We start from the raw sequence: 57,671 nt of genomic DNA on the forward strand, positions 1-57,671 counted from the left end.
TTTGGACGCAGGATGACCTGCTTTGGACGCGGAACGACTCGCTTTGGACGCAGGATGACCTGCTTTGGACGCGGAACGACTCGCTTTGGACGCAGGATGACCTGCTTTGGACGCGGAACGACTCGCTTTGGACGCAGGATGACCTGCTTTGGACGCAGAACGACTCGCTTTGGACGCAGGATGACCTGCTTTGGACGCGGAACGACTCGCTTTGGACGCAGGATGACCTGCTTTGGACGTGATACTTCAAAATAAAAAAGGCAAAGGAAATAAACTCCTTCACCTGCTAACACAACCTATTTAAACCATCCCTTTTCCTTGAAACGGGAAATCGCTTCAATCCGATTGCCGACCTCCAGCTTTTCAAGAATGACGGATATATAATTCCGAACCGTTCCCGGCGTCAAAAAGAGCTCACCTGCGATTTCCTTCGTCGTCTTCCCTTCTGCTACAAGTCCTAGCACTTGGCTTTCGCGGTCGGTCAGTGGATTTTCGGAGTCGTCCTCGTACGCGATATCGACGAGCTCGGGTGCGTAAATCCGGCGTCCTTCCTGGATCGCATGGATGGAATTGACAAGCTCCTCGATTGGACTGTCTTTCAATAAATAACCGCGGACCTTGGCCTTTCGCGCGCGCTCAAAATAGCCCGCCCGTGCAAACGTCGTCAAGATGATGATTTTACAGTCCATGCCGATGAGTTCCTCCGCCGCATCCAAACCGGTCATGACCGGCATTTCGATATCCATGATGCAAATGTCGGGCTTATGCTCCTTCACAAGGCGGACCGCTTCCTCCCCGTTCCGCGCCATCCCGACGACTTCCATATCGTCTTCCATATTCAAAAGGGAGCCCAGCGCGCCTAACATCATTCCTTGGTCCTCTGCAATGACGATTCGAATCATGCCTTCCCCTCCTCCAATTGATGTGTAATGACGATCGGCATTCGGATCGTCAATGTCGTTCCATGCTCTTCTTCGATTTCGAGTGTACCGTTCACAAATTCAAGCCGTTCCCGCATGCCCTTCAATCCCGTGCCAACTGATTTTATCGTTTTCATACCTTTGCCGTTATCATGGACGACGATCGACACTTCATCTTCCGTCTGCTTGATTAGGACATTGCAAACCGTTGCCCCGCTATGCTTCACCACATTCGTCACCGCCTCTTTCAGGCACATGCCGAGGACGTTTTCAAAGTTGGATGGGATGTTGGTCACGGCAGGATCCCCTTCAATCCGTAATTCGATTTCCGCAGCCGCAAGAATCTGACGGATGCGCATCACTTCGTCCACAAGCCTTGTCGCACGCATATCCGCCACAAGCTCTCGCACTTCCTTCAATGCAGTGCTTGCCGTTTGACGGATATCGACCAATTCTCTCTCCGCCTCTTCCGGATTTTTCGAAATCAATCTTCGGGCCAAGTCGCTCTTCAAACCGATCATCGATAATTTCTGCCCGAGCGTGTCATGCAGATCCCGTGCGATCCTCTCGCGTTCCTCCAACAACATCAATTCAGAAATGCGCTCTTTCGCATCCTCCAGCTGGTCTTCAAGTTTCTCACGCTTGCTCCTGTTGTAAAGATTGAAAGGCAGAAGGATGACGCCGATCACCGTAATGAGGATGAAATGGACTTGCGACAGAAAGAGGTTGATTTCCAAGAAAAAGCCCGTGACAATCGCGCCAACCGTGAAAAAGATATGTAGGCCATACATGATGAAGAACCCAACTGTCGATCGTATATTGCCGATGAAAAACGCAGTAAAAATCGACAGGTACACATAGCCGAACAGAAGTGTCATGACAATATTGATCACGATTTCGAAACTGATCCACATATAGACGAGGCCACTTTTTGATTTGAATGAAAAGAAATAAGAGATGAAGAAAAGTACCAATAATCCAGTGCCGACCGAAATGTCGACCGCCGACCATGACCGGAAGATGAAAAAGAACGGCAATAGGCAAAAAACGGCCCATGCATAAATACTGAGCCATGGGTTTTTAGGGAAAATACTGTACCATTTTTGCATCCAGTTCACCGTCCTATTTCTTCCATTGTACCAAAAACATGCAGCCGCCTCATCGAAAGGCGGCTGCATTTGTTCATTTACTGTCAAAGCTTGTTCGTTTCGGTTTCAATTCATTCAGATCAATGCTTGGCTTGGCACGTTTGACTGCGTTCTTCACTTCTTTGAATGTGATGAACCGCTTGTTTTCCGGATCGTATAGTTTGTAACGAAGCGATTCCAAGCTTGTTTTAATATTGATTGTCGTCGCCATTTGAAGCGGAGGAGTTGATTCATGCGCCATTTCCAAGTTGTAATTTGGCACACGCGGCGCCAAATGATGGACGTGGTGGAAGCCGATGTTGCCAGTCGCCCATTGAAGGACTTTTGGCAATTTGTAATACGAGCTGCCTTCAACTGCCGCTTTCACATAATCCCACTCGGATTCCTCTTCGAAATAGGAATCCTCGAATGTGTGCTGAATGTAGAAAAGCCAGATGCCTAGCGCTGCAGCGACAAACATGATTGAGCCTTGCACGATGAGGAAGGCTTGCCAGCCGACGAGCCACACCATGAACGCATAGAGCGCTACGAGGAGGACGTTCGTCAAATATGTGTTATTGCGTTCTTTCCGACGTGCATCTTTCCGGTTGATCCTGCCCGTAATAAGCACCAAATATAAGGGTCCGAGGCCGAACATAACAATAGGATTCCGATAGCAGCGATACATGAGTCGTTGCCATTTCGATGCTTCCATATATTCCTCAACGGTCATGACCCAAATATCGCCGACGCCCCGCTTATCCAAGTTGGAGCTTGTCGCGTGATGGATTGCATGCTCGCGTTTCCATTTTTCATATGGGAACAACGTGAGGATCCCAGTAATCGTACCGACAATGTCATTCGCTTTTTTATTCTTGAAAAATGAACCATGCGTGCAATCATGGAAGATGATGAATGTCCGGACGACAAAGCCCGCTGTAATGACTGCAATGCCGATCGTCAGCCAAACGGACACCGACAAACTCTGATACGCCAAAAACCAGAGAAGAAATATGGGTGGAACCGTATTGATCAGTTGGATAACACTCTTTTTTAAATCCGATTTGGCATAGGGTGCAACATTTTTGTGCAACTGCTTCGTTTTTTCCTTGCTCATTGTGAACGCCTCCTCGTGAATTTTATGATCTCGTTATTATCTATACTAAACGGGAAGCGGGTTTCGCAGAATAGATGAACGTCATAACTTTGCATATGATAAGTGTCATTTATTGTGAAGTTATTCACAAGGAGGGAGTGCTCGGAAAAGTTTCGCACGAGTTTTAATGGGTTTTGCTCAAGTTTGGGGGGAGTTATGCTCACTTCGGTACTTTTGACCTCTAAGAAATAACGTATAAGCGTTCAGTGGATGCCCGTAAAAATGAAAAACAGACACCTTATAAGAGGTGCCTGCATCTTTCATCCGTTCGCTTCGACGGCTGATTTCATATTGCGTTGGCTGATTTTGGAATGGCTCGCATGCCATACCGCTTCGCCGTCCTTCAGTAAGAAGAGCTGCGGACTTTCATGCTGAATGCCCAATTCGCTTTCCACTTCATTCGACAGTTTACGGCTTCTTTGGACGATCAAAACGTATTTTGGAATTTCCGTTTCGAACTTGGCAAACGCCCGATAACCCGCGGCGCTAATCGGGCATGTCGAGCTATGCTTCATCAGGAAGACCGGCTCTCTTTTCGATTGATTCCGTATTTCTTCCCATTCTTCTATAGATCGGATCTCTTTCATTAGATATTCTCTCCTTTCCGTTTTTGAATGGCGATTATCCATACTATTAGCGGTCTCAAACGGTTGCTCTACTGACTTCCATACCCCTTTGAGAGCGGTCAAATCTTTCCGATGGGCAAATATAAGCAAACCTACGACTAGGATGGCGACAACCGATTGCGCCCACTCGTTCGTCAATCCAAACAGGAAAAGCGGCGACAATGCCATCGCGCTTAACCCAGCGGCCGTGAAGTTTTTAAGAAATGGATAGAGGACGAGGAACATAATTACAAAACAGGCAACTACGAGCGAGTTGAACGCAAGCATTCCGCCAATGAACGTCGATACCCCCTGCCCGCCGCGGAACTTATGGACGACCGGATAAATATGGCCTGCCATGACGGCAAGGACACACAATAGTTGCAGCCAGTCGTCCATCCCCAACCATTTGGCAATCAATACGACGGCGGCTCCCTTTACTGCGTCTCCAATGAACGTCAAGACAAAAGCGGTCTTGCCGAGCACCCTTCCCGCATTGCGCGCGCCCGGGTTTCCACTCCCCGCATTGCGAATATCTCGGCGATATAAAAACTTTCCGATGACCGTTGCCATCAGCAAATTCCCGACCAAATAGCCGCTAATAAGCAATAGAGCGATTTTCATTGCCCATCCACTTCCCTTTCCACTTCACTATATGCAACGCCCTGTCTTTTCCTGTACAATATGTCGCAGAAGAGAGGATGATCTAGTTGAAGGAATCACCAATTCGCCCTTTTGTGGCCATTAGTTTATGTATTTTATTCGGCTTCGCCTTTGCCTTTATTGTAACAGCGATTCTTAACGGAATGATCACCGGTTTTGACCGATCGATCATCGATGCCGTTCAAGGTTTGGAAGCTCCGTGGCTGACGACAATCATGCACACTTTTTCATTCATTGGCTCCACGAAAGTCGTCATGCTTCTTATCATCGCAGTGACCGCACTTCTATTGTGGAAATTCCACGTCAGAAGCCAAGCCTATTTCTTTTTCTTCGCAATGATCGGGACAGGCATATTGAATCAAACCTTGAAATTCATCTTCAAACGGGCACGTCCTGAATTCCACAGGCTTGCCGAAGTGGGTGGCTACAGCTTCCCGAGCGGTCACACGATGATGGGTTTCAGCCTGTACGCGCTTTTCGCATATTTGCTTTGGCGCCATATCAAGTCAACGGCAGGAAGAGTCGCCTTGGTACTCTTTGCGATTTTCATGTTCGGCATGATTGCAGTTAGCCGTATCTACCTTGGCGTCCATTATCCGAGCGATATTCTCGGTGGCATGGTCGCAAGCGCATTCTGGCTCCTCTTTACGATTTTGCTGTTCGACCAATTCCAAAAGCGGAAGAAACGCGGCCTCGTCCAAGACTGACGAGGCGCTTTTCATTCGGCGAATTTAGCGGCTTCCTCATCGGATAAAATGCGCGGTTCGAAGTTCCCGAGCTCCATAAATTCGATACGCCCATCCACGGAAATTTTGAAAATATATGGATCGCTCGTTTTTTCGATTGATTGGACGGTCGATTGCATTTTTTTGTAATAGATGTTTACATGCTGTTCCGCCCAAAACGGCACATCTCCTTCCGGCACGACAATCTCCTTCTCCTTCCGCTCTTCCAACCATTGCCGCTTAGCTTCCGGTTCCATGCTGAAATAAATCTTCTGCAAGTAATCAATTACTTCACCAAATCCGATGATCAACAATCCGTATAAGAAATGTGTCGCAATAATTCCCAGAAAGGCGAATAATGCTGCGCCCGTAATCCCGCTTGTATACTGCATTTCTCCCCATTCATTCATATACTGATCACCCATTTGCGCCATCATCGACAAAGAGAAGATCCCTTGGATAATCCCCCATCCAATCACGACAACTCCGGCGATCTTAATGATATATCCGATGAAACTCTGTTTCGTAAATAAGTTGTTCAATGTGACCACTCTCCCATTTATATTTTTGCATAACTTGTGTACGATTAAGTGACTTGGATAGTTTCATAATGAGGAGGAGAGACAATGGTTCCATTTACAGAACGGGTTGTGCGGATTATCCTGGACATTCCTGCCGGCCGGGTGATGACTTATGGACAAGTGGCAAGCGCTGCGGGTAATTCGCGCGGTGCTAGGCAAGTTGCTCGAATTCTCCATTCGATGAGCGCCAAGTACGAGTTGCCTTGGCATCGGATCATCAACGCGCAAGGCGGCATCTCAACTCCTTCCGATCGGGAAGAAAAAGGCGGTTTGCAGCGGGAGTTGCTGGAGGCAGAAGGTGTGGAGTTCATGGAGAATGGGAAAGTGGATCTTCAAATCTATCGGTGGTTTCCTGAAGAGGAATTTGAATAACACATTTCAAATCGCCTTCGGTTCGCGGCTCACTATACGTTGGACAGACAAGACCCGTTCTATTTTGAATGTGCGTTTTTCATGTCGCAGATGGCAATAAGCCGAGAATGAATCCATGCCGACTGCAAGGATACGGACACGCCTTTTCGTTAGTGTCCCATCCGCTCGCATATAGATCATTTCCGCCAATTCATGGCGCTGACATATTTTGAGTAAAGCTTGTCGCATCGCTTCCACCCCCCCATTAAGAACATTTGTTCCTATTATATGCGAACAAGTCGAAAAAAACAACTTGAAAGGAGGTGTGTAGTATGTGGAAAGCATTTAAGGAATTTGCGTTCAAAGGCAACGTCCTCGACCTTGCAATCGCCGTCGTTATCGGAGCAGCATTCGGCAAAATTGTATCATCGCTAGTCGATAACATCATTATGCCGCTCGTCGTTGCGATTACCGGAAAAGTTGACGTATCCAAGCTAGAGGTGACAATCGGGGCGACTCCCCTCAAATATGGTCTTTTTTTACAATCCATTATTGATTTCATCATCATCGCCTTCTCGATTTTCCTATTCGTCCGTCTACTCATGAAGTTCAAACGGAAAGAAGAGCCCGCGAAGGAAGAAGAGCCTGCGCTTGATGCAAAAGAAGAATTATTGAAGGAAATCCGAGATTTATTAAAGGAAAAACAATGACATAAGAAAATGCCGGTCTATCTATAAGCCGGCATTTTCTTATTAATCTGCGCCTGCACCGCCACCGCCGCCATCTCCTCCGCCTCCGCCGCTGTAGCCGCCGGAATCATAAGAGCCCCCTCCCCTAGAAGAGCTGCTCTTGTCGACGGACATCGGACCCCAAGTGGAATAGGTGAAATAAAGCGGATCCACTTGCAACGCGAAAAGGGGTGCGAGTGAAGAGGTTTCTGGCAATACCCGTTTCAACCTCGGAAGTCTTTTCTTTGATTTATTCAATAAATAAGCACGAGCCATCCAACGGTCTGCTTCTTCCAGGTGAAGAAAATCGGGTATTCCCCGCCTCACACGGTTTCTGAATTTCGTAATGCTCATCTTTGTATAAAGAGCGGTAAATGAGCTTGGCATTGCTTTCGGAATCGCGAAAAACAGAATTGCCCCACAGACGATTGCGGAAAGGACAGCATTCGTTACTTCCGTAGCAACGGGTTGAGCGCCTGCAGAAAACATCCCGATAAAGAACAGGATTGCTGGCCATTTCTTTTCAGGGTTTGTAATGTAAAAGTAATACATGATGACAGCTACAATAGCAGGAAATGCAATTCCCCAGCCACCTGCACCATCCGCGTAAAATCCGTACATGGTCATTATCGTGAGCAGTAGAAAGATTGCTGCTTTCACTACTTTTGGCATCTTCGTGGAAAGTGCCCCCGCCTCATCCATAAGACTAAGCACATCGTTATGCCAAGCTTCGTGGTTTTCATGGAATTGCCGCTGCTTGCGCAGATGGATCCGATTCTTTTTATCTCCATGCACGGAAGCCCCCGCCATGTCATGCAAATGGAATTTCCGATGACCGACCCTCCCTTTGAATAACCATGTCACCAAATATTGCTCGTGAGGCAGTAAATTTTGTTTTGATTTTTTCAATTGTTCATTTGATTGGGGCAAGCGGAAAACTAATGTTTTTTCAGGGGCGCCTTTCTTCCCTTGGAAACGTGCTGCCGAATCCGTCAGTTCCACCTTAATGACCCCTTTATCAACGAGCGAAAACAAGCCCGACAGAAAGCTTTTTCGATTGAATCGGCCATTTTGATCGACAAAAGCCAAATACGTCGGATCAGTCTGCAAGACGAGATCAATGCTGCCGAACAAGGAGAATACCCGTTGCCTCAGTAAAATAAGCAAGCCGGTCAGTGTAATGAAGAAAACGCTGAGACCATTCGCCGCTTTTTCCACTGCGGGAATTTTCGCCCATCTAGATTCATTTCTATCGATGCGCTGCTGTTCCTGCCGGATTGCTTCTTCGAACGAGACGGGCTCCGTTATTTTTTGCTGCTCGGTCATAATTATGGAAGGGAACAGCACGCGGGTCTCCGTCACTGTATGTGCGGCCGACTTGGGCGTATGAAACGAAATGCCGTCGCGATAAACCTTCCGCACCTGCCCTGCCCGGTCGTGCAGAAACCCATGGATTTGGCCCTCGCCGGCGTCGCCGGGCAATGCGTAGGTGATCTCGACATTATTCAAGTGCTCGTCGTGATTGTCGCCTCCTTCAAAATAAGTAACGGACAAATCACTGTATGTATCGTATGACGTCACCGCGTTCTGCATCGTGTAGACGTAAAGGACGGATACGATTTCATCCCCCGCCCGAATGGCTGCCCGGTACGTGCCGCCTTCGCGGGTCACCGGCGCTTTCGTCAAAGCGGACTCCTCGATTTCCCCGACGATAGGATCCAGTCCATCGAGTAGATACGCCTCGAACTGTTGGACCTGCCCAATATGCTTCTCCGGAAACGATCGCATCAACTGCGAAAACGAGCCATCCAACGTATACGTGAACACCTCATTCACCAACATATCACCGTTCGGCTGCACCCACCCCTTGATCTGCACCCGGTCAATTGCGTACGACTTCGCATGGGCAGTGGCTGGTGAAAGGATGAATAATACCATTATGAATATGACCATTTTTCGCACAGGCGGCACCTCCTTTACATGACATACGACGGACGTCGAGCAAGGGTTTCAAAAGTATAATAAAACGGGCTGTTTGGCATGTTTACCAACAATAAATTAGTTGTTATCTATCATAGAAATAATTATCTATTGAATCTCTGGAGTTATCTATTGAATCCTTGAACTTATCACCAAATCATGACCTTTCACCTACAAATTGCTGTTTTCTTTAGTAATCGTTCTACATCCTTCAAGCCCGCCATATAAAACCTGCCTCTTTTTTCTCCAAAAGAAGGTATATCCAAGTGTTTTAATAGACAATTTGCTTTTTGATGGCTATCCAATCGCAAGAAATATCTGCAGTCTTTATTCGTTATTCGATTATTAATTAATATGAAATAGTCCAGTAGTGACTCCAAGTGTGCATGCTGATCGACATGACCACAAAACTGGCATCTCCATCCTTTATGAATGGATTGCATACCAAATGAGCCGCAATGATTGCAGCGGACTCCCGTGATTAACTCTGAAGGTGAAATGTTATAGCTAGATGAGAAAGGAAAAGGGTTATAATCGTGGTGGCTCTCCACCAAAGCTGCAGCAATGCTGTTCAGCTCATTTTCATCGAAAGTTGGGGATTGTTCTCCGATGTTTCGTAGAAAAATTGGAATTTCAAGGGGAAAAGAACTGTTAGATTATGACGCAGATTTTCGAAATGCTGTTGCGGTCTTGGAAAAACTACTGCTTTATGAATGGGAATTGCTACATTTTGTGCATTAAGCCAATCTTTCAATAATAGCTGATTTCGCTCAAGTTGGATGGAGGGACATTCAAATGAGTCGACTTGTCCATTATCAAGAGTTCGAGTAATTTGATTCTGATTGGCCGGAAAACTAATACGGCCCGCTATATTCTTCATTTCCAAAATGACCGCTCCTTGCTTACATAGAAAAAGCGTATCAATTTGAAAGTAACCAGTGGATTTTAAATGAAGATCGTGAAATATATAATGTTCAAATGGAACCATATATTTTTGAAATATCTCTCCTAATATCCTCTCTCCATTCTCACCAGCTCGTGTTGACCGTAATGCACTTTCAATGATTGGAAACCTTGAATGTTGGTCTGGCAACCTTTGCAATAACCTCTCCAAAGCAATCCGCTTAAATGAATTCGTTTTTTCTTAATTATCAATATAAACCACCTCCTCGAATGATTGTAGCACGTCAATTATTCTTTTTTCATAAGATTTTCCTCCTTTCAATAGAGCGGCATTAAATTTATCTATTGAAATGGATAAGTTATCTATCGAATACCGGTTTTTATCTATTGAATAGAGAAAGTTATCTATTGAATCTGCACATTTATCTATTGAATATCAAAAACTATCACCGGATCATGACTTTATAACTACTCGAGCGCCATCAAAAACCGATGCACGCCCGAATTCCAACATCCTTGTGTCTGCCGTTGCCACCTTTCAAAACTGATGCTACAATGGAATGTAGGATTTACGATAAAAAGGAGTGAAGTCTTCATGTGGTTCCTATACATCATGTACGCGCTGTTCGCTTTTATCATCCTTGGTACAACATTTGGTCTTGTCAGCACATTCAACAATCATAAGTGATTGTTGAAGTGCTTTTTTTGTGGAATCGCGTCACAATGACAGCAAATAGAAAAGGTGTCCCGCACCCGAAGAGCTGGGGACACCTTTTTCTTATGTTTGTGGAGGTAAGACCGATGGTGGAGTTAGATTGTCTTTACCTTTTGCGTTCGTCTCCATGCTGTCATTCGGTTCCAATGCAAATCCAGTTCCCATTCCAGCAAATGCGGCAAACATTGCTGTTAGTAAAATAATGGTGATCTTCCGTTTCATAATTCCTTCTCTCCCTTGTCATAATGATACAAACTATACACTCCCGCTTTTTCGTAATCACCGATGGAGCGGTAATAGTTTGCCAACCTCCATGCGATACTTCTTGCTTCCCCTATATAATCATGTTTCTTCAGAAAAGGAAATGCTATTTGTTCACAATAGTTTAAAAGTTCCTGTTGGGAAATTTTAGTCTTTCTAAAGTAATCCAACTGCACCTTTAAATACGGGTCTTTTTTCCTTCCCGCTAATACTTCCAATTCATCAAGAAGAGAATCGATCTCTTTATTTTCCTCAACCGCTGTTTGCAATAAATGAATGAGGACTGCTTGATATAAATCGGCACCCGGTTCCAAAAGCGCCTTCAATTCTTTCAACATATCATATGCCGAGCTATGAAGCTCCCTTCTATTTTGCAACATGGAATAGTTATAGAGTGCCCCCTGATACAACTGTTCCATCTGCATCATCCTGGCATTTCGAAGGATAGTTTTGAACAAACCATCCGCCTGCAGGATGAAATCTCGGTTTGTATAGTTAATGGCCAACAGAAGCTGTGCATGAAGAAGACGGATGTAATTAGAGTCTTTCCGGAAATGGTCGACAGCCATTTCTGCATAGTAAGTCGACTTGCTATATTGTGCTCTGTTATGAAGCAAATAGGCTCTTTGATAAAACAGTTCCCCCTCGAACATATGGGGAATCCGTTCACGGAATTCCTCTATCCTTTCCAAGCGATTTTCCGCTTCTGTAAAATTTTGCAAGAAGATATCGTAAATAAGATAAATGACTTTCGATACGCCTTTTTCATATTCCGTGAAGGATGTCTCCATTCGTTTCAAGATGGAAACTTGTTGTGTCGCGCGAGGCGTGTCCTGTTTGAATAAAAAATAACGCAATTTGTAGAGCTCATATCGATTCACCAAGTCCGTCGATTGCAAATAGTCTTCATGCGCGGAAAGTTCTTTGTATCCCTCTTCCATCGCTTTCAAGTCATAGTAGACCGAATGCATGATGAATGTTTCCAACTTCTCTTTCCAGCCTTCGTATATATCCACTTCACGCTCCCATTCAATGCCCATCCGTTTGAACAGTTCATTGATTGTTTCGTTATGGGGAATGTATTTATTCGACTCGATTTTACTTAAATGGGAGATGGAGCATACGCCTTTACAAAGCTCGGCCTGTGTCAAATTGTTTCTCATTCTGTAGTATTTTAGGATGGATCCGATATTCATCATTAGCACCCCCTTAATAATTTCTTACTATTCGAACATATCACGTTATATACATGAATACATGAGAAAACAGTCCCAGGGGAGTAAGGGACTGTTTTCAGCCTAATGTATGGGATTTTCATTAGGAGGCTATGTTGATTTTCTTTCAAAAAGCATTTTTCTAGTATTGCTAACTTTACTGTATCAGATATGTTCACTATAGGAAATTGGGAAAAATACGATAGGAATCGACAGCTTTCGCGACTGTGGTCTCTATCTATCCACCCCTAAGAAGGTGTTTGTTTAAATCCAAAGAACTAGAAAACACCGGCCATTGATGCGGCCGGTGTTGGGCAAATTGTGGAATCCCTATTTGATTATACCTACCAATCAGGCAGTAACATCGCGTTTTACGAATGTTGTAAAGCTGATTACGAGGAAGACTATGATATAAACGGCCAATACGGCGAGCGAAAAAGGCATTGTTAAGTCAGGAACTAGCATCATGCCCGTCTCAAATTGGGTTAAGTCCATATGTGTAAATAATAAGTATTTCGCGATTTCATACCTTGAAAGAATGGCACTAATCGTAGAGCCTGTAAAATAGATGAACAGTGATAGTCCAATTGCGAGCGAACTGGAGCGGAAAACACTGCCGATTGCGAACGCGAATGTCGCTGTGATGAATACGTTACCGAATGAAAGAAGCAACATATATAGACTTTTGCTCCAAACCGACCAACTTGATATACTTTCGCCTGCACCCGATTTGAATAATAGAAGTGCCAGCAAGACATATACGGCATAACCGATCACCATAAGGAACATACCAAACACATTCACTGTGAGGAATTTGGACAAAAGAATTTTCCACCGCTTCACTGGACGTGTCAGCAACATTTTAATCGTTCCCTGCGAAAACTCGGATGCGACAATACCCGCCGCAACGATAACTGTCAGCAATAAAACCGTCCCACCAACCGATGATGGATCCTGAATCATCCCTGCTCTTGTGAAATTGCCCCCCATATCCTGCTGAATACTTATCCATTTCATCAAGCCCATCATGCCGGCAGTAATAATAATGAGAATGCCTGTCATAACCCACGTCCCTTTTTTATGCCACAATTTCATCCATTCATTTTGCATAAGCTTCAGCAATCTGGCCACCTCCAGTCATCTCTAAGAACTCATCTTCCAATGTCTTGCGATGCGGCTGAACCGCAAATACTTGCAGCCCTTCGGCAATGAACGACTCGACCAGCCCTGGAATTTGGTGCTGCTCCGCATTCACGAGTAAGCCGTCTTTAAACGCTTCCACCGTGAATCCTCCATCCATTAGCATTTGTTTCGCCTTCTCGGCAGGTGTCGCTTCAATATAATAGAACGATTCCCGCGCATCGGACATTTCACGAATATCAATGAGTTTACCGTTTTGGATAATAGCAATACGGTCGCACATCTGCTCAATTTCGGAAAGCATATGACTCGAAACGAAGACGGACACACCTTCCGCTTCGGCAATTTTACGCAAATATTGCCGGAATTCGCGGATTCCCGCTGGATCCAACCCATTCGTCGGTTCATCCAAAATCAAGAACTTCGGACTATGCAAGAGTGCTTGCGCAAGTCCAAGTCGTTGGCGCATCCCGAGTGAATAGGTCCCCACTTTTTCATGAATGCGATTTTGCATGCCGACTTGGCGGACGACTTCATCGATCCGCTCCTTCGTCACGCCTTTATGCATGCGCGCAAAATGAATCAAATTCTTATACCCCGACATGAATTTATACATTTCCGGATTTTCAACGATGACGCCTACTTTCGAAAGCCCCTCCTCGAAATCATCACGGAGCGATACGCCATCGATAACGATGTCGCCGCCCGTCTGTTTCATGAGCCCGACCATCATCCGGATCGTCGTCGTTTTCCCTGCCCCATTCGGACCGAGGAAGCCCGTGATCTGTCCCGGATACAACGACAAATTCAAATTGTCAATGATCTTCTTGCTGCGAATCGTTTTGGATAAATTCTTCAATTCCACTACCGGTTTCATTTTCCCAACTCCCTTTCTTTCTGATCTTTGAATAGTGATACCATCCAGCTTGTTGCATCCATCCCATAGAAATCCCGGATCTCGTCAACCGATTCATGGGCAATGACGACTCCTCCTCGCATGACGATAATGTCATCCAAAAGGGGCTCGACTTCCCTGATTTCATGCGTCGACATGATGACGGTCTGACGCTCCGAGTCTGTATATCGAATAAGTCCTTTCGCGATATCATCCCGCACCATCGGGTCCAGCCCTGAAAACGGTTCGTCCAGTAAATAGATATCGGCTTCCCGCGCAAGTGTTACCGCGATTTTCACACGTCCCCGGTTTCCTTTCGACAAGCTTTTTATCTTCGAATGTAATGAAACATTCAGGAACTGCAAGATTTCCTTTGCTTTAACTACGTCAAAATCCTCGAATTGCGAAACGTAAAAGTCAACAAGTTGCTGAACGGTGAAGTACGTGTAGAAATCATCCGTATCAGACATATACGCTACCCGGGCGGCAATCCGCCGTGTAATCAGCTGTCCATCAAACGTCGCGCTCCCTGTGTTCGGCGTCAATAGTCCTGCCATCAGCTTCAATAACGTCGATTTGCCGCTTCCGTTTTCACCGACAAGCCCGATCACTTTTCCCCTTGGAATCAATAGCGTCACATCATTCAACGCCCTTTTACTCCCATATTTCTTCCCGACTTGTTTCAACTCAATCAATTTCGCCACCCCGTTCCTGCAAACACTGTACAATTTCGTCGGTCGTAAATCCGAATGCTGCCACACTTTGAAGGAATGTCGTCACAAGCTGCTCCTTCATTTCATTGCGAAGCGCTATGATCTTTTCCTGATCCTCTGTCACGAACGATCCCTGCCCCCTTCTCGTCTCGGTGATCTCCATCTGTTCCAACTCCTTGTAGACGCGCTGCATCGTGTTCGCATTCACGCCGACTTCTACCGCGTACTCACGAACGGACGGCAACTTTTCTCCTGTCGCAAGCGTGCCCCGCATAATATCCCCTAATATCCGGTCGATGAGCTGCTGGTAAATCGGCTTATCCGGTAAGAAATCAATGCTCATCGTCAGTACCTCACTTTCTTTTCAAGCAGGACTGCCCCGCCTGCGAATAATACGATTGAAACGATGATATATATAAAAGTACTCGCAGGGAGTTCCAACGTCTCCCATACTGCAATTAGAATTCCCCATGTTATTGCTGCGAAAGAGATGGGAATCAGTGAAATTATCGAGGCCAGCCAACCAAGCCTGATTTCTAAAATCTTATAGATCACCCAAATCAGCAGGCCGGCAGAAATGAAGAAAAAAGTATTTACTAGCATCTTTAGCAATGGTGTAAGTCCAGGAATTCCATCTGCAAAACCACCGATGAAATAGGCACCTACCCCTATTCCGCTCCAAATGATGAAACCTCCCAAAACAAATAGAATCGACGTGAATGCCTTGACGCCTAAAAGTTTCACAATCGAAAAGGGCGAGTGAAGCCAGACATCCAGCTGCTTCGTATCCGTATGAAGGCTGTGGAGGAAAAACGACGTTGCCATAAATATAAGCATCATCGAAAACATTTGAGTGAGATCAATTCCGTCCACAATACCGCCAACCGCCATAGGTGCAAAACTTGATACGGCAATCACGACAAAGACCACGATAAACGTCACCAGTGAGTACTTCATGAGCACCCACTCTTTTCTCAATAAACCATTCCAGCTCGTCATAGCCTCACCCGCTTCTCAAACAAGGCGATTGCCAAATAGAACAAGCCGACAGTAAAGAGAATGGCAACTATGATCTCTCCTGCGTACAAAACCGTATTCGTGACGGTGAAATTATCATATTGGAGATCAATCACCGGGTTCTTAAGAGACATCAAATCGAAACTGCCAACCTGTATGAATTTCTCGTAAAAATCGGAACCCGTAACCTCTCCGTAAATCCTTACTGAAATGATGAATAAAATCAATGTAACAACAAAGGAAAACCCTTTAAGAAAAGGCTTCAACAACTGGTCGATGACGATAAAGAAAAATCCGTACACCATGAACTGTATGGAAGCGAGAAAAACGGCGCTGATCAGCAAACTTCCATAAAATAATAACTCATTGAAAATGGCTTCCGGTTGAGGTGTAATCGCATATCTGATTGCAACGACAAGTACCGTAACGAGCAAATATGCCAAGCCCATTCCGGCTGACATCACCATTTTGACCGCGACAAGCTTCACTGTAGAAGCCGTAGAATGAAACCATAAATCTGGCCGTTTCATGTCCTTGTTGAACATCATGGAGAACGCAATGACAGGAACCAATATGCATGCACCCGCCGCTACGAAACCGATAACCAGTGTCAATTCAAATACGGGAACTTCCCCTACTGCAAGCAATCCCGCAAAATACGGCAATATAAATAATCCCGCCAATAGCAGGAAGATCAGCACGATGATCTGCCCTCTCCACTGGACCCATTCCTTCTGCAATAAACCATTCCACTGTTTCACCCGTCTACCTCCTTCTGTATCGGTGTATTAGTTATATAGTACACTATGATATGCAGAAGTGTAAAGGAATTTGTGTAAGTCGTCTGAAATGATTCGTAAGTCCCTTTTTGGTGATAAGATTTCTTATTCAATAGATAACTCCTGCTATTCAATAGATAACACTTCTGATTCAATAGATAACTTCCACTATTCAATAGATAAGTTTCCATATTCAATAGATAAAGAGCTCCCTCTAGTTTGCCAAGATTATTCCATTGCCCGTACTTATCATATAACTCGTTACCCATAAGATAACCTTATACTTATCGTTTCATATCCCGTCATAGCTTCTCCTTTCCAACTCATCTACACTAGAGATAACAATAGAAAAGGGGCGAATGATTATGACTCAATTTCTCACCGGCATCGACCATATCCAAATCGCGGCACCTCCTCACTCAGAGGAACAGGCACGTGAATTTTATGGCGAGCTTCTTGGAATGAAGGAAATTCCAAAGCCGGAGAACTTGCAAGCGCGTGGTGGCTGCTGGTTCCAATGCGGGGCGCAGGAGGTCCATATCGGTGTCCAGGCCGATTTCACGCCCGCCAAAAAAGCGCACCCCGGCTTTACCGTACGTGCGCTTGAACAATTGAAATCCCGATTGAAAGCTGCTAGATATGAAATTTCAGAAGAACCGCCGATTGCAGGACGGGCCCGTTTCTTCACTCACGACCCATTCGGCAATCGGATCGAGTTTTTGGAATTTGATTAAGACACAATAATATCCTTCTCCTGCTGGTCCAGCCGACTCAATTCTTCCATTGCTTCATCTCGTTTCCGCCGCAACTGATCCTGTACGCGGCGGACGTCGTGGAGTACGGTGTTCAACTTGCTCTTCGCGTCCGTAATCCGCGAATGAACCGCCCAGTCGGAGAAGATGTTATCGAAGAAAATATCCGTAAATGTAAAAAAGTCATTATGATTCACATTGAATGATTCCGTTGCCGCATTTTGGACATCCATCAATTCTGTCTCATAATGGCGAAGAGCCCGTTGTGCGCGGTGAACTAGATCGTCCGAGCTGTTCATTTCCGAATACTTCATTGCAGAAACGATGAGCCCGCCGCCTAAAAACGTGTCCCACATCGAAAGCCCTTCCGCATTGCCAAGTTTGTCGAGTGCAGCGTCCAGCGTTCGTTTCGCTTTATCCCCCGCTTCATACGCCTCGTCGATTTCCCTCACTAACGACCGGACACGCACCCGGTCATCGGCAATTTTCTGTAGCGTCCCATTTGCCGCCGTATCATTTTGCCGGATCCACGCCTCTTTCTCCTTCAAAAAGTCCGCCCAATCCTCTTCGATGTAGATAAATTCTTCCCGATTCATCCCAGTGCGCAGCCGCCCGACTTCGGCTGCCAAGTCTGTCACCGTCTTTTCGGCTTCATTGTATTTCAGCTCAGCTTCTGCGACTTCATTGATTTCCTTTTCCATCTGCTCATCCCATTTGCCCGTCCACTCTTTGATTTTATTCGCAAATGAAAACTTGCCTAACTTCACGACATCCTGCTGCTCCTTCGACAGCTGCCGGTGAAGACGGTCACGCAATTGGACCGCCTCCTTGTATTGGCTCTCCGCTCCATCGAGCCTGCGCTTCACTCGATTTCGCTCATTCCGGAGCATCGTCAGCTCCATTTGCCGTTCATGAATATCCGCTCTCATCGCGCTCACCCCTTTCCTTTTATACGGAAAAAGCAGTTAGAAGTTTCAACAAAATAAGCTGATGGCTTAACGCGGTAAGACTTTACCTGCAAGTAAGCTGATTCTCGCGCCTAATGCCTTTGACATACTAAAGACGAACTGTGGATGTGGCAGGCCAAAAGCCCCGAGATGAGCATAACCGCCAACGCCCTTCGGCAAGCCCCATAGTTCAACCCCTTAATCTGTCAAAAGCATTTATCGCGAACGGCAAATCCATGTATGAAAAGATCTCCGCGATTCGATTTTCATTTCCCCATGCAAAAAGCCGCCCTTGCCAGGCGGCTTTCCTTCAATGCTTGATTTCCCTGCGCAGCTTCCGGTGATTCCGGCGAGCAGGGCCTGTTTCAAATAACCGTTTTTCCGCTTCGGTTTCCGGGTAGACGCCCGGGACCGGTGTCGGTTTGTTGTTTTCATCCATCGCGACCATCGTCAGGAATGATTCCGTCGTCAGCTTTTTTTCGCCTGTCAACAGATCCATCGAATGCACCGAGACGAACACTTCCATCGACGTGCGGCCCGTCGAACTGACGACCGCTTCGAGTTCGAGTACATCCCCGACCTTCGCGGACGATAGGAAGTCGACCGAATCGATGGAGGCTGTGACGGCAGCCGCCTTGTTCGAATGCTTCATCGCCGTAATGGCAGCAATTTCATCTATGTACGCCAGGACCTTCCCACCAAAAATCGTCTGCATGTGGTTCGTGTCCGGCGGCAATACAAGCTTTGAAATAATTGTGCGTGATTGACTCATCGGTCGTTGCTCCATTGTTCCATCTCCCTTTCCATACTCTTTGCCAGTATACCCACTCTCCAATTGGTTCTACAAGCCTAATCGAATATCGTAAGGGAATTGGATTTATGAATGAAAAGAGCAGAAATTCTCCATATTTCCATGATTCTTATATGAGTGCTGCCAATTCGGAAAATACGCGCTTCATTTCTTGCTGAAGTCTCCATTGATTGACACCAAGAAAACGGCAATGTACCGCATTTCCCGAAAGCCTTGTTATGCCTGCACGCAATCCGTCCCCGACCTTCATCGCTTCTTGGATTGCCCGCAGATCGATTTCATCCGCTTTCTCTGAAACGAGCCAAATGGAGCCGACATACAATGCCTCTTCAAGTAAACCAAGTCCATTGAGATGCAGATTCTCAGGGACGAAATGTAGGCTGTCGAAAGCGAGCAGCTCCCCTTCGACATAAATCTTCATCATTGATTTCAATGAAGAGAAATCGAATACCTCCCCGCGCATTTCCCTGCCTGGAGCGATGATTTCACCCCACAGAAAGGTGGCGCTTTTTTCCAGACGGATCGTCGTTTCCATCTGGAACTTAGAATCGGCGAATGGGATGATCACTTCCGGCATCCAATCAAGTCGCGCCTTTTCCGCAACTTCCACATCGATCGACTGCACGCAAGTTTCACCTGTATGCGACTTGTACACCTTCAATGCCGATTGCTGGATGATACGCGCCTTGCTTCCCGGCAACAGGCGGATTGAAATGTCATTGCGGTCGCCCGCCACCATGCCGCCCGACGACTCCATCACATACACCGTCGCCGTGGGGTCATTGCCTTCGTAGAGCTCGCGGCTCGCCTTCAAAGGAGGCTGCTGGAACACATGCGGCATCCGGGTAAAGCCTCTTCTCGGCTCAAACACCATATCCAGCACACCGTTATGGTGTCTACGTGCCACTTTACTCGCCAGCACTTGTCGTTCCCGCGCCTTCCAGCAACATATTCCGTTTGATCCAATTGACGATCTGGTCGACATTTTTACGTGTCCGGACATCCGCAAGGACGTAAGGACGGCCGCCTCTCATCTTCTTCACGTCGCTCTCGTACACTTCAAGATCGACGCCGACATGCGGTGCAAGGTCTGTTTTATTGACCAGCAAAAGATCGGATCTTGTCAAAGCTGGACCGCCTTTTCTCGGAATATCCTGTCCTTCCGCAACGTCGATCACGTAAATATACCCGTCCACAAGCTCAGGGCTGAATGTCGCCGAGAGGTTATCGCCGCCGCTTTCGACAAAAACGATGTCAAGGTCCTTGAAACGTTCCTTAAACTCATCGATTGCCGCAAAGTTCATAGAAGCATCTTCACGGATTGCCGTATGCGGACATCCGCCAGTCTCTACCCCGATGATCCTATTTTCATCCAACACTCCGTGATTCATTAGGAATTGGGCATCCTCACGTGTATATATATCATTCGTAATAACTGCAACATTATAGTCTTCATGCATTGCGCGAGTCAACGCGTCGACGAGCGATGTCTTGCCCGATCCGACCGGACCCCCGATGCCAATACGTACTGGTTTCATATATAGAAACGCCTCCTGTCATGAAATAAATAATCTTGAGAATAAATACTCGTGCTTCATTGACGCAAGCTCGACGCCTAGCGCATTGTTGCTAATGTCCACTTCCGTCAAACCGGCAACAATTCCAGCAGCCACAACGACCTCTTCCGCCAGCTGATGCATCGCCTGCACACCTGCATTTTGCCCGAACGGCACTGCACGCACGGCGTTCTGGACAAGCCCGTTCACCGAAGAAAATAAATAAGAAAGGACTGAATAATGCGCATCGATATCATTGACAGCGCAATAAATACCGTACAGAATCGCATAATGCCCTTTGATTTCATTCGCGTTGATCCGGTTTTTCCACTCGTCGAAAAAAGCATCCTCGACGAGCGGGGAAATTGTCCGGATGAACTGCCTGCCTAAATTCACGCTCGCATCTCGGGATTCCTTCGCGAGTTTAATGGCGCCGCAAAGGTTTTCCAAATGAAGCAGCCGATTGGGATCACGATTTTCCGCTGCCTTATGCGCTTCCTGAATGAGAATCGCATCGCCATACACGAGATTCTGATGTAGAAAGGTTGAACAGAAAGCAATCAACTCATCCTTCGTTCGGATTGCATCCTCCTGGATATATGTCTCCATCCCGTATGATTGCGTATACGTGCCGATTGGGAATGCCGAATCGTGGATTTGAAGCAACCTCAGAAACTGTATATCAGTGGGAATGGCCGCGGTATTTGAAAGGTTGTTTGAATCTGCGTTCAGTTGTTTCATAGTCCACACCCACCTCATCCAATAATGGTGCCAATGTGTGATCCGCACGAACTACAATTTCATCTTTTTCGATTAATGCAGGAGTATGGCGATTGCCAAGCTCGAATGCGGTCTTGCCCATTTCGACCATATCTTTCGGACGGATGACGATGACCGGTTCCATTTTCGTTCGGATCACGATGCATCGCTCGTCGTCTTCGAACAATAAATCACCGTATTGCAACGGCTCTTCCTGATCGATGCGCAATGCGACATCCGTTCCTTCTGTCGTCTCTGTCCGCAAAATCCGCTTGCTTAATTCTTCCCATTCCAGTTCGACCCATTCGATGCGCTTCCCTGGAATTTCTTCTGTATCACCGATATTGCCTATGATTTTTTCAATTAGCATCTTGCATTCTCCTTCTCTGCAAAGACTATGGTTTTATTAGAATAACTTTCAGACTCCGGGTACTAGGCACCCTTCGCTTTAGAATAAAAAGTACCTTTGTGCCATCGGTAGAACGTCGACCGGTTCGCACGTTGCTAGTTCGCCGTCAATCTTCACTTCGTATGACTCCGGATCGACATCGATGACCGGCATTTCACTATTATGTTTCATATCAGCCTTCGACACGTTGCGGCAATTTTGCACCGTTCCGATCATCTTCTTCAGCCCGAGCTGTTCCGGAAGTCCTTCTTCCACAGCAATTTTCGGCAGGAAAGTCATCGCGGCATTCTGAGGGCCTTGTCCATGATAGCCGTACATCCGGCGGCCCATCAACGGCTGTGGCGTCGGAATCGAAGCGTTCGGGTCGCCCGTCATCGCGTACACGGCAATTCCGCCTTTAATAACAACTTGTGCTTTCACGCCAAAAAATGCCGGATCCCATAAAACGATATCCGCTAATTTCCCGTCCTCAATCGAACCGACTTCGTGCGAAATCCCTTGGGCGATTGCAGGGTTAATCGTATATTTTGAGATATAACGCTTGACCCGGTAATTGTCATGGCCCTTTCCTTCATCCTGCGGGAGCGGACCGCGCTGCTTCTTCATCTTATCCGCAGTCTGCCACGTCCGGATCGCCACTTCTCCAACCCGGCCCATCGCCTGGGAGTCTGATGACATAATGCTCAAGATTCCAAGGTCCTGCATAATATCCTCAGCAGCAATCGTCTCTGGACGGATACGTGAATCCGCGAAAGCAACGTCTTCCGCCACATCGCGCTTCAAATGGTGACACACCATGAGCATGTCCATATGCTCATCGATCGTATTCACCGTGAACGGTTTCGTCGGGTTCGTCGACGCAGGCAATACATTCGGCAATGATGCCATCTTCAACTGGTCCGGCGCATGGCCCCCGCCCGCTCCTTCCGTATGGAACACGTGGATGACACGTCCATTGATCGCATTGATCGTATCTTCGACGAATCCAGCCTCATTCAACGTATCGGAGTGCAAGGCGATCTGCACGTCATATTCATCCGCAATCGTCAAGCTTTGGTCCAATGCGGACGGAGTCGCCCCCCAGTCCTCATGGATTTTCATACCGATTGCACCCGCCCGGATCTGCTCAACGAGAGGCGCCGGGAAAGCAGAGCTTCCTTTACCGAATATACCGATATTCAACGGAATATCTTCAATTTGCTGAAGCATCCGATGCAAATGCCATTTCCCTGGCGTCACCGTCGTCGCAGTGGAACCTGCCGCTGGGCCTGTTCCGCCGCCGATGAATGTCGTCGTACCGGCATTTAGTGCCACGTCCACCTGCTGTGGGCTGATAAGGTGGATATGCGTGTCAATCGCACCCGCTGTCGCAATCAAACCTTCACCCGCATATACTTCCGTACCGACACCGATGATCATCCCTTGATCGACGCCGTCCATCGTATTCGGATTCCCCGCCTTGCCGATGCCGGCGATTCTTCCGTTCTTGATTCCGATATCCGCCTTCACGATCCCTGTGTGATCAATGATTGTCGCATTCGTAATAACCGTATCCAACACGCCGTCTTCGGAAGTCTTTTCACCGTTCTGGCCCATCGAAACGCGAAGGGATTTCCCGCCGCCAAAAATGCCCTCATCTCCATATGTCGTGTAATCCTTTTCAATTTCAATCCATAAATCAGTATCCGCCAAACGGACCTTGTCGCCCACAGTCGGGCCGAACATCCTTGCATATTGTTCGTGAGTAATTTTCACTTAACTGTCAGCTCCTTTAAATCCGCCATCCGACGCCTTCTCGACAATTTCGTCTTTTTTATGAGTGGAACCTTCCGTCAATTGATTCAAACCGAACACATGGCGCCTTCCGCCAAACTCGACAAGTTCCACTTCCTTCTCCTCGCCCGGCTCAAAACGCACCGCTGTCCCGGAAGGAATATTCAAATGCATCCCGACCGCCTGCTCACGATCGAATTCAAGAAATTTATTCACTTCAATGAAATGGAAATGAGACCCGACTTGAATCGGACGGTCGCCTGTATTCGCAACCGTCACTGTCTTCGTATCACGTCCCACATTGATTTCAATCCATCCTTCAGCCGGTTTGATCTCTCCTGGTTTCAAACGAAAAACCCCCTCTATTATTGAATTGGGTGATGAACTGTGACCAGTTTGGTCCCGTCCGGAAACGTGCACTCGATTTGCACATCTTTCACCATATCGCCGACACCTTCCATCACATCGTCCACCGTCAGCACTTTCTTCCCTTCACTCATCAGCTGCCCGACAGATTTTCCGTCACGCGCACCTTCCATAATGAAATGACAAAGAAGAGCAACAGCCTCAGGGTAATTCAACTTTACCCCGCGAGCCTTCCGTTTCAACGCAAGCTCACCTGCCACATGCAACATTAATTTTTCCTGTTCAACTGGTGATAACTTCAATGAAAAACACCCCCGACATTTAATCAGACATTTTAGACAACTATAGACAGTATTCTACTCCGTCTACTAATTCTATTCAATTTTTTCGATTTTCTAGTGATGCAAGAACATGCAATTATGGGCAGACGCCCGATAGATTGGGACCTGGCGCGATGCAGGTCGAAAGAGGGAATTGAGGGATTACAACTACACTATTATAAGATATGCGAAATCGCTTGGCAACATATTCAGAATGCAGACACCTTCTCGTGTTAATCGCGTCGTTGTCGGATGCAGCGCCATACAGAATCCCGCATTCATCTCGAATCGCGGCACCTTATGAAGGAAGATTGCCAGTTCACGGCTATAAAAAAATCGCCCTGATCAAATCAGGACGACCCTACTGGAACCTTTACCGCATCCGACCGCTTCATCACTTCCTCATCATGCAAGTGGCAGGCGACGAAATGACCCTCTTCCTTTTCAAGCCATTTCGGCTTCAGCTCACTGCAGACCGGCATCGCATATGGACAGCGTGTCCGAAAAACACATCCGGACGGCGGATTGATTGGGCTCGGCAGCTCACCTTGCAAAAGAATCCTTTCCCGCGATTCCTCAATATCCGGATCCGGAATCGGAATTGCCGACAACAGTGCTTCCGTATAAGGATGCAACGGCTTATCATACAGCTGCGCGCTCGTCGTAAGCTCCACCATATGCCCCAAATACATGACGCCAATCCGACTGGAAATGTATTTGACCATCGACAGATCATGGGCGATGAACAAATACGTCAAACCCTTCTCCCGTTGGAGACGCTGAAGCAGCTTGACGACTTGCGCCTGCACGGACACGTCGAGCGCGGATATCGGTTCATCCGCGATGATGAATTCCGGATCGAGTGCTAACGATCGGGCGATGCCGATACGTTGCCGTTGACCGCCGGAAAATTCATGCGGATAACGGTTGGCGTGATCACGGTTCAGACCGACGTCTTCAAGCAATTCATTGACACGTGCACGCATTTCCGCCTGCGTCTTATACATGCCGTGGATCTGCATCGGCTCGGCGACGATCTCGTATACAGTCGAACGGGGATTCAACGAAGCATACGGATCCTGGAAGATCATCTGCATCTTCTTCAGGAAACGCTGCCGTTCGTTGTCGGTCATCGTATGGACGCTGCGACCTTCGTACAGCACCTCGCCGTCCGTTTTATTGTATAGGCCCAGAATCGTCCGTCCTGCAGTCGATTTTCCGCAGCCCGATTCACCGACAAGCCCGAACGTCTCTCCTCTTAAGATGTCGAAGCTGATGCCATCGACCGCCTTCAGCTTCATCCCTTTGCCTACGTCAAAATGGCGTTTCAAATCCTTTACGGATAAAATCACATCTCCTGCCATTCAATCTCCCCCTTCATCGTCGCCGTACCGGCGGACTGCGCACAATTCCCGTTCCAGCTTCGAACCCTCAAGCTTCAATAGCTCGATCGATTGCCCGGTCGATGGTGAATGCAGAAGCAACCTATTTCCATAATAAAACCCGACGTGCCGGACATTGCCTTTCCCTTCATCATTCGCGAAAAATAACAGATCCCCTTTTTCCCATCGTTCCGGCTTATCCACCGGCACTTCCACGCCGCTCTTCGCCTGATCGCCTGCATCCCGTGGAATGAAATGCCCGCAAGCCTTCAGCATATTGTATGTGAATCCCGAGCAATCAAAACCGTACGAGGACATACCGCCCCAGAAATACGGGAGATCCAAATAGGCGAGCCCCTCTTCGACAGCGGCGGACGCATTCCGCTTTTTAAATTGATGAACAGATGGCGCCCGCACAATATCCGTTTTCAACACCAATGCCTCTCCGTCCGGCGTCTCCACTTGGAAATGGTCTTCACTTTCATCAGTCAACGGCATAATCGTATTAAACGGTACAATGATGAGCGGCATCCCATCCGTATTCCATAATTGCGATTTCCCGACTGCCACTCTCACGAATCCACCGGCCTCCGCTAACGGAGACGCCTTTTTCAATTGGCGCAACGGCATCCATCCCGGGTAGCCCCTTTCATCCTTCTTTGACGGTTGCCATACCGCAATGACTTTCGCCCACTCACCGGCAATTTCGTCGACGATGACCGGTTCGCCGTATAATAGTTGTGTCTGTACACGGTTTCCATTGCAAAGGTCGAGCCGTTCCTCATAAGCGAGCTTCTCCAGCCATTTATTCAGGTGGAGCGGATTGGAAACACCATCGGCATCCATCTCGCGTGCGGATTCCGGAGAAGTCCACACCGTCGCGACTGGTACTGCGCACGTATACATATTCACTGTCAACTCGTTCATTGTCCTTCCACCTTCCTGATTAATCCCATCGCTTCCTGATCCAATCCAAGGCCTGGTCCTTCAGGCAGCCGGATGACCCTTCCCTCATAGACAATTCCTCCGGCGACAATATCCTCTGCCAACATAAGTGGCGCATCGAAATCGAATCTCGTAATGTTCGGCTGGCTTGCCGCCAAATGGGCTGCAGCCGTAATTCCAAGCTTCGTCTCGATCATGCTGCCGACCATACATTCAACACCATACATTTCAGCCAATGCATTGATCTTCAATGCCTCATGGATGCCGCCTGATTTCATAAGCTTAATATTAATCAAATCCGCCGCCCGCAATTGCAAAGCTCGGAGCGCATCCTTCGCGGAAAACACACTTTCATCCGCCATGATTGGCGTAAGCGTATGATTCGTCACATACGCAAGACCGTCGACATCATCCGCCGCCACCGGCTGTTCAATCAATTCGATATCGAGCCCTGCATCCTCCATCTTGCCAATTGCGAAAACCGCTTCTTTCGGTTTCCATCCTTGGTTCGCGTCCAGCCGGATTTTCGGCGTCGAACCGACCCTTTCCCGGATCGCCTGGATACGTGCGATATCCTCGCCAATATCCCCGATGCCGACTTTCACTTTCAACACGTTGAAGCCGTCAGCAATATAACGCTCTGCGTCATCCGCCATTTCAACTGCATCATTGACACTCACCGTGAAGTCGGTTTCGATTTTCTCGCGGAATCCACCAAGCAATTGATACAGCGGCAATCCCGCCAACTGGCCAAGCAGATCATGGATAGCCATGTCTACTGCAGCCTTGGCGCTTGTATTGCGGACGATTGACCGTTTCAGCAGATGGAAGACTTCCTCGCGATTCCGGACATCCAGCCCTACCAAAAGTGGCGCAATCACCTCTTCAATCGCGTATGTAATGCTGCCGAGCGAATCGCCTGTGATGACGTGAGTCGGAGGCGATTCCCCCCAACCTGCACGCCCGTCGTCAGTCGTCACTTTCACATAGATAGCATAGGCCGTCGTCACTGTCCGCAACGCCGTTTTAAACGGTTTCGTCAACGGAACAGCGACTGGAATTGTTTCGATTGCTTGAATCCGCATTCATTCCACCCCCGGCAATATCGTCAATGTCTTATGATCTGCGTCCAGCTTTGCATCGACCCCTAGCGGAATCGCGAAATGCGGCTCGCAGTGGCCTATCTTGAAGCCCTCCACAACCGGCTTCCCCAAGCCACCCAAATAATGATGGAACACGTCATCCAACGACAAGGTCCTCTGTTGTTTCTTCGGCTCAACTTCCGAGAAATCCCCGATGACGATGCCCGCTGCATCTGCAAGTTTCCCAGCCATTCGCAGCTGGTTCAGCATCCCATCGACCCGGTACGGCTCCTCGCCAACATCTTCGATAAAGAGCAGCTTATCCTTCGTATCAATCTCAAATTTCGTCCCGATCGTGTCCGCAAGCAGCGACAAGTTGCCGCCGACAATCTCACCTTGCGCACTGCCCCCGGCAAGGGATGTCAACGGGGAAATGTCGTCTGTATAGTGAAGCTCCATCGGTTCGAATAGTTGCTGGAACATTTTTGCAGACAGCTCATGGAATGTATCTTTGCCGACGCATGAAGCGAGCATCGGACCATGGAAGGTAACGAGATTCGAGTAAAGACCCATGGCGGTATGGAGGAATGTGATGTCGCTGAATCCCCAAAACACTTTCGGATTTTCCCGGATCAGCTGCAAATCCAACCGATCCGTGTAGCGTGCGGAGCCGTAACCTCCTCCCGCACAAATAATGCCACTGATGGACGGATCCTCGAACATATCTTCCAAGTCCTGCAGCCGTTCATCATCCGTCCCTGCTAAATAGCCATTGACGCTTTTCACATGTTGCCCGAATTTCCATTTCAAGCCGAGCTGTTCCAGAAAAGCGAGGGAACGCTCCAGGTTTTCTTGATTCGGCGGGCTCGACGGCGCGACGATTCCGATCGTATCCCCCTTTTGAAGCCTTTTCGGTCGTATTCTCAATCTCCTACACCTCTTTCAATCAAAAATCATAATTAGCACGCATAATTTCATCCAAAAACGCATAAGTAGCTGGAATCACGCATAACGACGTTCAAACACGCATAAATTTCGTTTTTCGTGCATAAATCCTTGAATTGGTTCATAAATCGCCGGATTCGCGCATAAATCCTTCGAAACGCGCATAATGCCCGCAACTAGTTCATGAATTGTCGAAAGGCATTTTGCGCGACTAGCAGTTTAAATTAATTTAGACTTCCCGCGTACATCAAATTGGAAAGTCGCGGCGCCATGACGGACACCGCGACTTGTGCATTAGTTCTTATCTGCGTATTTCAAGTCGACATAGCCGACAGGGTGGCGCAGGATACCGGATACGCCCGGTTTTTCAAGTGATGTCGAGTTGTAGAAGTATAATGGGAATACAGGCATTTCATCCATTAGAAGCGTATCTGCCTGCATCAGCAATTCCCAACGTTTGTTTTCGTCCGTTTCATTTTTAATGTCTGCAATGAGCTTATCGTATTCCGCGTTCGACCATGTCGTACGGTTCATGGAAGAGTCAGTGATAAAGCTTTCAAGCGCGTTCACAGGATCCGCATAGTCATGCAGGAATGAGGAACGGGACATTTGGTATTTGAACTCTTTTTGCTCGGAAAGGAATACTCCGCTTTCCACGTTTTGCAGCTCGGCGTCAACCCCTAGTACTTCCTTGAACTTGGATTGAAGAGCAATTGCGATGTTCTGATGCGATTCGCTTGTTGAATAGGAAAGTGTCACTTTCGGAAGTTCCGTATAGCCTTCCTCTTTCATTCCTTCTTCCAAAAGCTGTTTCGCTGTTTCCGGATTGTAGGAAACGAGGTCGCCTACCGTTTCACGGAATTCTTTCCCGTCTGGTCCGATAAATCCATATGTGACGAAGCCATGAGCCGGCTTCTCCCCATTCTTCGTTACAAAATTGACGATTTCCTCTTGATCAACCGCAAATGCGAATGCTTGACGGATCTTTTTGTTCGTGAATGGTTCCATCGATGTGTTGAAGCGATAGAAATACAAGCCCGCTTGGTCATCGATGCGAAGCTCTTCGCTATCCTTCAATTGATCTGCAATTTCCGACGGTACACCTGTCACATCCAACTCATTTGCTTGGTACATTTGATAGGCAGTTGTATCGTCGTTTACCATCGCCCAGTGGACTTTATCCAACTTGACTGCACCCGCATCCCAATAATGTTCGTTCTTTTCAAACTCGAAGCTGACATCATGGCTCCATGCAGCCAATTTAAACGGCCCATTCCCTACGAATGTTGCGGCTTCTGTATGCCACTTCGGATCTGCGGATGCCACTTTTTCGTTGATCGGGAAGAAGCTTGGATTTGTGATGATATTCAAGAATGCTTCGTTCGGTGACGTCAATTTGACGACGAACGTCTTTTCATCTTGCGCTTCGATCGCGATGTCATCAGCGGAGCCTTCGCCGGTGTTGTATTCTTCCGCTCCTTCGATGAAGTAGGCAAGGAATGCTGCAGGTGACGCTGTTTCCGGGTTCAACATATGCTTCCAGGCGAATACGAAATCGCCGGCTACGACCGGATCACCGTTCGACCATTTCGCGTTATCGCGGATTGTGAATGTATATGTTAATCCGTCATCGGAGATATCGATTTTTTCAGCTGTCGCCTCGACCGCTTTGTGATCTTCATCCATGCGCGTTAGACCTTCCATAATATTGTTAAGCGCGCTCCAGGATACTGCGTTGAAGCCGATGGAAGGATCGAACGATGTCGGCTCTTCCCCATTGTTCATTAAGAGTATTTTCTCTCCGGAAGTCGCTTCCTCTGTCTTGCCTTCTTCTTTTCCTTCATCCGTCGACGTCGTATCCGCCGGTTCTTCCGGCTCCTTGCCTGCATCCTTGTTTGCAGTACATGCCGCAAGAACGAGCGCAAGCATAGCCACCATCAAAAATGTCAACCATTTCTTCATTTCAATAACCCCCTTTGTTTATATATGACTTGCTAAGCACTTTCGTGCGAAAAACCTAGTTGTGACCAAAAACTTTCTTTGCCCGTTCATCCTGCAGCCAGCAATCCACAGCGTGGGTAGCGGATAAGCCGGTCGTAGCTGGATAGATGCGGTCACAAACCTCCATGGCGAATGGGCATCTTGCCGTGAATGGACATCCTATCGGCGGTGCGAATAAATCCGGCGGCGTCCCTTCAATCGGCTGAAGCTCTTCTTCCTTCAGATCGAGCCGCGGAACCGATGCAAGCAATCCTTTTGTGTACGGGTGCTGCGGTGAATAGAACACCTCGCGCTTCTCACCGATTTCAATGACTTTTCCTGCGTACATGACCGCGATCCGATCTGCAATCTTCGCAACGACCCCCAAATCATGCGTGATAAGAATGATCGAAACGCCCGTCCGCTCCTGAATTTCTTCGAACAGCTCGAGAATCTGTGCCTGGATTGTGACATCCAGCGCAGTCGTCGGCTCGTCTGCGATGAGCAGTTCAGGCTCGCAGATCAAAGCGATTGCAATAACAATCCGTTGCCGCATTCCTCCTGAAAATTGATGAGGATACTGCTTCATCCTTTCTTCAGGATTCGGAATGCCGACCACTTCCAGCAATTTAATCGCTTTTTGGCGGGCTTCGGTTTTACTCACTTTTTGGTGTGTGCGCAGCCCCTCCGTCAACTGCTCGCCGATTTTGAGCGTCGGATTCAAGGCGGTCATCGGATCTTGGAAGATCATCGAGATGTCCACCCCTTGCACTTTCCTCATTTCGGATTTATCGAGCTTCGTCAAATCCTTTCCTTTAAAGAGGACATTTCCATTTTTAATACGGCCAGCCGGTTTTGGTATCAGCCCCATGATTGTATTCGCAGTGACACTTTTCCCACAGCCCGATTCTCCAACGATGGCAAGTGTCTCTCCTTTGTATAGATCGAATGAAACGCCGCGAAGAGCTTGTACTTCCCCTCCGAATGTCTTAAATGATACATGCAGGTCCCGGACGGAAAGCATGACATCCGTAAACGTTTTATTGCGCTTGCGCAATCGGGCCGGTTCCTGCGCGACTGCTGTGCCGCCTTGGTTTTCATCAATCGGTGCAAATTTTCTACTTTCCAATCCACTCACCCCCTCAGTTTCGGATCAAGCGCGTCTTGCATACCGTCTCCGAGGACGTTAAATGCAAACATTGTCATTGAAATGAAGAACGCAGGGAAGAATAACCTCCACCAATGTCCTGACAAGATAACAGGCAATGCGTCATTCGCCATGACCCCCCAGCTTGCAACTGGTGCTTGGATCCCAAGTCCGATGAAGCTTAGGAAGGCTTCCGCAAAGATGGCACTCGGCACGGTCAATGTCATTTGGACGATAATCGGTCCCATTGTATTCGGCAGCAAGTTCTTCCGAATGATCCTAGGTGTCTTTGCTCCGAATGATTTCGAGGCAGTCACAAATTCATAATTCTTAATCTGAAGCACTTGTCCCCTCACAATCCGGGCCATTCCGACCCAGCCGGTGATCGTTAGCGCGACAATGATCGTCGTTAAACTCGGCCCCATGATGACCATCAACAGAATGACGACAAGCAGATGAGGAAGCCCGTAAAGAATTTCAATGATTCGCATCATGATGGTGTCTGTCCTGCCGCCTTTATAGCCGCTGATTCCGCCGTAGATAATGCCGATGAAAAAGTCGATCAACGCAGCGGCAACACCGACGAACAATGACACACGAGCACCATGCCAAGTTCTTGTAAAGACGTCCCATCCCTTATCATCTGTGCCAAACCAATGTGTCGAAGATGGCGGCAAGTTCTGGTTTGCATATTGAGTCGTTTCTATATTATGCGGCGATAATATCGGAGCGAAAATCGCAAACAGCGTCAGGATGATTAAAAATACCAAACCGCCCATCGCCATTTTATTCTTCCGTAATCTACGCCAGGCGTCTTTCCAATAGGATAGCGACGGACGCACGACCGACTCCGCTTTCTCCGCGTCCTTCCCTTTCTGCTGGAACCATTCATCCGGGATTTGTACGTTTTGCTGATGACTCACCATCACGCATCACCTTCCTTTCGGTGAAGTTTAATGCGCGGATCAAGGAATCCATAGACGATATCTACTAAAAACAACATGAATACGAGGAACGCGCTATAGAATACGGTCGAACCCATGATGACCGGGTAATCCCGGTTATTGATGCTCTCGACGAAATATTTCCCCATGCCCGGTATCGCAAAAATCTTTTCAATGACGAATGTTCCCGTCAAAATTCCTGCAAGCATCGTCCCCATAATAGTGACGACCGGCATTAATGCATTGCGCAGTGCATGCCGAAGCACAATACGCATCGGCGATAACCCTTTCGCTCTCGCCATTTTCATATAATCCTGCGTCAGTACCTCAAGCATGCTCGATCGTGTCAGACGTGCGATGATTGCTGTTGGACCTGTCGCAAGCGCCAATGTCGGCAAAATCATATGTAGAGGGCTGCTCCATGTTGCCGGCGGGAGAAGGTTCCAGTTGACCGCTAATTGTTGGATCAGCACCGTTGCCAATACGAAGTTCGGGACCGATATCCCTACGACCGCAAACGCCATCGCCGCATAATCGATAATGCCGTTATGTCGCAAGGCGGCAAATGTCCCTAATGTAATTCCCGATATGACAGCGACGAGAATCGTTACCATTCCTAACTCGAGTGATATCGGAAAGCCTCTGGCAAGCAATTTATTCACTGAGTCATTCGGCTTTTTAATGGAAGGTCCGAAGTCGAATGTCGCAATTGATTTCAAATAATGAATGTATTGCACATGTGTTGGTTGGTCCAGTTTATAGAACTTCTCCAGGTTCGCCTGGATCGTCGGGTTCGATGTCCGTTCTTCATCGAACGGCGATCCAGGTATTGAATGCATTAAGAAAAATGTTAGTGTCGCGATGATGAGGATTGTCGCAATCATCATGAAGAATCTTTTTACTATGTAAATTGCCATGCGCCATCCCCCCTTAGCAGAACTTTGTTTGCATTGCCAATTCAACCATGACGAGCATCGCCCGGTACGCTTCCAGAATGTCCTTCGCTTCAAATTTCACGATGGTTGTTCCCGGCTCAATTTCACATCCTGGCATAAGCGCGGCCCACTCGGCCTGACCATAATTCGTGAATTCAATGCGCAAAACTGGATTCTCAGGTGGTACTAACGGTTGGATTGTTGATCGTTTAGCAATTGCTTCTGCAGTCTTCTCTTCGATTAATGCGTGTGCCTTCGTCGGATGCAGTGTCTTCACCGCAGAACGGGATATAGATTGCTTAACTGCAGCAGTCACAACTCCGGGAATCAAGGCTTCCGCTTCTTGACATGCACGATCATCCCCAGCGACCATGATGACAGGCACTCCGTAATAGCCCGCGACATAGGCGTTCAATCCAAGTTCGCCAATCGCCACGTCATTGATATGCATATTCCTGACGCCGAATGTCATCGAATGGCTCATAACACCTGGTTGACCGGCCCTTGCATGGTATCCGGCAAATATCGCCCCATCGAATGATTCATTCACTGCCTGCACCATTGAAAACGCTTTCAAATCTCCTGTTATCAAATCCGCATCTGGATGCAACTCCTCAACAAGAAGATTGTTCATTTTAGAATGGCTGTCATTGACAAGCACTTGCTCGGCTCCTTCTCGGATTGCCGCGCGGATGATGGCGTTCGCCTCCTCTGTCATAATACGTCGGGCACGTTCATAATTATGCCTAGCCGAGTCGACAAACGTATAATCGGGAAGTCCCGTAATCCCTTCCATATCGACGGATACATAAATTTTCAAATCGATTCCCCCATTTCTTCTATCTCTCTAAAAACTTTAACTGACTAATTGGTAATTTCAATACTATCAAACTTCTACACTTAATTCAACGAGATTTCAGAAAATAAAGAAACAGAATAATAGAGTTAGAACACGAAAACCGCCGCTTAAGTAAATGGCTGATTCTAATGTACATATGCGAAGATGGGAACAATCGGGGTCTTTTGGCAAGTGAGAAATTGGAGTGAGAAAGAAATTGCAAAAGGCAAGCTTTCAAAAAAGGGATTATTTTATCGTCAATGAAAAAGAAACGGGCCTCGAATCGATGACCGGTAATTTATAGAAGTTCACGATTAAACAACTGTGGGTTGCCGGGTAAAAATGTAAAAAGTGAAATTGGCATGTCCAATTCCACTTTTTATTTGGTGTTAGTTGTCCAAGCCACGTAATATTGACTTATGGATCCAGTTGATGACATCCTACATTACAACCATTTCCTGGAGGCGGCCCCGCGGGTCCTCGGTTATCGGTTGACTCATTATGCGGCCCTTGGGCATTTGCAATCGGTGCAAATACAAGCAAGCATAACAGCATTCCCGAGAATAGGATATTTCTCTTTTTCTTCATATTCTAGTTTCACCTCCTTTTTCTTTATCATCTACAATATTCTACTTATTCCAACAAATACCTTCATACTTACGTATCATTTAAATAAACGAGCCAATAGTCCTAGCCAGGAGTTCCTGCATATGTTAAATTGACTTAATCGAGTAGGAGGCTAACCATTAATTGATTAGCCAACCTCTCAGTCGTGTAGCCAATGGGAATTTCACCCAAAGGCTCTCACAGAACCGTACGTCAGACTGTCTAACAAATGGTTCTGGGTACTGTTATAAAATTGTTTTTATGCAATTTTACTTAAATAAACGTGATGAATAGTAAATTTTGAAAGGGATCGTTCTCTGAAGAGGCGTATGAGATCCTGAACTCCATTTATTTTAATCATTCTTTTTAAATTATAGGCAAGACAAATCAGGGTGGTCTCAGTACCTACTGATGCCAACCCTCGTGTTAAAAAGTATGTGTAACCCCAGTGACGTTTCATCGTCCCGAAAGGGTGCTCCACGATTGCCGCTCTTTGTTTATAGATATGACTTTGATTAAGTGTATTTTCGGCAATCCGTTCGATTACTTCTTCGTCATTGAGCCTAGTTACCGACCTCCCTCCTTTGGCAGTCGTACAGAACTCTTTTTTTCCACAAATATCGAAAGTTTCACAGGTGTAACGTCTATACTCTTTCCCATCTTGTTTTCCATTCCACTTGAAAGGTAATTCATAACCCAGCGGGCAAATATATCTATCGTTTAGGGCGTTATATTCAAAGCGCTCTTTATCAAATCCACTTTCCACTTTGTTTTTCTTTCCTTTTTGCGGCTTAATTAGAAGTTCGGTGCTATCGTTAACTACTTCAATCATTTGAAGGTAATTATAATAGCCTGTATCGGCTAGAAATGTGGTTTTCTGATCATGAAAAACTTGCTTTGCTTTTCTCACCATATTTGACAGTTGTCCTTGATCGTTCACGTCGCTGACAGTATCACAGTCCACAATTAGTTTATATTTGCTGTCCACCGCGGTTTGGACATTGAAACAGACTTCATGCTTTCCGTTGTTTTTCATCGATTCAGCATCCGGATCGGTCACGCACAGCTGATTTTTACCTGTTTCCTTGAGTTCTTGTTTAATTATTTGCAGTTCATGCATTCTTTCTTGATAGACGTCTAATGTTTCTATGATTTCCCGCTTTTTTTGATGATTATCTTCCCTAAAAAAATCATGCAAATATGCCTCGATTTTTTCATCGATATACCCCAGCTTTTTACTTAAAATATTGCCATTAAAATGCTGTTTTTCAGAACAGTTCGCTTTTAATTTTGTCCCGTCAATCGCGACAATTTGACCGTCGATTAACCCAAACCCTTTTAACATTAGGGTAAACTCTTTAAACAGTTTCTTTACGGCCTTTTGGTTGTTTTTCATGAAGGCTGATATAGTACCGTGGTCTGGTTGAAGCCTACAAATTAGCCACATTAGTTCAATGTTTCTTTTTGTCTCAGTTTCTATCTTGCGAGAGGAGCGGATGCCATTCTTATAACAGTAAAGATAGAGCTTCAGAAGATCGCTGCGTCGATAAGGTTTTTGTCCAGCTTTGGTGCCTAAATAGACTTGAAAGCCCACTTCTTCTAGGTTCAAACTATCCACATAAGCATCGATAACTCGGACCGGGTTTTCTTCATCTACAAAGTCATCCAACGTATTTGGTAGTAATGTAATTTGATATCTATCTTCACCTTCGATATAAGACATATACGCTCATCTCCTTTTAATATAGAGATTCGACAAAGGTCGTTCATTTCCATGCCAAAAATTAAAAAATTGTTAGACAGTCTGACGTACGGTTCCGTATACGGCGGTTCAATCTCTTAAGTATCGCGACTCATAAAGTTGGGACATATCCTTTAGTCCCCACTTTGTGAGTCTTTCTTTTGTTATGGCTTGATGGAGTATTTCACTGCACGATAAACGCCAATATCCCTTTCGGGAATTAGCTAATTTCATGGCATCATCATGGTCTATTCCAAATTTACGAAGCATTTGATATCGAGTCCTTGGCTTCTTCCATCTCTTCAATATCATTTGTCTTAATCGATAATTTAACCATTGTTGGGTTTGACTGATGAATGTCTTCATACGTCCAATTCCATAGTAGTTAATCCAACCTGTTATTGTTTGATTAATCTTTGTGATAATATCAATGAAAGTTCCGGGGTGTTTTCGACTCGTTAAATTTCTAATTTTGTCTTTGAATCGTTGTTTAGCCGACCCGCTGGGTCGGCAGACTACTTTCCCATGAGGTTCTGAATGTTAAAGCCAAGGAACGTGGCGGATGTAGCCCCGCAAATTCGGCTTTTCTCTTGGTTAATCGTAAGCTGAAGCTCCCCTTCTATGAACGAAGTAACACTTTCCATCACTCTCTCCAGCCCGTTTGCTTTTCACATAAATGACGAAGTCATCTGCGTAACGGATGTAGCGGTGTCCTCTCTTTTCCAGTTCTCTATCTAGCATATTTAAATAAACGTTTGCTAGAATCGGAGATAGAGGCCCACCTTGTGGTGCACCTTTGGTCGTCTCAATGTAGATGTCCTTATCAAGGATGCCCGAGCGAAGAAATTTCCAAATCAGTTTGAGCACTATCTTATCTGAAATGAAGTATTCCAGATATGCCCTCATCCTTTGATGGTGAATGGTATCGAAGTAACTTTTCAGGTCGCAATCTACTACGACTCGGTAGCCTTCTTGATAATACTCTTCGGCTCGTTTAATGGCCTGGTGGGCACTTCTGCCTTTTCGAAAACCATAGCTATGGTCCGAGAAATGGGGGTCAATAATCGGCTCGATGACTTGAAGTATCGCCTGTTGGACAACCCTGTCCAGGACACACGGTATACCGAGATATCTTTTTGATCCATCGGGTTTTGGGATGGCAACCTTTTTTTCAGGTTAGGGTTCATATGTCCCGTCCCTCAATTTGAGCTTTAGGTGTTGGTAGTATTTCTCCATATGACCTTTCAATTGGTAGACTGTAATTCCATCTACACCCGGAGCACCTTTGTTTTTCCGTACTTTCTTGTATGCTCCCCAAAGATTATCATCTGTAATAATTTGGTCGATTAAGCTGATACCATCTTGTTCTCTCATATCCATGTGACATCCCTACGCACTCCTATGTACCCTTCAGTTTCATACTTATCTCTCCATAGGTAGCCATCTATTCGGTCTTTACCACGATGTTTTCTGCGTTTAGGCGGCGATGTCTACACCTCCCTGTTTTCCAAGATTTAAGATTGTTCGGTCCTTCATTTCCGTAAGGAAATTACTATGACGTCTGCTGACTTCTCACGATTCATCGAATTATCACTAAACCGATTGTTAATTGAATAACCCTCGTGAGACCTCCCCGGGTAAGGGCTATAACCTTCCTCCCATGTAACTGCTGTATTTACTGTATGGAACTCGGGCAGTATAGGACTTCGTTTTGTAATGCAAACTCGTCCATTCCAATTCAGCCTTATATACAGTTTCTGTCCGTCAGTTGGGGATTTTGCCTTCGGCTTCCTTCAGATTCCACCTCACGGTGGACACCCTTGCCTTCAGCTAACAGTTCCTACTGCCAAGCCTGTAGTGGACTTTCACCACCAAGTTATAGCCCATGCCGGGCACACATCAAGAAAACCGCCACCCAGTTTCCCGGATGGCGGTTTATCGATTACTGAGGTTGCTCAATAATCAACTATTATTCAGTTACGCCCCACTTCCACAGACGAAGGTCTGTGCCTGTTTCGATAGAGTAGTTTGTAACACGCTTGTTAACACCCATTAGGTAGTAACGGAATACTGTTGGTGCAACTGGAACTTCATCAACCATGAGCTGTTGCCATTCGCTGAACTTTCCAGCACGGTATTCAGAATCCAAGGACTGCTCGCCTGAGATAGCATCAAGAAGCTCAGTGTTCTTATCGCTTGTAAAACGAGTATAGTTGAACGCAGCATCTTTACCATATAGACCAGATGGGTTCGGGTCAGAACCAACACTCCAAGCACCTTGGTAGATATCGATATCCGGATCGTCAGCCTCTACTCTATCATAGAACGAGTTGAACTCATGCAGACGCCCTTCAAGAAGTTGTACTTTAATACCTACGTCAGCCCAGTTTTGCATGTAGAACTGTGCAATCGGCTCAGCAGTTTCTCCACCTGACATGGAAGCGAAGTTAAGAACGAATTGCTCACCTTTGTCGTTTTCACGGAAACCATCTCCGTCAACGTCAACATATCCAGCTTCGTCAAGAAGTGCTTTCGCCTTCTCAGGGTCATAAGATGGTGTTTCAATGCTTGAATCATGGAAAGTAGAGAATACAGGTACAATTAGAGTTGTCGCTGGGAAACGAAGACCGTGATAAAGTTCTTTACCGATTGTTTCGTTGTCCATTGCGTACCACATAGCTTGACGAACAAGTTTGTTACCCATTTTTGCGTTGGGATCAGTTACGTTTGTTTTGTTATCTGCATCCCATTTACCAAGTTTGAACCCAATGTACGTATAGGCAATATCAACTTCCGCTAGCAATTCGATATTATCGACTTCTTTAGCGTTCAAGTACTGGTCAACTGGAACCGAAGCGATATCTACATCGCCTTTCTTAAGTGCTTCAAGAATAGACGCAGAGCTTACTACTTTCAATACGATTGAATCTAGCTGAGGTTTGCCTCTCCAGTAATCATCGTTGCGCTCATAAAGAACAGATTCACCCGGTACGATTTTTGCAATTTTGTATGGTCCAAAACCGATAGGGTTTGTGCGGATTTTATCAGAAGCAGCAAGTTCTTCAATCGTAAGTTCACCTGTCATAACATCTCCGACATGGTGTCTTGGTGTTGGATAAGCCCAAATACCTGACAATAGTGACGGAGTCGCTTCAGTGTAAGTGATTGTAATTGTTTTGTCATCATCAGAAATCTTAATACCGGAAATTTCAGTTGTTTCACCGTTATGGTATGCAGGCATACCTTCAACGTTTTCGATCATGAATGTGTAACGAGTTCCCGTGTAGTCAGGGTGACCAAGTAATTGGTAAGAGTAAAGAAGGTCGCTTGCTTTAACAGGCTCGCCATCATGCCAGTTTACATTATCACCGATTTTGATTGTAATCGATTTTTTATCATCAGAAACTTCGTATGTTGCAGCGCCGTCATTAGTGATCAAGAAGTCGCCATCAGTAGTGAACAAGTTTTCATCAAAAAAGCTCAATACAGTGGAATCTGGTGTACCAGAATATAAGACTCGGCTTAGAGTACCTTCGAATGGAGTGTCGGAAACAAGTGCATAGTTCAACTCTCCACCATCGATTGGAGTTCCTGTGTTAGAAACTGTCAGTGGGAACTCTAGACCCGCGTTCGGATCATCAACTTCCTCTGGATCCTCTTCATTTTCTGTTCCTTCTGTTTTCTCTGGATCTTTAGATGGTTCTTTCTCAGTAGCACCATCTTTGTCTTTGCCTGTACATGCAGCTAAAAATACGCTGAGAACAAGCAATAGACTTGCAAGTAGCATAAATTGCTTCTTTGCCAATTGTATTACCTCCCCTTATTTTTTAGGCTAATCTTTGCCTTGCGTCTGACGCGCGTTTGACCGCTTGCCCGACATAATTTATACACAGCATCATTACTAGAATCAGTAATGCTGCAGGTAACCATACCCACCACTTATTCTTGACAATATCAGGATTCCTTGCAAACGCAACAAGCGTTCCAAGTGAAGGAGTTCCAGCAGGCAAACCGAAGCCTAGGAAAGTAAGACCCGTTTCTATCCCGATATTTGATGCAAGCGTAAGTGTCATATTTACAATGACGAGTGAACTCAAGTTAGGAAACATTTCAAAGAACATGATTTTCCAACTTGGGGTTCCTAACGTCTTGGAGGCATTGATATAGTCAAGCTCCCTTTCCTGCAATGCTCTAGATCGGATAAGCCTCGCTTTTCCGAGCCATAAGAAAACACTCATAATAAGAATGAATGTGAAGACATTATAGTTTGGAATAATTGTTACGAACACGATGATGAACATCGTAGTTGGCAATACCATCATGAATTCAAGAAAACGCATCATGATATTATCGACGCCGCCACCGTAAAAGCCCGAGATCAATCCGTATGAAAGCCCTATCATTCCTGCAATCACCGTAATAGCGATGCCGATTGTAAATGAGTTGCGCGCACCTATCATCAGTTGTCCGAATACATCACGACCACCGTCATCAGTTCCAAGCCAGTTCGCTGCGGAAGGTGGCTTCCAAGTATTCAGGAAGTTCACACGCGTCAATGCAGCTTGGTCAATAAAAAGTGGTGATAGGTATGCAGTTGACAAAAGGATTATAAGCAAAATTAATGAACCGAGAGCCATCTTATCATGTAAAATTTCTCTCCAAATCGTTTTCATAAACGATGGATTATTCAGCTTCTCTCTAGCAATCAGTTCTTTTTCGTTTAATGTGACTGTATCTTTCATCGGTGTTCCCCTCCTCTTCTTCCTTTTCCATTATTCAATTCGGATACGCGGATCGACTAGGCTCAAGATGATATCCGACAGCATAGTACCGACGACTACAGCAGTCCCCGATATCAAGACAAGCGCTGTCACAACGGTAAAGTCGCGTAAGTTGATGGATTGAATGAAAAGTTGTCCAAGGCCCTGATAACTGAAAATGGTTTCGATGAAGACCGAACCACCGATCAAACCTGTAATTTCATACCCGAGGAAAGCAGCAATTGGTAAAAGTGAATTCCGCAATATATGACGTGAATACACCCTTCCTTCAGGCACTCCTTTGGCACGGGCTGTTTTTATATATTCCTTAGTCTTCTGATCGATAATATCGTTTCGTAAATACTGTATCGTTCCGACTGTACCAATTATCGCTCCGGACATGACTGGTAAGACTAAGTGCTCCGCCCTGCTCACCATATAGGCCCACGTTCCCGACTCGATTTTTATATCAACACTTCCGGTGTACGGAAACCACCCTAATACGAAAGCAAAAACGAATAACATCAATAGAGCAAAAACAAAAGTTGGTGTAGCAAATGCAACATAGTTATAAGTGACGATTAACTTATCCGCCCATGAATCTGTCCAGCGTCCCGCTATAATACCGAGAGGAATGGCAATTAAATAGATCATTATTGCGGTGAATAATGAAAGTAGCACCGTATTTTCAACCCGGCCCGCTATCAAAGTTGTAACAGGCTGTTGGTGGGTATACGACATTCCAAAATCACCTTGTACCGCTTTTCCAAGCCATCGTCCATATTGGACATACCATGGATCGTTCAAGCCGAATTTTTCACGTATCTTCTCTATTTGTTCAGGTGTAGCATCAGGATTCCCCATGAACGCTCCCGTTATCGCATCCCCCGGCATCGCTTTTGCGAGCATGAAGATGACGAGACTCAGGAGGATGAGCTGCGGAATCATGAGCAATGTTCTTCGTAAAATGAACTTCAACATTTACATCATCCCCCTTATTGCATAGCGACGGAATGCGTATCCGAGATTCTCTTCAAATCGAACATCCGCCCATCTTTATCGAAATAGCTATTGTATTCAGTTTGGTATTCCTGATTGATCGCCTGACGCAAATGCATTTTCTCGAAACGCTTTTCAGGGTTCATTTCCGGGATCGCCGCAATCAATCGCTTTGTATAGACGTGCTGTGGATTGTTGTAAATCTCGTCTGCAGTTCCTTCCTCTACGAAACGACCACGATACATAATGCCAATCCGATCGCACATATGCTGGATAATGCCCAAGTCATGCGAGATGAAGAGATACGTCAAGTTGAATTCCTCTTGGATTTCTTGCATGAAGTTCAATACTTGCGCTTGAACAGATACGTCCAATGCAGATACAGGCTCATCCGCAATAATCAGCTTCGGGTTCAATGCGAGCGCCCGGGCAATCCCAATCCGCTGTCTTTGCCCACCGGAGAATTGGTGAGGATATTTATAGATCGATTCAGGACTTAGCCCGACACGTGCGACTAACTCTTGCACTCTCAACAACTCTTCTTTCGCTGATAGCCTTTCAAAATTGCGAAGCGGTTCAGCAATGATGTTGAGCACATTTTTCCGCCCGTTCAGCGATGAATACGGGTCTTGGAAAATCATCTGTATGTCTTTCGTATAATTCCGTCTTTCGGATCTACTCAATTTGGCAAGGTCTTTTCCTTCGAAAAGCATTTCCCCGCTCGTAGCTTTGTTCAATCCGATGAGCGCGCGACCAGATGTCGTCTTGCCGCATCCCGACTCTCCAACCAGTCCATAAGTCTCGCCAGGCTGTAATTCGAAGCTGATGCCGTCAACCGCTCTGACATGGTCTACGACTTTACGGAAAAAACCGCCTCGTATCGGATAATGAATCTTCAAATCATTAACTGTTAGTAGCGACATATTCTCTCTCTCCTACTCTGTCCTCCGGAAAGTAGAACGTTTTATAGCATGAGCATCGGACAAAATGATTCGGTGCCGCTTCATGCATTTCCGGTGTTTCCTCATGATCCTCTTGAGGGATCCAAGCGATCCGCGGTGCGAAACGGCATCCATTGCGGTCCAGATTCTGAAGGGATGGAACGATTCCATCAATGACATGCAATTTTTCTTTTGACTCCATATTGGAAGGGATTGAATTCAATAAAGAGCGGGTATATGGATGCAAAGGGTTTTCAAACAACTCTTTAACATCCGCTATTTCAACGACTTCACCTGCATACATGACGACGACGCGGTCCGCCATTTCAGCGACAACTCCAAGGTCGTGTGTGATCAGGATGATACCTGTTTTCATCTGGTTTTGCAGTTCTTTCATCAAATCCATAATTTGCGCCTGAATTGTAACGTCCAAAGCCGTCGTAGGCTCATCCGCGAGAAGTAGAACCGGGTCGCATGCTAGCGCGATGGCGATGACGACACGTTGCCTCATCCCGCCCGATAGTTCATGCGGATATTGCTCATAGACGCGTTGTTCGTTTTTAATGCCTACCCGTCTCAATAGTTCCAAGGTACGCTTTTTCTTTTCACTTGCGGATAGCTTCATATGGTAATCCATTGGCTCCTCAATCTGCCGTCCGATTGTCGCGAGTGGATTCAAAGCGGTCATCGGATCTTGGAAGATCATCCCGATGTCTTTCCCTCTTACTTTATCGAGACGCGAACGTGTTAGCGTCAGCAAATTTTGCCCACCAAAATTCACTTGTCCATCAAGCTTCGTGTTCTTCTGTTCATGCAGGCCCATGACGGATAGGGCCAATGCGCTTTTACCACAGCCTGATTCGCCGACGATTGCAACGACTTCATTTTCGTGGACAGTAATGGAAACTCCATCTACCGCAGCATAATAGTCGCCCTTAATGTTGAATGACGTCCGTAGATCTTTTATTTCCAAAACTGGGTTTTTCAACAGAACTTCCTCCTTACCAACTACTAACTGACACTTTCCCAAATAACTAATTTTCAGATTTCGTTTAAAGTTATTGAACTCAATATACTACACAACATTAGTCCTGACAATACTGTTTTTTTAGAATATCAAAATCTTGTATTATTTCTAATATGACAAATATGTTACAAACATTGCCGCGTAAGCGTTTTCACTGAGATAATTTATACGTAAGTTTTTTTCGTTCTTTTGTCCCGACCAATAAAAAAACAGGCAGAAAAAGCCATTGTTGTATGACAACAGCTTCTTCTCCTGCTCATAATATTATTTAATACCAATCATCCATTCGACGAGGTCGCTGCCGATGACGCCGCGACTGCAGCAACCGTGGCAGCCATCACCGCTTGTTGCGCCTGAAGAATCATTTCGACTGATGCGGCAAGACTAACACTTACCTGATCGGCACTTTCCGTCAGCTGGTGCATGACATAACCAATCGCGACCGACAAGGCCATTTCCTTGTTCCATTTGAACCGTTTGGATTGTTCCAATTGCTTCGCCAGTTGAATGATTTCACTAATCTTTTCATCCCCGACATCGAACACGGTCAGGAATCCAACCATCGGATAATGAACAGGCTTTGCTTTCGATTCTTCACGGAGCATTTCAAAAATCGTCCAAGCCCTTTTAACAAGCCGTTGCTGGAAAGAGATGTCTATATACGTCATGACTTGTGACAGCCATTGGAGCTCATTCCCCGTCCGGAAGCCCTCTTCACGGAGTGCATCGTAATAAGAACGCATTGCCTTGGCATGCTCTACGGGGTCCTCCCCCATTTTACCAAGCAGCATGGCATATGCATAATCATCATCCGACGTGAGAAAATAATGCTGTTTTTTCATCGCATCATATAGCTTTTTGGCACGGTCTGCCTCTTCCTGGAATCGAGCGGCATCATTGTCCATGAGCATTGCAGCAAGGTAGGAATGAATGGTATTTCGGAAACCGGCCTGCTTCAACGTCCTCTGTTTATCCATTAGCCGTTCTGCTTCCCCTTCCACCGATGCGTCAGATTGCGTAAGAAATGCGGCCATCATCGGCAACAGATTCCCCCGCAACGGCGAAAACCAGCCCGCTCTTTCCTTCAAAGCGGCCAAGGCACGGCTGAAAGCGACAGCATCGAATTCCTTCTCCGCCGTCACATAATACGAAGTAATCGTCAACACGACATTTTTGTCGACGCTCCAACCCGCCAAGGATTTCACTTTGTCATATGTCGTTTCCACTTCCTGCCTGATCATATCCATTTCCATGCCGTACAACTCCTTTGCTATATGTACGTCATAGCCTCCTGAAAAGTTTCAATGTAAATTGACAATTTCAAATTTCTCTACACCGGCTTGCACCAATTTACGGATCCTATCCAGCTCATTCTGATGGAAGGCTTCGACAATCGTGCTGCCGACGATAACGCCATCCGTATGATTGCCCATTTCCTTCACTTGTGTTTGCGTTGAAATGCCGAACCCCGCCAATACTGGCACATCGCTCATTTGCTTCACCCGTTGCAGATGGGAGTGGAGTTCCTCGCCGAATTCATTTCGCTCACCTGTAATTCCATTCACGGTTACCGCATATAAAAATCCTTCGGCACTCTCCGTTATCCTTTTAATCCGTTCGTCAGGGCTTGTCAATGAAACAAGAGGAATCAATGCGATATCTGTCCCGTCTAATTCATCGCGAAGCGGTCCGCTCTCCTCAAGCGGCAAATCCGGGATAATCACTCCAACAATCCCCGCTCGTTGGCACACTTCGACAAATTGCGGCACACCGAACGCCAAAACTGGGTTCAAATACGTCATGACGACTAAAGGAACCGCCACTTCCCCTTTGCATCTTTCAAGCTCCCCCAATACATTACGGAGCGTCACCCCTTCCGCAAGTGCACGCGCTCCCGCCTGTTGAATCGCTTCCCCATCTGCCACCGGATCTGAAAACGGAATGCCGATCTCAATTGCCGTTACGCCGGCTTCCTGTAAAAAGAGGAGCTTTTCCTTCAACGTCGCTAAACCGCCATCGCCGGCCATCATATAGGACACAAACGCCTTTCTGCCTTCTGCCATACTTTCACGGATTCTCTTCTCCAACGTCTTCATTCAACTTCGCCTCCAAGCGCATCACGTACCGTTTGCATATCCTTGTCACCGCGACCGGACAAACAGACGACGATAGCTTGCTCTTTTTCCATACTTTTCGCCAGCTCCGACGCAAACTGGACGGCATGCGCACTTTCTAACGCCGGGATGATGCCCTCCGTCCTCGATAGAAGCTGCAATCCTTCCAACGCACCCGCATCCGTCACAGCCTCATATTTCACCCTGCCGATATCATGCAAATGGCAATGCTCCGGTCCGACCGCCGGGTAATCAAGCCCTGCGGAAATCGAATGCGCTTCCTGGATAAAGCCGTTATCGTCCTGCAGCACATACATAAATGCCCCATGCAAGACGCCTTCCTTCCCGTCAGCGATTGCAGCTGCATGAAGACCTGTCGCTATTCCGCTCCCCGCCGCTTCGACACCGTACAATGCAACTTCCTCATCTCCGACAAACGGGTGGAACATGCCGATCGCATTGCTTCCGCCCCCGATACACGCAACGACCGCATCAGGTAAACGACCTTCCTTCTCGACAATCTGACGCCTCGTCTCCACGCCAATCACCCGCTGAAAATCACGCACAATTTCCGGGAACGGATGCGGACCGAGCGCTGAGCCTAAAATATAATGCGTATCCTCCACATTCGCGACCCAATAACGAAGCGCTTCATTGACGGCATCCTTCAACGTGCCCGTACCCTTGTCGACCGACACGACCTTTGCCCCAAGCAGCTCCATCCGGAACACATTCAGCTCCTGCCGGCGGATATCCTCCTTACCCATGAAGACAACGCACTCCAATCCGAACAGCGCACAAGCCGTCGCAGTTGCCACGCCATGCTGTCCGGCGCCAGTCTCCGCCACGATTTTCCGTTTGCCCATCCGCATCGCAAGCAACGCCTGCCCAAGCGAATTATTGATCTTATGCGCGCCCGTATGATTCAAATCTTCCCGCTTCAAGAAAATTTTTGCGCCGCCGATCTTCTCTGTCAATCGTTCTGCAAAATAGAGCGGGTTCTCCCTGCCGACGAAATCACGTAAATAGTAATCCAATTCCTTCGCAAACGTCGGATCGGCCTTCGCCTCCCCATACGCCTTCTCCAATTCGATCAGCGCAGACATTAACGTTTCCGGCACATACTGTCCGCCGAACTTTCCATACCTTCCTTTTCTCATCTCAACCGCCATCTTAGCTCTCCTCCTCTTTCACCGTGCGAATGAACTCGCGAATCAACGTCGCATCTTTTCTACGTTCAATCTCAACTCCGCTCGACACGTCTACCATGTAGGGACGCACTTGCCGGATCGCTTCCTTCACATTTTGTGCATTCAGTCCGCCCGCTAGTATCACCCGCTCCCGCGACACATTCCCTTCGAGCAAATTCCAGTCAAACACCCGCCCGCTCCCTCCTCTGAATTCAATGCCCGGCGTATCGAATAATACAAATTCCGTGTTGTATCCATTCATCCTTTCTACATCTTCATCACCATGAACTGATAATGCTTTAATGGAAGGAAGTCCGATTTTTTTAATGAACTCTGCCGTCTCATTGCCATGATGTTGGACATAATCGAGCGGCACTTCCCGGAAAACCCGCTCCAATTCCTCTCGCTCCGCATCAACAAAAACACCTATCTTCATCACGTGATCCGGAACAAAGCTTGCCAGTTCCTTCGCTTGCGCAATCGCGATACGACGTCTGCTCGGTGCAAATACGAATCCGACCGCATCCACGCCCGCGTCCACCGCAGCTTTGACGTGCTCCGACTCCATCAATCCGCAAATCTTCACTTTTGTCATAGCGGCACACCTGCCTTCGGAACTTGCAACGAACGGAGTGAGTCTTCAACGGAAGCGCTCCGCATGAGCGACTCTCCTACTAAGACAGCACTCGCTCCAGCTGCAGCCGCTCGTTTTGCATCCTCTGCACCCATAATTCCGCTTTCACTTATAAAGACACGGGCTTCATGGAAGGGAAAATGATTTGCCACCTCTTCGGTTCTGAAGAGATCCACATCGAATGTCTTTAAATCTCGATTGTTGACGCCAACCAGTTTTGCATTTACTGCGAGTGCACAATCCAATTCTTTTGCATCATGGACTTCCACAAGCACTTCAAGCCCAAGGTCAGTCGCATAACGATGAAGCCGTTGCAAAGTTGCATCATCGAGCGCAGCTACAATGAGCAAAATGACGGAAGCTCCTGCTTGTTTCGCGCGGTCAATCTGCACTTCATGGATGATGAAATCCTTGCAGAGCAACGGGATTGCGACAGCTTCAGCTACCTCCGCCAAGTCATCAAAGGAACCTTTGAAAAAGGTCGAATCCGTCAATACAGAGACGCATGCTGCTCCAGCTTGTTCATACGCCTTTGCCTGCGCGACCGGATCCGTCTCGACTATCATCCCCTTTGAAGGCGAAGCTCGTTTCATCTCCGAAATGACTTCCAAACGATCTGATTCTCGTAAAGTTTCAAAAAGGGAAGAACGTTTCGGCATTGTTTCACATGAAACGACACATTCCTCCATTAGCAGCTGCTTCACTTCGAGCCGTTTCGTCTGCAAAATCTTTTCTAAAATCGTCATCGTCATCTCACCATCGCCTCCTGTCCAATCTGTTCACTGAACGCAACGACCGCCTCCAATTTCCGTAGCGCATTGCCTGAAAGAATGCTGTCCGTCGCCTGTTCAATCCCTTCCTGTATCGAATCTGCCACACCGTTCGTGAACAATCCTAAACCAGCATTGAACACGACTGTGTCAAAACGCGGACCCCGTTCGCCTTGCAATACGGAACGTATCATGATTGCATTCTCCTCTGGGGTTCCGCCACGGATTGCAGATAGAGGAGCATATGAAAGTCCTACATCTTCTGCTTTTAGTGAAAAAGGGATTAAATCACCCCTATCCATCAGGACAAACGAGTTTTGTCCGGCTAGCGACGCCTCATCCAAATCTCCCGCCCCTGATACGACAAGTGCCCGTTCCCTGCCAAGCATTCGCATAACGGATGCGTATTCCATAATGAAATCAGGACGGTTGATGCCTGTGAACTGCGTTTCCAGTGGAACGGGGTTCGTCAACGGGCCGACGAGATTGAAGATTGTCGGCTTTCCGATCATTGCTCGCACTTCGCCAATCCGCTTCAATTTCGGATGGATAATAGGCGCGAATAAAAACGCAATTCCTTCCTCCTGAAGCATCCTTCCCATATCGTCAGGTGTAAAGCGTGAATGGATGCCGAGCGCATCGAGCACATCTTGGCTGCCCGCTGCACTTGTGACTTTCCGGTTGCCGTGCTTCGCTACATTTACACCAGCACCTGCTAAAACGAAAGCCGATGTCGTACTAATATTGAATGTGTTCGATCCATCGCCGCCTGTTCCACAATTATCCAAATAACGAGCAGCCGGTACGTCCATCTCTATTGCATGGGACGTCATGACCGAAGCCAACGCCGCCACTTCAGTCGCTGTTTCACCTTTCTTAGATAACGTGACAATAAACGCCACCATTTCCTCTAGATCTGCATCTTCCGAAAACATCCGACTGGCCGCATTCTCCATCTCTTCATACCGTAAGTTTCGGCCTTCCTCTACTATTCTCGTATAATTTTCCACTGCTCATCTCTCCTCTTCTATTCTCTTCTTTTAATTCAACGCCTCCAGCAAAGAACGGGCTTTGTTCACTGTTTCCTTATATTCAAGAGCCGGTACGGAATCCTTCACAATCCCAGCTCCCGCCTGCACGGTCGCTCTCCCGTCTTGCACCATCATCGTCCGGATCGTCAATGCAAAATCGATATTACCGTTCAATCCGATATATCCGATTGCACCTCCATACAAACCGCGCGGCTCATCTTCCAACTGTGAAATGATATCCATTGCAATCTTTTTCGGTGAACCGGTCACCGTCCCCGCAGGCAATGTCGCCTTCAATGCATCGAGCGCATGTAAACCTGGTGCAAGTATGCCTTCCACTTCCGAAACGAGATGCATGACATGCTCATATCTCACGGTTTCCATGTACGTCGAAACGTGGACCGACGATGGTTCACAGACCATTTCCATCTCTTTCTTGCTTACTTCGACTAACATGTCATGCTCCGAAAGCTCTTTCGGGTCACTTCGCAACTCTTCTTCCAATGCTTGATCTTCTTCGTCGCTGCGCCCCCGTCTCCTTGTTCCTGCAATAGGATTGGTTTTGACCGTTCCGTCCGTCACCTTGACGAGACTTTCAGGAGAAACGCCGATGACGGTATGATCTCCGAACTCCATATAGTACATATAAGGCGATGGATTCTTTTTACGTAGTCTTCGATACAGTGCAAACGGGTCGCCACCGATATCCGCTTCAAGCTTCCGGGAGAGGACAACCTGCTCAACCTCGCCTTTTTCAATGAATTGCTGTGCCTGCCGGACACGTTCTTCAAACTCTTTTTGCGAGACCGCACATCGGTAATCAGAAACGGATACACCCTTCTCTTCTTCTGTTGGACCTGACGTAATCGTATCTGCCAAAGCATTTAAGTCGGGCTTCGTGTATTCCGGATGAATTTCCGTATGCAGCAACGTCACTTCATTCAGAAGGTGATCGAAGATGATAACCGTGTCGTAAATATTGAAGTACACATCAGGCTTTTCATTGGAATGAACTGCCGCGTCCTCCGCCGCCCCATAGCCGACATATCCGACGGCGCCACCCATGAATGGATATTTTCCATGCTCCGCAATCCGCGGCATCAATCTTTTCAGAAGCGTATACAAATCCCCTTCATGTACATATGTCTTCCCCGTTGCATACACGAACTCTTCCAACCGGCCATTCCCTCCGCGATACGCCTTCACCGGATCTACCCCGATGAACGAATACCGCCCGGATCGCTCATGCTGCGACGAGCTTTCCAATAAAAATCGATGGCGTCCTTGCAACCGCCTGAAAATCAGGATCGGCGTCAGTGAATCTCCTTCAATTTTCTTCTCTGTAATGCGCAAACTCGTCTTTTCCATCTCAGCTCTCCTCTTCTCATTGTTCGTGTGTAGTTATCGATCATTCCCCAGTGGATATCGTTCATTTCCTGGAAGTTATCGATCATTTGGTCGCAGTTATCGTTCATTTCCCAAAAGATATCGATCATTTCCCAGAAATTATCGTTATTTCATAACCTTTTACCTACCCATCCCCTTCGAATAAAACCTTTTATTTGTCAAAAGCATTTGGCGCGACGAAGCGTCACTGATTCAAACTGCTTCCCGCGGACCGATATTCACGCATAAATCCGTTTAACCGCGCATAACTTCAATAACTCACGCATAATCCGAGACATCCACGCATAAATTGCAAAACTTACGCATAACGCATAACATTCACGCATAAATCGCACAATCCGCGCATAACTCCATGAAATCACGCATAAAAACAAAAAAGCCCTCTGCAAAAGGACAGAAAAGTCCAGTTGCAGAGGACGGATTACCCGCGTTGCCACCTCTATTTGAAGCCATCCCAAAAAAGCTTCCACTCGGCGCGCCTAAAAAGGCACTTCCCGTAACGTGGGAAAAGCGTCCGTCTGGAAAACTCCAGAAAGCTCTCATAAGTCCATTCACGCCGGCCGCGAATCAGTTTCCACCACCCACTGACTCTCTACATCGCGATTCCGACGTTACTCCTCTTATTCAACAATTTCTCAGCTATGCTCTTCTCAACTCGACTCATCTGTTCCTGGGCGGCGCCGCTCCCGGCACCTCTACCCTCTCCGAACAAAAAAGTTGTACTAACCTTACTATTCATTCAATCAATTGTCAACCTTTCGATAATATATGTAGTCCCCTGACTTTGTATAACTATTGCCCAAGCTGTACAATAGTGGGAAAGAAACTCGAAAAAAGGTGAACCCAATGAGAATTAATAAATATTTAAGCGAAGCCGGCATCGTCTCCCGGCGCGGCGCAGATAAATGGATCGAAGACGGACGCGTCACAATCAACGGCAAACCCGCTGAACTCGGAAGCCGAGTCGAACCCGGGGATGAAGTCCGTGTCGACGGCAAACCCGTAAAAACCGAAGAGCAGCTCGTCTATATCGTTCTCAATAAACCCGTCGGCATCACCAGCACGACCGAACGCCACATCGAAGGGAATGTCGTCGATTTCGTCAATCACCCGCTCCGTATCTTCCATATCGGACGGCTCGACAAAGACTCCGATGGCTTACTCCTTCTGACGAATGACGGCGACATCGTGAATGAAATCCTACGTGAAGAACATGGCCATGAAAAAGAATATATCGTCACCGTCGATCGCCCCATAACTAAGGAATTCATTCACAAAATGGAATCCGGCGTCGAAATCCTTGATACGATAACGAAACCATGCAAAGTGAAACAACTAGGTCCCCGTAAATTCAACATCACGTTGACGCAAGGACTGAACCGCCAAATCCGACGCATGTGCTCAGCACTCGGCTACAACGTCAGACGCCTCCAGCGCACACGTATCATGAACATCCATCTCGGCAACTTGCCGATCGGACAGTGGCGCGACTTGACGGAAAAGGAATTGAAGGAAATGTTTCAAATGCTTGATTATGAGCCAAAGCGATGACGATATCCAACCATGAAAATCGCAATTCCTTGCAACAATAATTTAACACTTGTATAATTCATGTATAGACTTCATAAATTAAAAGAACCACCCAGTTGCGCCTGGGTGGTCAATAATAATTGATAGGGTCCCTAAAAGGGGACGGCTAATTCATCTGGAATAACCCATCCGAAAAGAGCTTGCGACTCAAGGATGGGTTATTTCTTTCTATCATTTGACAGTATCATAACAACCAACGTTGCAAAACCAATTGCCACCATTAATATTGATGCCATACAAGTTTCTTCTGCCGCAAAATTTTCTTCATTTCAAATTTCAATAAACCCATAACACTACACCCCCCACTCCAGCATTCACGCTGTTGCTGTAACCGACTTTCTCCCCTTCACAAATCTCTTCTCAAAACTCAATCCGAAATAAGCCACACCCAAAAGGATAACCGTCGCTACAAGCAACATCGCGCAGCCCATATATACGCTGATAGCAGGATCGTTCAGCAGTGTCATGATTTCCCCATTGACAACTTTCGGTATGTTTACATAAAGGAAAGGAGAGTACTGTGCGAGATCGTCCAATTTCCAGCTCAACAAATAGCCCGTTACACTAACCAATCCAGTCAGTGCGTACACGACTAACGGCTGGCGGATGAAGAGGCCCAGGACATTCGTCAATGCAAGCAGGAACAATGCGATACAAACATATAGCAAAAGGGCCTTCAACAAGTACTCTCCGAGCGGCATGAAATGATACCCTCCCTCGAATGCCCGCTGTCCTGTAAAATCAAACGATTGGAATTCTCGCCTGCTATGATAATGCAACACCGGATACATCCAGTCGCCGAACCGGTTGAACACCGTTCCGACGAGCACGGCAAACAGGAAAACAATAATCGCACTCCCGATTGCAATGATAGAACTGAAAAGCACTTTTCCAAGGAAAAGGGAACGCTTCATAATCGGCAATGTCACAAGCATTTGCAACGTCGGCCTCTTCCCACGCTCGCCTGAAAAACCAGCGCCTACGAGGATTAGGAATAATAGCAATGGAACGAAGTACAGATAGTCGCGGAAATACATAAAGAGCGAAAATAACCCGCTATGGTCCACTTTCCGGTTCGCCTGTTCATTCCACTTCTTCTCCTTCCGATGTTCCTCTTTCCATTGGTCATGGATATTCGGCATATAAGTGCCCGAGAAGACCGGTTTAATATCATGGTCTTTCATCCACTCTTTTTGTGCTATCGCTGTTTCATAGCCGAAAATGGTGAGAGGATCATAATTATGCTTTTTAACCTCTATCAAGTTTTCAAGATATCGATGGTCATTGGACAGCTGATAATCGTATAACGGGGTCCAATCTTGATTTCCATAAGCCTTCAATGCACGTTCGGCAAGCGCGGCTTCTTCACGGGCAATATCTATATTCCCTTGAATGTATTCAATATTATGTCCATATATGAAATCCCCGTCTTCACCTCTTGCATTTGCTTCTGCGACCTGCTTCTCCATTTCTTCGATGGCTTCCATAAAGTAACCGATGAGTCCCGTCTCATTCTCCGCATCTTCTACAATCGACGCTAACCTTTCGAGAGCCTCAGTCTCCTTCTCCTTCGCTTGCTCCGCGAAATAGAAATAGCCGACAATAGCAGCGATGAATAAGACAATCAAAGACTGCCCGACAAGCCCCCTCCGCTTCGACTTCCGCCATTCAAACAGACTATTATTCCAGACAGGGCGGAGATGTGTCATCTTCCCTTTATAGTACGGCTTCAGTTCCTCGGCCGATTTAAATAAACCACGTTCGCCTTCGCGCAAGAAAATGGTTGCCGCAAGCAATAAAACGCTCCATAGAAACGCCGAAATTGCATACAGCCATATCGGATTGGACGGTATTTCGGTCAAAAACCGGTCTGCGCGGAAAAACTGGAAAGGGTTCCAGGGTGTCTGCGTTATCGGCAGTGCTTCCGTTAGCACAACGCCAATCATTGTAAGGAAACCCGTCAGCATAATCGTTGAAAAAGAGCTTCTTAATTGTGTACCGATTAAAAGCAATAAGGCAAAAAGGAATGCCCCCGCTGCCAGAAATAGAATTGTTGCATTCAACAAATGTTGCCAAACGGGAATGAGGGCGAATGAATCACCTGTTTCCAGAAACGTTGGATACAACAAGTCATTGAATGTATCTCCGAAAACAACCGGAATCACCCATCCGCCAATCGCGACGAAAACCAAGTAGAAAAACGTTACGGTTAGCAATCCCGCGTACTTTGCAAGCAACAACTCCCGTCTGCGGAGCGGTTGCGTCCTTAACGTCAATAATGTCTGCTGCTCCTTCTCCGAAGTGTAAGCGTTCCCGAAAAGGAGCAATAGCAGCAAAAGTCCGGCTGGCCCTAGCAAAATGGGAGCTATCTCACTCATTTGCAAGGCGGGGGACACCGGATCGGTTTCATTGGCATATGGCAAATCACGCTTTACCAAATAAGCATTCTTATCGATAGCCTTTTCTCGTTCCACACCCTCTAAGGCAGTAAAGACTCCACCAGTATTCTCGTACTTCCCCAATAGCGAGTAAAATTCATTCTCGACGAGCGGAATTTCATCCCAACGCTTTCCGTAGATGGCGCTCTTCCATTGAAACGTGGCCGTCGCCATATTGTTCAAGATATCGAATTGCTCCGCCTGCACCTCTGTCAGCCTATTCTCCCTGTTCAATGGCAAGAGCTGCGCGTACAGTTGGTCGACTTTGAGAACCACTTGAAGTATTTTCTCCTCTGCCTCTTTCGACATCAAATCCTGCTCGATCTTGTTTTGATAAAATGTCCATCCAACAGTTAGCAGCACCATAACCAATAACCAAACGAACTTCTTCTGCCGCAGGATCTTCTTCAGCTCAAACTTCAACAAGCTCATTGGACTTCGTCTCTTCCGTGAAGATTTTTCGGTAGCGTTCCTCGGAACCGAACACTTTCTTCTCGATATCGTCAATGACAATCTTCTCTTGATCCAACAAATAGAACACACGGTCAAGCCCTACATCTTTCCGATATATATGCAATCGCCCATCCACTACCTCGACAGGTATGCCTACCTCCGCCAATGACTTTTCCGCCTTCACCACATCGTTAACAGCGATTTGATAACGGACTTGCTCAAACTCCGCCATATTTTCCTGGATCAAATTCCCCTTCTTCAGGAATAAAATCGATGACGTCACCCGGTCGATTTCCGCTAGATTGTGAGAAGACAGTAAAATAGCCGTCCCCTCTTCACGCAATGCGAGCAGCAAATTACGTACCCGAATTGCGCTCGTCGGGTCAAGACCGTTCAACGGCTCATCCAAAATCATCAGCTTTGGCTTGTTCACAACCGCCATCGCGAGCAGCAAATGCTGTTTCATTCCAAGCGAATAGTTCTTCACTTTTTTATTCAAATAACTTGTTATGCCAATCCGGTCAGCCGTGTCCAACAGCTGCTTTTTCGGTAACCCCTGCACATCGCAGATGAACTGCAAATGATCGTACCCCGTCAAATATTCGTATAGCACCGTATTGTCTTGCATGAACGAAATCTCCCGGAAAATATTCGGATCCCGATTACTCTTCCCAAAAACCGTCACTTCCCCTTTATCCGCAGGCAACAGATTCGTAATGATGTTCATTAACGTTGACTTCCCCGATCCGTTCGGCCCCACCAGCGCAATGATCTGCGGCTCCTCGATTTCAAACGTAATCCCCTTCAACACCTGTTCCTTGCCATATGATTTGTACACGTCTTTTACTGATAAAATCATGTCCACAACTCCCCCCAATAGTTTGATAAAATCCAATTATCTCCATTCTACTATAATTACAATGATATTTGATTAAAAATTTAATTTATTTTCCGAAACAAAAAATCCACCTAGCCACCGCTGCCAGGTGGATTACTTATTCAATTCAACTCGTTTTCAATAAATCTTGCGCATACATGCAATCCATCAAATCTTTCACAGCGACTTCTCCTGCATGGATCCATCTGTTTTTATCAATAATTTTACCGTCCTTATCAATCGGTTGCTGGAATTGGCTGAAGCCCGTTGCATCCAATAGTGAGCTTTCATCCCGGTCAAGTCCAACATGAACAACATGCTTGATGATGTAAGGCGTGCCGAATTTAATGGAGGCTTCATAATGGTCGAGCACGCCATCGGTTACGATAAAAGGAATTCGGATATAGATCGTTTCCCCACCTTCCTGGCATAAAATGTGATCGAAGCATCCTTGATCATAATCCCAGTTTCCACCCATATGGTAACCGAGTTCCCGGATGCAATCGCTCACAACACCGAAAGAAGCAGTTTGGCCCTCCAGCCCCGTTTGTAATTTCAACATGATTTCTCCTCCTCTAAATGATTCTTTAGATAGCATTCACAAAAGGAGAGGGAGACATACTATCGAAAGGAGCAGATTACCATTCCTTCCTTACGGCTATACTTTTAAAAACATCTACAATTGGAGGGGAACTTTTTGACAACGATACATAACACGCAATCAAATTC

General features: G+C 46.7%; 61 protein-coding genes and 1 other annotated feature (1 of these 62 running past the window's edge). Of the genes, 7 read left to right on the forward strand and 54 right to left on the reverse strand.

Annotated features, from left to right (window positions below; translation table 11 throughout):
* On the forward strand, positions 1-242 hold a 242-nt coding region (locus AWV70_RS23680), incomplete at its 5' end, for a hypothetical protein (RefSeq protein ID WP_201024295.1).
* 54 nt (positions 243-296) lie between these two features.
* On the opposite strand, the gene AWV70_RS01160 is transcribed toward AWV70_RS23680, so the two are convergent.
* The 4 genes from AWV70_RS01160 to ytxJ all read right to left on the reverse strand — a co-directional run bounded on the left by AWV70_RS01160 (position 297) and on the right by ytxJ (position 4,432).
* The gene (locus tag AWV70_RS01160) at positions 297-902 is read right to left on the reverse strand and encodes a response regulator transcription factor (protein ID WP_060203519.1); all 606 of its coding nucleotides are present in this window, start codon (positions 900-902) and stop codon (positions 297-299) included.
* Positions 899-2,029, reverse strand: a complete 1,131-nt coding sequence (locus AWV70_RS01165) for a sensor histidine kinase (RefSeq protein WP_060203520.1) — start codon at positions 2,027-2,029, stop codon at positions 899-901. The genes AWV70_RS01160 and AWV70_RS01165 overlap by 4 nt, the downstream gene beginning before the upstream one ends.
* Positions 2,030-2,102: 73 nt before the next feature.
* Positions 2,103-3,164, reverse strand: coding sequence for a fatty acid desaturase (locus tag AWV70_RS01170; protein WP_060203522.1), 1,062 nt, complete (start codon positions 3,162-3,164; stop codon positions 2,103-2,105).
* Positions 3,165-3,463: 299 nt separating this feature from the next.
* A complete protein-coding gene (gene ytxJ / locus AWV70_RS01175; protein ID WP_060203524.1) occupies positions 3,464-4,432 on the reverse strand; it encodes a bacillithiol system redox-active protein YtxJ in 969 nt (322 codons plus the stop codon).
* 86 nt (positions 4,433-4,518) lie between these two features.
* On the opposite strand from ytxJ, the gene AWV70_RS01180 reads away from it, so the two are divergent.
* Positions 4,519-5,178 (forward strand): phosphatase PAP2 family protein, encoded by a 660-nt coding sequence (locus AWV70_RS01180; protein WP_060203526.1) that lies wholly within the window; start codon positions 4,519-4,521, stop codon positions 5,176-5,178.
* An 11-nt stretch (positions 5,179-5,189) separates the two neighbouring features.
* Here the strand turns inward: AWV70_RS01180 and AWV70_RS01185 are convergent, their stop codons facing one another.
* A complete protein-coding gene (locus tag AWV70_RS01185) occupies positions 5,190-5,738 on the reverse strand; it encodes a hypothetical protein (RefSeq protein ID WP_060203528.1) in 549 nt (182 codons plus the stop codon).
* An 84-nt stretch (positions 5,739-5,822) separates the two neighbouring features.
* On the opposite strand from AWV70_RS01185, the gene AWV70_RS01190 reads away from it, so the two are divergent.
* Positions 5,823-6,149: an MGMT family protein gene (locus AWV70_RS01190; protein ID WP_060203530.1), complete on the forward strand. Its 327-nt coding sequence runs from the start codon at positions 5,823-5,825 to the stop codon at positions 6,147-6,149.
* A 6-nt stretch (positions 6,150-6,155) separates the two neighbouring features.
* Here AWV70_RS01190 and AWV70_RS01195 read toward each other — a convergent pair whose 3' ends face one another.
* Entirely contained in the window at positions 6,156-6,377 is a 222-nt protein-coding gene (locus AWV70_RS01195) for a hypothetical protein (RefSeq protein WP_060203531.1), read from the reverse strand.
* A gap of 83 nt (positions 6,378-6,460) precedes the next feature.
* Between AWV70_RS01195 and mscL the strand changes: the two genes are divergently transcribed.
* Positions 6,461-6,838, forward strand: coding sequence for a large conductance mechanosensitive channel protein MscL (gene mscL / locus AWV70_RS01200; RefSeq protein ID WP_060203533.1), 378 nt, complete (start codon positions 6,461-6,463; stop codon positions 6,836-6,838).
* A 42-nt stretch (positions 6,839-6,880) separates the two neighbouring features.
* Here mscL and AWV70_RS01205 read toward each other — a convergent pair whose 3' ends face one another.
* The 10 genes from AWV70_RS01205 to AWV70_RS01245 all read right to left on the reverse strand — a co-directional run bounded on the left by AWV70_RS01205 (position 6,881) and on the right by AWV70_RS01245 (position 16,455).
* Entirely contained in the window at positions 6,881-8,809 is a 1,929-nt protein-coding gene (locus AWV70_RS01205) for a DUF2207 domain-containing protein (RefSeq protein WP_235588511.1), read from the reverse strand.
* Positions 8,810-9,407: 598 nt separating this feature from the next.
* Positions 9,408-9,950, reverse strand: coding sequence for a nuclease-related domain-containing protein (locus tag AWV70_RS01210; protein ID WP_160327612.1), 543 nt, complete (start codon positions 9,948-9,950; stop codon positions 9,408-9,410).
* A 567-nt stretch (positions 9,951-10,517) separates the two neighbouring features.
* Positions 10,518-10,676, reverse strand: a complete 159-nt coding sequence (locus AWV70_RS23685) for a hypothetical protein (RefSeq protein WP_160327613.1) — start codon at positions 10,674-10,676, stop codon at positions 10,518-10,520.
* Complete coding sequence (locus AWV70_RS01215; RefSeq protein ID WP_153009873.1) at positions 10,673-11,914, reverse strand: helix-turn-helix transcriptional regulator; 1,242 nt, start codon at positions 11,912-11,914, stop codon at positions 10,673-10,675. Before AWV70_RS01215 ends, AWV70_RS23685 begins: the two co-directional genes overlap by 4 nt.
* Positions 11,915-12,280: 366 nt before the next feature.
* Positions 12,281-13,051 carry an ABC transporter permease gene (locus AWV70_RS01220; RefSeq protein ID WP_060203542.1) on the reverse strand — a complete coding sequence of 257 codons (771 nt, stop codon included), beginning with the start codon at positions 13,049-13,051 and terminating at the stop codon, positions 12,281-12,283.
* Complete coding sequence (locus tag AWV70_RS01225; protein WP_060203544.1) at positions 13,029-13,946, reverse strand: ABC transporter ATP-binding protein; 918 nt, start codon at positions 13,944-13,946, stop codon at positions 13,029-13,031. Before AWV70_RS01225 ends, AWV70_RS01220 begins: the two co-directional genes overlap by 23 nt.
* The gene (locus AWV70_RS01230; protein ID WP_060203545.1) at positions 13,943-14,659 is read right to left on the reverse strand and encodes an ABC transporter ATP-binding protein; all 717 of its coding nucleotides are present in this window, start codon (positions 14,657-14,659) and stop codon (positions 13,943-13,945) included. The genes AWV70_RS01225 and AWV70_RS01230 overlap by 4 nt, the downstream gene beginning before the upstream one ends.
* Entirely contained in the window at positions 14,652-15,020 is a 369-nt protein-coding gene (locus AWV70_RS01235; RefSeq protein ID WP_060203547.1) for a GntR family transcriptional regulator, read from the reverse strand. Before AWV70_RS01235 ends, AWV70_RS01230 begins: the two co-directional genes overlap by 8 nt.
* A 2-nt stretch (positions 15,021-15,022) precedes the next feature.
* A complete protein-coding gene (locus AWV70_RS01240) occupies positions 15,023-15,676 on the reverse strand; it encodes a hypothetical protein (RefSeq protein WP_060203549.1) in 654 nt (217 codons plus the stop codon).
* Positions 15,673-16,455 carry a hypothetical protein gene (locus AWV70_RS01245; RefSeq protein ID WP_060203552.1) on the reverse strand — a complete coding sequence of 261 codons (783 nt, stop codon included), beginning with the start codon at positions 16,453-16,455 and terminating at the stop codon, positions 15,673-15,675. The genes AWV70_RS01240 and AWV70_RS01245 overlap by 4 nt, the downstream gene beginning before the upstream one ends.
* Before the next feature lie 383 nt (positions 16,456-16,838).
* Between AWV70_RS01245 and AWV70_RS01255 the strand changes: the two genes are divergently transcribed.
* Positions 16,839-17,207, forward strand: a complete 369-nt coding sequence (locus tag AWV70_RS01255; protein WP_060203555.1) for a VOC family protein — start codon at positions 16,839-16,841, stop codon at positions 17,205-17,207.
* On the opposite strand, the gene AWV70_RS01260 is transcribed toward AWV70_RS01255, so the two are convergent.
* From AWV70_RS01260 to AWV70_RS01420, 35 genes are all read right to left on the reverse strand, one after another.
* Positions 17,204-18,154: a hypothetical protein gene (locus AWV70_RS01260; RefSeq protein WP_060203557.1), complete on the reverse strand. Its 951-nt coding sequence runs from the start codon at positions 18,152-18,154 to the stop codon at positions 17,204-17,206. The genes AWV70_RS01255 and AWV70_RS01260 overlap by 4 nt on opposite strands.
* A 328-nt stretch (positions 18,155-18,482) precedes the next feature.
* Positions 18,483-18,959: an acyl-CoA thioesterase gene (locus AWV70_RS01265; protein ID WP_060203559.1), complete on the reverse strand. Its 477-nt coding sequence runs from the start codon at positions 18,957-18,959 to the stop codon at positions 18,483-18,485.
* A 133-nt stretch (positions 18,960-19,092) separates the two neighbouring features.
* A complete protein-coding gene (locus tag AWV70_RS01270) occupies positions 19,093-19,905 on the reverse strand; it encodes an urease accessory protein UreD (protein ID WP_235588505.1) in 813 nt (270 codons plus the stop codon).
* Positions 19,892-20,521 (reverse strand): urease accessory protein UreG, encoded by a 630-nt coding sequence (gene ureG / locus AWV70_RS01275; protein WP_060203564.1) that lies wholly within the window; start codon positions 20,519-20,521, stop codon positions 19,892-19,894. Before ureG ends, AWV70_RS01270 begins: the two co-directional genes overlap by 14 nt.
* Before the next feature lie 18 nt (positions 20,522-20,539).
* On the reverse strand, positions 20,540-21,280 hold the full coding sequence (locus AWV70_RS01280) for an urease accessory protein UreF (protein ID WP_235588506.1): 741 nt from the start codon (positions 21,278-21,280) through the stop codon (positions 20,540-20,542).
* Entirely contained in the window at positions 21,222-21,668 is a 447-nt protein-coding gene (locus tag AWV70_RS01285; protein WP_060203566.1) for an urease accessory protein UreE, read from the reverse strand. The genes AWV70_RS01280 and AWV70_RS01285 overlap by 59 nt, the downstream gene beginning before the upstream one ends.
* A 78-nt stretch (positions 21,669-21,746) precedes the next feature.
* On the reverse strand, positions 21,747-23,462 hold the full coding sequence (ureC, locus tag AWV70_RS01290) for an urease subunit alpha (protein WP_060203568.1): 1,716 nt from the start codon (positions 23,460-23,462) through the stop codon (positions 21,747-21,749).
* Positions 23,463-23,828 carry an urease subunit beta gene (gene ureB / locus AWV70_RS01295; RefSeq protein ID WP_060203569.1) on the reverse strand — a complete coding sequence of 122 codons (366 nt, stop codon included), beginning with the start codon at positions 23,826-23,828 and terminating at the stop codon, positions 23,463-23,465.
* Between the two features lie 17 nt (positions 23,829-23,845).
* Positions 23,846-24,148: an urease subunit gamma gene (gene ureA / locus AWV70_RS01300; protein WP_060203571.1), complete on the reverse strand. Its 303-nt coding sequence runs from the start codon at positions 24,146-24,148 to the stop codon at positions 23,846-23,848.
* 368 nt (positions 24,149-24,516) lie between these two features.
* Positions 24,517-25,530: an ABC transporter ATP-binding protein gene (locus tag AWV70_RS01305; protein WP_060203573.1), complete on the reverse strand. Its 1,014-nt coding sequence runs from the start codon at positions 25,528-25,530 to the stop codon at positions 24,517-24,519.
* Positions 25,531-26,475 (reverse strand): C40 family peptidase, encoded by a 945-nt coding sequence (locus AWV70_RS01310; protein ID WP_060203576.1) that lies wholly within the window; start codon positions 26,473-26,475, stop codon positions 25,531-25,533.
* Positions 26,472-27,578 carry a mandelate racemase/muconate lactonizing enzyme family protein gene (locus AWV70_RS01315; RefSeq protein ID WP_060203578.1) on the reverse strand — a complete coding sequence of 369 codons (1,107 nt, stop codon included), beginning with the start codon at positions 27,576-27,578 and terminating at the stop codon, positions 26,472-26,474. The genes AWV70_RS01310 and AWV70_RS01315 overlap by 4 nt, the downstream gene beginning before the upstream one ends.
* Entirely contained in the window at positions 27,579-28,502 is a 924-nt protein-coding gene (locus AWV70_RS01320; RefSeq protein ID WP_060203580.1) for a S66 peptidase family protein, read from the reverse strand.
* A gap of 312 nt (positions 28,503-28,814) precedes the next feature.
* Positions 28,815-30,482, reverse strand: coding sequence for a peptide ABC transporter substrate-binding protein (locus tag AWV70_RS01325; RefSeq protein WP_060203582.1), 1,668 nt, complete (start codon positions 30,480-30,482; stop codon positions 28,815-28,817).
* Positions 30,483-30,537: 55 nt separating this feature from the next.
* A complete protein-coding gene (locus tag AWV70_RS01330; RefSeq protein ID WP_060203790.1) occupies positions 30,538-31,524 on the reverse strand; it encodes an ABC transporter ATP-binding protein in 987 nt (328 codons plus the stop codon).
* Positions 31,525-31,634: 110 nt separating this feature from the next.
* Positions 31,635-32,573, reverse strand: coding sequence for an ABC transporter permease (locus AWV70_RS01335; RefSeq protein WP_060203585.1), 939 nt, complete (start codon positions 32,571-32,573; stop codon positions 31,635-31,637).
* The gene (locus tag AWV70_RS01340) at positions 32,573-33,508 is read right to left on the reverse strand and encodes an ABC transporter permease (RefSeq protein ID WP_060203587.1); all 936 of its coding nucleotides are present in this window, start codon (positions 33,506-33,508) and stop codon (positions 32,573-32,575) included. Before AWV70_RS01340 ends, AWV70_RS01335 begins: the two co-directional genes overlap by 1 nt.
* Before the next feature lie 13 nt (positions 33,509-33,521).
* Positions 33,522-34,346, reverse strand: a complete 825-nt coding sequence (locus tag AWV70_RS01345; RefSeq protein WP_060203590.1) for a M55 family metallopeptidase — start codon at positions 34,344-34,346, stop codon at positions 33,522-33,524.
* A gap of 435 nt (positions 34,347-34,781) precedes the next feature.
* Complete coding sequence (locus AWV70_RS23690; RefSeq protein WP_160327614.1) at positions 34,782-34,952, reverse strand: hypothetical protein; 171 nt, start codon at positions 34,950-34,952, stop codon at positions 34,782-34,784.
* A 277-nt stretch (positions 34,953-35,229) separates the two neighbouring features.
* The gene (locus AWV70_RS22750; RefSeq protein WP_082713407.1) at positions 35,230-36,693 is read right to left on the reverse strand and encodes an IS1182 family transposase; all 1,464 of its coding nucleotides are present in this window, start codon (positions 36,691-36,693) and stop codon (positions 35,230-35,232) included.
* A gap of 108 nt (positions 36,694-36,801) precedes the next feature.
* Positions 36,802-37,182 carry a group II intron maturase-specific domain-containing protein gene (locus AWV70_RS24270; protein ID WP_082713408.1) on the reverse strand — a complete coding sequence of 127 codons (381 nt, stop codon included), beginning with the start codon at positions 37,180-37,182 and terminating at the stop codon, positions 36,802-36,804.
* Positions 37,183-37,305: 123 nt separating this feature from the next.
* Complete coding sequence (locus AWV70_RS24275) at positions 37,306-37,869, reverse strand: reverse transcriptase domain-containing protein (protein WP_306464351.1); 564 nt, start codon at positions 37,867-37,869, stop codon at positions 37,306-37,308.
* An 18-nt stretch (positions 37,870-37,887) separates the two neighbouring features.
* The gene (locus tag AWV70_RS24280) at positions 37,888-38,085 is read right to left on the reverse strand and encodes a hypothetical protein (protein ID WP_235588507.1); all 198 of its coding nucleotides are present in this window, start codon (positions 38,083-38,085) and stop codon (positions 37,888-37,890) included.
* A gap of 595 nt (positions 38,086-38,680) precedes the next feature.
* On the reverse strand, positions 38,681-40,516 hold the full coding sequence (gene opp4A, locus AWV70_RS01365) for an oligopeptide ABC transporter substrate-binding protein (RefSeq protein ID WP_235588508.1): 1,836 nt from the start codon (positions 40,514-40,516) through the stop codon (positions 38,681-38,683).
* 22 nt (positions 40,517-40,538) lie between these two features.
* Positions 40,539-41,453 (reverse strand): ABC transporter permease, encoded by a 915-nt coding sequence (locus tag AWV70_RS01370; RefSeq protein ID WP_060203594.1) that lies wholly within the window; start codon positions 41,451-41,453, stop codon positions 40,539-40,541.
* A 30-nt stretch (positions 41,454-41,483) separates the two neighbouring features.
* On the reverse strand, positions 41,484-42,452 hold the full coding sequence (opp4B, locus tag AWV70_RS01375; RefSeq protein ID WP_060203595.1) for an oligopeptide ABC transporter permease: 969 nt from the start codon (positions 42,450-42,452) through the stop codon (positions 41,484-41,486).
* 14 nt (positions 42,453-42,466) lie between these two features.
* The gene (locus tag AWV70_RS01380) at positions 42,467-43,393 is read right to left on the reverse strand and encodes an ABC transporter ATP-binding protein (RefSeq protein WP_060203598.1); all 927 of its coding nucleotides are present in this window, start codon (positions 43,391-43,393) and stop codon (positions 42,467-42,469) included.
* Positions 43,374-44,402 carry an ABC transporter ATP-binding protein gene (locus tag AWV70_RS01385; protein ID WP_060203794.1) on the reverse strand — a complete coding sequence of 343 codons (1,029 nt, stop codon included), beginning with the start codon at positions 44,400-44,402 and terminating at the stop codon, positions 43,374-43,376. Before AWV70_RS01385 ends, AWV70_RS01380 begins: the two co-directional genes overlap by 20 nt.
* A gap of 314 nt (positions 44,403-44,716) precedes the next feature.
* Complete coding sequence (locus AWV70_RS01390; protein WP_060203600.1) at positions 44,717-45,691, reverse strand: DUF4003 family protein; 975 nt, start codon at positions 45,689-45,691, stop codon at positions 44,717-44,719.
* 48 nt (positions 45,692-45,739) lie between these two features.
* On the reverse strand, positions 45,740-46,534 hold the full coding sequence (gene trpA, locus AWV70_RS01395; RefSeq protein WP_060203603.1) for a tryptophan synthase subunit alpha: 795 nt from the start codon (positions 46,532-46,534) through the stop codon (positions 45,740-45,742).
* Positions 46,531-47,724: a tryptophan synthase subunit beta gene (gene trpB, locus AWV70_RS01400; protein WP_060203605.1), complete on the reverse strand. Its 1,194-nt coding sequence runs from the start codon at positions 47,722-47,724 to the stop codon at positions 46,531-46,533. The genes trpA and trpB overlap by 4 nt, the downstream gene beginning before the upstream one ends.
* Position 47,725: 1 nt before the next feature.
* Positions 47,726-48,337 (reverse strand): phosphoribosylanthranilate isomerase, encoded by a 612-nt coding sequence (locus tag AWV70_RS01405; protein ID WP_060203608.1) that lies wholly within the window; start codon positions 48,335-48,337, stop codon positions 47,726-47,728.
* Positions 48,334-49,122, reverse strand: a complete 789-nt coding sequence (trpC, locus tag AWV70_RS01410) for an indole-3-glycerol phosphate synthase TrpC (protein ID WP_060203796.1) — start codon at positions 49,120-49,122, stop codon at positions 48,334-48,336. The genes AWV70_RS01405 and trpC overlap by 4 nt, the downstream gene beginning before the upstream one ends.
* 2 nt (positions 49,123-49,124) lie before the next feature.
* Complete coding sequence (trpD, locus tag AWV70_RS01415; protein WP_082713409.1) at positions 49,125-50,156, reverse strand: anthranilate phosphoribosyltransferase; 1,032 nt, start codon at positions 50,154-50,156, stop codon at positions 49,125-49,127.
* 30 nt (positions 50,157-50,186) lie between these two features.
* Positions 50,187-51,545 (reverse strand): anthranilate synthase component I family protein, encoded by a 1,359-nt coding sequence (locus AWV70_RS01420; protein WP_060203610.1) that lies wholly within the window; start codon positions 51,543-51,545, stop codon positions 50,187-50,189.
* 448 nt (positions 51,546-51,993) lie between these two features.
* Positions 51,994-52,221 (reverse strand) — a binding site (T-box leader).
* Positions 52,222-52,430: 209 nt separating this feature from the next.
* Here AWV70_RS01420 and rluF point away from each other — a divergent pair.
* Positions 52,431-53,135 (forward strand): 23S rRNA pseudouridine(2604) synthase RluF, encoded by a 705-nt coding sequence (rluF, locus tag AWV70_RS01425; protein ID WP_060203612.1) that lies wholly within the window; start codon positions 52,431-52,433, stop codon positions 53,133-53,135.
* Between the two features lie 353 nt (positions 53,136-53,488).
* Here rluF and AWV70_RS01430 read toward each other — a convergent pair whose 3' ends face one another.
* The 3 genes from AWV70_RS01430 to AWV70_RS01440 all read right to left on the reverse strand — a co-directional run bounded on the left by AWV70_RS01430 (position 53,489) and on the right by AWV70_RS01440 (position 57,504).
* Positions 53,489-56,044 carry an ABC transporter permease subunit gene (locus tag AWV70_RS01430; RefSeq protein WP_060203614.1) on the reverse strand — a complete coding sequence of 852 codons (2,556 nt, stop codon included), beginning with the start codon at positions 56,042-56,044 and terminating at the stop codon, positions 53,489-53,491.
* Positions 56,025-56,924, reverse strand: a complete 900-nt coding sequence (locus AWV70_RS01435; protein WP_060203616.1) for an ABC transporter ATP-binding protein — start codon at positions 56,922-56,924, stop codon at positions 56,025-56,027. Before AWV70_RS01435 ends, AWV70_RS01430 begins: the two co-directional genes overlap by 20 nt.
* Before the next feature lie 145 nt (positions 56,925-57,069).
* Positions 57,070-57,504 carry a YugN family protein gene (locus AWV70_RS01440; RefSeq protein WP_060203618.1) on the reverse strand — a complete coding sequence of 145 codons (435 nt, stop codon included), beginning with the start codon at positions 57,502-57,504 and terminating at the stop codon, positions 57,070-57,072.
* Positions 57,505-57,639: 135 nt separating this feature from the next.
* On the opposite strand from AWV70_RS01440, the gene AWV70_RS01445 reads away from it, so the two are divergent.
* Positions 57,640-57,671, forward strand: the beginning of a protein-coding gene (locus AWV70_RS01445) for a DUF2243 domain-containing protein (RefSeq protein ID WP_201024296.1). The gene runs 475 nt beyond the window's last position; 32 of the gene's 507 nt are visible here — the first part of the coding sequence; its start codon is at positions 57,640-57,642; its stop codon lies off the right edge, out of view.

It is taken from the genome of Sporosarcina koreensis (assembly GCF_001531445.1).
Taxonomy (GTDB): domain Bacteria; phylum Bacillota; class Bacilli; order Bacillales_A; family Planococcaceae; genus Sporosarcina; species Sporosarcina koreensis_C.

Coding starts and splice junctions, on each gene's coding strand:
- AWV70_RS01160 (WP_060203519.1), bottom strand. CDS start 902: ATGATTCGAATCGTCATTGCAGAGGACCAAGGAATGATGTTAGGCGCG.
- AWV70_RS01165 (WP_060203520.1), bottom strand. CDS start 2,029: ATGCAAAAATGGTACAGTATTTTCCCTAAAAACCCATGGCTCAGTATT.
- AWV70_RS01170 (WP_060203522.1), bottom strand. CDS start 3,164: ATGAGCAAGGAAAAAACGAAGCAGTTGCACAAAAATGTTGCACCCTAT.
- ytxJ (WP_060203524.1), bottom strand. CDS start 4,432: ATGAAAATCGCTCTATTGCTTATTAGCGGCTATTTGGTCGGGAATTTG.
- AWV70_RS01190 (WP_060203530.1), top strand. CDS start 5,823: ATGGTTCCATTTACAGAACGGGTTGTGCGGATTATCCTGGACATTCCT.
- AWV70_RS01195 (WP_060203531.1), bottom strand. CDS start 6,377: ATGCGACAAGCTTTACTCAAAATATGTCAGCGCCATGAATTGGCGGAA.
- mscL (WP_060203533.1), top strand. CDS start 6,461: ATGTGGAAAGCATTTAAGGAATTTGCGTTCAAAGGCAACGTCCTCGAC.
- AWV70_RS01205 (WP_235588511.1), bottom strand. CDS start 8,809: ATGGTCATATTCATAATGGTATTATTCATCCTTTCACCAGCCACTGCC.
- AWV70_RS23685 (WP_160327613.1), bottom strand. CDS start 10,676: ATGAAACGGAAGATCACCATTATTTTACTAACAGCAATGTTTGCCGCA.
- AWV70_RS01215 (WP_153009873.1), bottom strand. CDS start 11,914: ATGATGAATATCGGATCCATCCTAAAATACTACAGAATGAGAAACAAT.
- AWV70_RS01225 (WP_060203544.1), bottom strand. CDS start 13,946: ATGAAACCGGTAGTGGAATTGAAGAATTTATCCAAAACGATTCGCAGC.
- AWV70_RS01235 (WP_060203547.1), bottom strand. CDS start 15,020: ATGAGCATTGATTTCTTACCGGATAAGCCGATTTACCAGCAGCTCATC.
- AWV70_RS01240 (WP_060203549.1), bottom strand. CDS start 15,676: ATGACGAGCTGGAATGGTTTATTGAGAAAAGAGTGGGTGCTCATGAAG.
- AWV70_RS01255 (WP_060203555.1), top strand. CDS start 16,839: ATGACTCAATTTCTCACCGGCATCGACCATATCCAAATCGCGGCACCT.
- AWV70_RS01260 (WP_060203557.1), bottom strand. CDS start 18,154: ATGAGAGCGGATATTCATGAACGGCAAATGGAGCTGACGATGCTCCGG.
- AWV70_RS01265 (WP_060203559.1), bottom strand. CDS start 18,959: ATGGAGCAACGACCGATGAGTCAATCACGCACAATTATTTCAAAGCTT.
- ureG (WP_060203564.1), bottom strand. CDS start 20,521: ATGAAACCAGTACGTATTGGCATCGGGGGTCCGGTCGGATCGGGCAAG.
- AWV70_RS01280 (WP_235588506.1), bottom strand. CDS start 21,280: ATGAAACAACTGAACGCAGATTCAAACAACCTTTCAAATACCGCGGCC.
- AWV70_RS01285 (WP_060203566.1), bottom strand. CDS start 21,668: ATGCTAATTGAAAAAATCATAGGCAATATCGGTGATACAGAAGAAATT.
- AWV70_RS01305 (WP_060203573.1), bottom strand. CDS start 25,530: ATGGCAGGAGATGTGATTTTATCCGTAAAGGATTTGAAACGCCATTTT.
- AWV70_RS01310 (WP_060203576.1), bottom strand. CDS start 26,475: ATGAACGAGTTGACAGTGAATATGTATACGTGCGCAGTACCAGTCGCG.
- AWV70_RS01315 (WP_060203578.1), bottom strand. CDS start 27,578: ATGCGGATTCAAGCAATCGAAACAATTCCAGTCGCTGTTCCGTTGACG.
- AWV70_RS01325 (WP_060203582.1), bottom strand. CDS start 30,482: ATGAAGAAATGGTTGACATTTTTGATGGTGGCTATGCTTGCGCTCGTT.
- AWV70_RS01330 (WP_060203790.1), bottom strand. CDS start 31,524: ATGCTTTCCGTCCGGGACCTGCATGTATCATTTAAGACATTCGGAGGG.
- AWV70_RS01335 (WP_060203585.1), bottom strand. CDS start 32,573: ATGGTGAGTCATCAGCAAAACGTACAAATCCCGGATGAATGGTTCCAG.
- AWV70_RS01340 (WP_060203587.1), bottom strand. CDS start 33,508: ATGGCAATTTACATAGTAAAAAGATTCTTCATGATGATTGCGACAATC.
- AWV70_RS23690 (WP_160327614.1), bottom strand. CDS start 34,952: ATGAAGAAAAAGAGAAATATCCTATTCTCGGGAATGCTGTTATGCTTG.
- AWV70_RS22750 (WP_082713407.1), bottom strand. CDS start 36,693: ATGTCTTATATCGAAGGTGAAGATAGATATCAAATTACATTACTACCA.
- AWV70_RS24280 (WP_235588507.1), bottom strand. CDS start 38,085: ATGAGAGAACAAGATGGTATCAGCTTAATCGACCAAATTATTACAGAT.
- AWV70_RS01370 (WP_060203594.1), bottom strand. CDS start 41,453: ATGAAAGATACAGTCACATTAAACGAAAAAGAACTGATTGCTAGAGAG.
- opp4B (WP_060203595.1), bottom strand. CDS start 42,452: ATGTTGAAGTTCATTTTACGAAGAACATTGCTCATGATTCCGCAGCTC.
- AWV70_RS01380 (WP_060203598.1), bottom strand. CDS start 43,393: ATGTCGCTACTAACAGTTAATGATTTGAAGATTCATTATCCGATACGA.
- AWV70_RS01390 (WP_060203600.1), bottom strand. CDS start 45,691: ATGGAAATGGATATGATCAGGCAGGAAGTGGAAACGACATATGACAAA.
- trpA (WP_060203603.1), bottom strand. CDS start 46,534: ATGAAGACGTTGGAGAAGAGAATCCGTGAAAGTATGGCAGAAGGCAGA.
- trpB (WP_060203605.1), bottom strand. CDS start 47,724: ATGGCGGTTGAGATGAGAAAAGGAAGGTATGGAAAGTTCGGCGGACAG.
- AWV70_RS01405 (WP_060203608.1), bottom strand. CDS start 48,337: ATGACAAAAGTGAAGATTTGCGGATTGATGGAGTCGGAGCACGTCAAA.
- trpC (WP_060203796.1), bottom strand. CDS start 49,122: ATGACGATTTTAGAAAAGATTTTGCAGACGAAACGGCTCGAAGTGAAG.
- AWV70_RS01420 (WP_060203610.1), bottom strand. CDS start 51,545: ATGGAAAAGACGAGTTTGCGCATTACAGAGAAGAAAATTGAAGGAGAT.
- rluF (WP_060203612.1), top strand. CDS start 52,431: ATGAGAATTAATAAATATTTAAGCGAAGCCGGCATCGTCTCCCGGCGC.
- AWV70_RS01430 (WP_060203614.1), bottom strand. CDS start 56,044: ATGAGCTTGTTGAAGTTTGAGCTGAAGAAGATCCTGCGGCAGAAGAAG.
- AWV70_RS01435 (WP_060203616.1), bottom strand. CDS start 56,924: ATGATTTTATCAGTAAAAGACGTGTACAAATCATATGGCAAGGAACAG.
- AWV70_RS01440 (WP_060203618.1), bottom strand. CDS start 57,504: ATGTTGAAATTACAAACGGGGCTGGAGGGCCAAACTGCTTCTTTCGGT.